This window comes from Streptomyces lycii, assembly GCF_009735685.1.
Classification (GTDB): domain Bacteria; phylum Actinomycetota; class Actinomycetes; order Streptomycetales; family Streptomycetaceae; genus Streptomyces; species Streptomyces lycii.
Map to the genome: position 1 here is coordinate 1 of NZ_WHPN01000271.1, position 53,527 is coordinate 53,527.

Sequence of the window (53,527 nt, forward strand, 5' to 3'; positions counted from 1 at the left end):
GGGGCGGCCGCCATGACGGTCCGCGAGGATCCGGAGGGGTCGCCGGATCAGGGCAGTGGCTTCACCCAGACGTTGCGGAACCGCACCTTGTTGCCGTGGTCCTGGAGCCGGATCGCCCCCGCCGCGGCCGACTCGGCGGCGCCGCCGCCGGTGGGCCCGTCCACGGCCACGTCGTCGTGCACCGTCTCGCCGTTCCACACGACCGTGACCCGCGCGTCCTCGGTCTTGTCGCCGTCCGCGCCGAAGCGGGCCGCGCGGAAGGTGATGTCGTACGTCTGCCAGGTCTCCGGCGCCGTCGCCGCGTTGAGGTCGGCGGCCTTCTTCTGGTAGATCGCCGCCGCCTCGTTGTCGGCGAGCTGCGGCACGCCGTGCGAGTCGAGGATCTGGATCTCGTAGCGGTCCTGCAGATAGACACCGCTGTTGCCCCGGTCCTGGCCGGTGACATCGTCGGGGAGCCTCGGCACGCGGAACTCGACGTGCAGCTTGAAGTCGTCGAAGTGCTGCTTCGTCCGCAGATCCCCGCAGCACACCTCCATGGACTTCCCGGCGGTGTGCGGCCATTCGGGGCTGCGGCCGTCGGTGTGCTGCCACGCGTCGGCGATGCTGCCGCCGGAGAACAGGTCGATCCGGGCCCCGGGGCGGCGTACGTGGAGCGCGTCGAGGTTCACATGCCCGGTGTCCCCCTCGCCGACGGCGTACGTGACGGTGTTGCGGCCCTTGCGCAGGGTGAGACGCTCGGTCGCGGTCGACCACTGGTTCCACTCGCCGGTGGACGGGAGGCTGGTCTGCCGCGCCGTGCCGCCGTTGACGCTGACCCCGAGCGTCTTCGTACCGGCGGAGGGATACGGTCCGTTGGCGTACCGCAGGCCCACGTCGTAGGCGCCCGCCCGGTCCACCTCGACATCGAAGCTCACCGAGGCTCCCTGGTCGCCGAGGCCGTCGACGAAGCCGCCGCCCGTGTAGCCGGCGTGCTCGGTGTCGATGTCCGCGCCGCCGGAGAGACGGGCCGACTCGGCGTCGTACACGGTGGCGGCTTCCTCGGCGCCCGGCTTGGCGTTGAGGGTGTACCAGGCCTCGGTGGACCACAACTGCTCGCCGCTCTCCGCGGAGAACGGGCGCGGGGAGCGTACATGCACCACGCGGTCGCTCTTCAGGCCCGGAATGGTGAGGGTGACCTTGCGGCGGTCCTCGGACAGCTGCGCCGAGGTGACCGGCAGTGACTCCTCGTCGATCTTCGGGCCGCCGTACTCGGGCGTCGGCACGTAGCGCCACTGCTCGGCGGAGTACGCGCCGCCCTCGGCCAGCTTGGCCGCGGTCTCCTCCGACAGCGGCTTGGTGTAGGTGAGTTCGAAACCGTCCGGCGTGGCGCGCATCGTCTTGATGTCGAAGGCCGTCTTGCCGTTGGGGGTCAGCTTCTGCAGGCCGAACCGGAGCTTGCCGGCCTGTCCCCAGTTGCCGTCGGCGCCGAGGCCGCCGGTGTAGATCGCGCCGTCGGGCCCGGTGCTGATGCGGCTGATGCCGGCCTCCAGGCCCTGCGTGTGACGGAACACCGCGCCCTGGTACTCGCCGTCGACCTTCTCCAGGTCGGCCCGCTGCAGGCCGCCGTAGGTGACGTCCCCGAAGACCATCTGCCCGGCGAACGGGCCGTCCTTCAGCTGCATCGGGGTGCTGGGCGAGTTGGCGATCTCGTTCTGCGGCAGCCAGAGCACCGGCCTCGTGACGGGCTTGTCGTCGAAGGGGCCGTCCGGGTTGGTGTAGTGATTGAAGAACCGGTCCTGCTTGATGTGTACGAGCTTGGACGCCGGCAGCCAGCCGCCCTGGTTGTCGGTGACGAAGAGGTCCCCGTCGGGGCCGCGGCCGATGCCGTTCGGTGTCCGCAGGCCACCGGCGAGATAATCGATCTCTCCGGTCTCCTTGTCGACCCTGATGGTGGTGCCGCGGTTTTCGGCGGGCTGCGGGTCGGTGGTCGCGCCGCCGTAGTTGATGGCGACGGACAGGTTCAGATAGAAGTCGCCCCGGTCGTAGTCCAGCCCGAAGGCGAACTCGTGGAAGTTGCCGCCGAACGGCCACTCGGCGATCTTGCGTTTCTCGTCGGCGGTGTCGTCGCCGTCGGTGTCGTTCAGCTCCGTCAGCTGGTGCTTCTCCGACACGTACAGCTTGCCGTCCACGTACTTGACGCCCATCGGCTCCTTGAGCCCGTCGGCGACCTTCTTGTACGTGACCTTTTCGGGCCCGGTGTCCCCGGTCACGTTGTCGAGGAGGTACACCTCGCCCTCGGTCTGGTCGCTGCCGCCCCACGTGGTGATCGCGAGCCGGTCGTCGGGAAGCCAGTCCATGGCGGACACCTGGGGCTCGAAGCCCTCGGGGCGCAGATCCGTCAGCGTGTACCCGGGGTTCACCTCGGTCAGGGGCAGGCCGTCGCCGGGGGTGTCCGTGGTCCCCTCGCACTCCTTTCTGCCGGGTGCGGTGACCCGTACGACACCGGCGTCCGTGCTGAGCACGGAGTTGGGCACGACGGTGAACTCGGACGCCCCCGGCGGCTTCCACTGGAGAGTGACCTGCTGCTCGCCGCCCGCGTCGAAGTGGTCGATGAGCAGCGACTGGTAGCCCGCGTCCAGCGTGATCTCGCCGTCCTTGGGCTCGGCGCCGTGCAGCCCGTCGTGGTCGACGACCTGCTGGCCGCCGAGGAAGAGGCGCGAGCCGTCGTCGCTGATCAGCCGGAAGGCGTAGGTGCCGGCCTCGGGGACATTGAGGTTGCCGCTGATCTCCGACACGAAGTTGTCGCTGAACCCGAAGCCGTCGGTGGAGTTCCAGTCGACGGTGGGGATCAGCTGGTCCACATTGGGGGTCTGGGCGGGCTTGAGGTCGCAGAGTTCGCTGAGCGGCCTCTGGATGTCGAAGACCCGGAGCGTCACTCCGGGTTCCTGTGGGGGCAGATCCGCGAACGGCCGCGGGTCTTTCGTGCTGCCGGCGGCGGCGGGCGTAGTCAGACCGCCGACGAAGAGCGTGGTGAGCAGCAGTCCGGCGGCTCTTCGAAGACCGGGACGTCTGGGGCGGGATCCGAACGTGGGGCGAGGCTTCACTCTTCCTCCGCGTGCTTCGTGTGGTGCTACGCAGACTTCTGTGGCCAAGCGACGCTCAGGGTATGGATGTTTTGCCGACCACGTCCATACTTTGTCCTCAAAGAGGGAAAACTAATTCGCCGACCCCGCCTCCGGGCAGCTCCGGGTGCCGGCGGCCGCGGTCCTGTCCGCGGAGTTCGCGGCCACGGCCCGCGGTGCGGCGGTGTTGACCGTCCGGCGGCGGGGCGGTGTTGACGGTGTGTTGACGGTCCCTCGGCACGGATCCGCCCACGCGCGGTCCGTCGCGTGCGGGCGGACCCCGCTCGGCCGCGGGGTGGAGGAGTGCGGGCCGGGCGCGCCCGCGGCGAAACGGGGTGCCCGGCACCGTACCGGCGTTCGTGCGGTTGTGCGGTGCGCGCCGGGATGTACGGCCGCGGGCCGTCCGCCGCCCGGGCGCGGGTCAGGTCGTTTCGCCGGGCCCGTGGCCGCCGGCTGTGGCCGGAGCCCGTCTGCGGGCGCGGTAGGCCGCGGCTTTGACGCGGTTGCCGCACGCCTCCATGCCGCACCAGGTGCGCCGGGCGCCGCGCGAGCGGTCGAGGTAGATGCGCGTGCAGTCGGTCCGGCCGCACTCCTTGAGGCAGGCCCCGGGGTCGGCGAGCACAGCGATCCCGCTTCTGGCCACGTGGCAGAGCGCCGCGGTGATGTCTCCCGTGACGCGCACCCCCGCGTCGCCGAGTTCGACGGCGGGGACCGGTCCGGCGGCAGCGGCGTTCACGGTGTCGAGGCTGCCCGGGTCGAAGGGCCGGCCGAGCACGCGGTCGAGCGCCAGCCGGTAGACCGCCTCGCGCAGTGACAGCGCGGACTCGAAGTCGGCGGGTCCGGCGGTGACACGGCCGGGAAGCCCGTCGCACTCGGCGACCCACCGCTCGAGGTCCGCGGGGCCGGCCAGAAGGTCGACGGGCCCGTCTCGACGGGACCCCACGGTGCCGGCCAGATCGAGGGCCGGGTTGCCGCTCACAAACGCGAAGTGCACGTCACCATCTTGACCGGTGACGGCACCGGTGGCAAGGTCGTCACCAGTTGAACCGGTGACGGATCGTTACGGACAGGAGAGCGCGCATGGACGCATTCCGCGGCGTCGAGGTCGTCGTCTTCGACGTCCTCGGAACACTGGTGGACGAACACCGCGGGCTCCGGGCGGCGATGCGCGACGCGGTGGCCACGTCCGGCGGAGCGTCCCCCAGTGCCTCCGGCCGTGCGTCGGACGGCGCCTCCGGCCGTGCGTCCGGCCGTGCGTCGGTCGGGGAACTGCTCGGGGTGTGGCAGCGGCATGTAGATCTCCAGCAGCGGCACATGGCGGAGGGGCGCCGCGCGTACGCCGGTACCGATGTGGTCGACGCGGAGGCCGCGAGGCGGGTGGCCGGCCGGGCCGGGCTCACGGACCCGGCGGTCATCGCCCGGCTGGCCACAGCGGGCCGGCGGCTGCCTCCCTGGGACGACTCCGTGGCCGGTCTCGACCGGCTCGCGCGGCAGCTCCCCGTGCTCGCGCTCTCCAACGCCGCCCGTACCGCTCTGCTGCACCTCAGCGCCCGTGCCGGGCTGCGCTGGCACCAGGCGCTGTCCGGCGAATCCGTCGGGGCGTACAAGCCGGCGCCGGAGGTCTACCAGCTCGCCGTCGACACCGCCGGATGCCCACCGGAGCGCGTGCTCATGGTGGCCACCCACGCCTGGGACCTCCGCGGAGCCCGGGCGTGCGGCCTGCGAACCGCCTACGTCCGGCGGCCGGCCGGCGATCCGCCGGCGGAAACCGACGCCTTCGACGGGCGGTTCGACACCCTGGACGACCTGGTCACCGCGCTGACGGCGGGCCGGGACACGGAGTGAGGGGCCGGGGCCCCTCGGGTGTCCGGGAAATCACCGGACGGCTGCGGACGTCGATCACGTCATGACGCAACGCCCCAGGCCTCGCACGCTGTCCGACGAAGCCCTCTCCGGCCTGCTCGGCGGGCAGGAGTTCGGCACGCTCGCCACTGTCAAGCGCAGCGGCCATCCCCACCTGACCACCATGGCGTACAGCTGGGACTCCGGGGCCCGCGTCGCGCGGTTCTCGACGACGGCCGACCGTGTCAAGGCCGGGCACCTGCGAGCCGACCCGCGTGCGGCGCTGCACGTGCAGGGCGGCGACGTCCGGTCGTTCGCCGTGGCCGAAGGCGAGGCCGAGGTCTCCGAGGTCACGACGGTCCCCGGCGACGCGGTCGGCCGGGAACTGCTCGCGATGGTCCCGCAGGACGCGAAGCCGGAGAACGAAGCCGCGTTCCTGGAGCAGCTGGTCGCCGAGCGCCGCGTGGTGGTCCGGTCGAAGGTGCACCATCTGTACGGAACAGCGCTGGACGTCAGCGGCGGTTGGGGCGTCGTCGGCCGGAAACGCGCGGCAGTGCCCGGCCGGCTGCGGAAACCACGCCGGCCAACGGTGCTTCTTCCACGCCGTGCGGCCGAAGCCGCCCTCGCGCACTGGCGGATGAGTTGTTCGGTGCGACCGGGTCACCTGCTGAACAATCCCACCGGTGCTGTAGTCGTCCATGTCAAGGCGCCGGTGACACCGCGGGCGGCACCGATCCGCTAGCGGACGGAGGCTCGGACGAGGACTTCTCCACGACGTCAGCCGGAACCGGCTGCGCGGCGGGGCAAGGCTTGGTCCGGGTCGCGTGGCCCCCGGGACACCGGTTCGTACTCTCGGAATGGAAACGATCGTGGTACGAGTCCGGCGCAGCCTGTTCGCCGTCCCGCGCGACGAGCGGGGCGTTGAGACCGAGTCCCGTCGTGGCGAACACGCCCGCCGCCACCGCGCGTGGCTGCGACGGGCCCGCGGGCCGCTCTCGCTCGTGGTCCTCGCGGCACTGGTCACCGCCTGCGGAAGCGCCTCTTCACCCGACACGCCGTCGTCGCCGACCCGCTCGACCGCTCCGCCGTCGTCGTCCCCGGCCCCGGTCCCGGACGCCGGAACCTCCTCTGAGCCGCCGGCCACATCGGAGCTGACGCGGGACGCACAGGACGCCTTCAAGGCCGCGAAGGCCGAGCACCCGGGGGCGGACCTGGACCAGTGCACCCTCACCACCCCGCTGGACGACACCGCATGCGGAAAGGCGATCACCGCGGCGGACCAGGTCGCCTCCGACACGGCACGGCGCCTGCGGGAGCGCGAGCCCGAGCACGCCGATCTCCTCTACGGCGCGGTTCTCAGCGCGGCCGCCGGTTTCCGGGACACACTCGGACCGCTGCGTGACACGATTCCCTGCTACGGGCTCAGCGACGAACCGCAGCCCCCGCCACCGCTGCACGCGGAGGCGGAGAGCATCTGTGCCGAAGGCGCCGACATCGCCAAGACTGCTTGGGGGATCTTCCTCTCCCAGGTCGAGCCCTGACCCCACGTCCGGATCGCGGCGGGAACGACGCAGGGGGAGGATCCCGGCGGCGGCTCGGGGAACGGCACGAACATCAGCGTGTCGTCGGCAGCGTTCCCGGCGATGCCGACGGAACCACGGTACGCCGGGTGCCGCATCCCGCCGCCCGGCATGACGGGACCGGCACGCGGCACCCGGGCGCGAGCTGCCGCCGTGGTGCCGCGGAGGGCGGGGCCGTCCGCCGGGGTGACGCGGGCCACGCGGGCCTTCCGGCCGGCCGTCCGCGCCGTCCGCGGCGGGCGGCCCCGCCGCCCGGCACGGTCACGACGCCACGGACGCCTCCGTGCCCTCCCGGGCTGGCTCGCCGGCACCTGCCGCGCGCCGGGGGAGCGTCTCCGGACTGCGGTACACGCACCATGTGGTGACGAGCCCGCACAGCACCAGGAAGCCCGCGACGAGCCACGGCCGTCCACCGGCCGTCGTCAGCAGCGCCGCCGCGATCAGCGGGGTGAGCCCGCCGAGCACCGCGGAACCCTGGTAGGCGACGGAGAGCCCGGTGTACCGGACGCTCGGCCCGAACATCTCGGTGAAGAAGGTCGACTGCCCGGCGAACATCAGCGTCGGCCCGAAGATGTACATCGCGATCATGGCGGTCCAGATGAGGGCGGTGGACCGCGTGTCGAGCAGCAGGAAGAACGGATACGCCCCCAGGACCACGAAGGCTGCTCCCGCGAGATACACGGGCCGGCGCCCGACGAGGTCGGTCAGCGCGCCGAACAGCGGGGTCGCCACGATGCCGAGTGCCGAGGCCACGAGCATGGCGTTGAGGGGCACCGTCCGGTCGACGGCGAGCTGCCCGGCGACGTAGGAGATGGCGAAGGCGTTGCCGATGTTCGAGGAGACCGCCTCGGCGATGCGGGCGCCGAAGGTGAGAACGACCGGCCGCGGATTGCGCATCAGGTCGGCCAGCGGGCGCCGGGCCACCGTGTCGGTCTTCTTCAGTCGTTCGAAGTCGGGGGTCTCCGAGATCTTGGCACGGATGAAGAGGCCCACGACCATCAGCACAGCGCTCAGCAGGAACGGCACCCGCCAGCCCCAGGCGTAGAGCTGCTCGTCGGGCAGCCGGGTGACGAGCGCGAAGACGCCGGTGGCCAGCAGGATGCCGGTGGAGGCGGCGGCCTGCGGGACGGAACCCCACAGTCCGCGCCGGTGCAGCGGGGCGTGTTCGACCGTCATCAGCGACGCGCCGCCGTACTCGCCGCCGAGCCCGAAGCCCTGGACGAGCCGCAGCAGCACCAGCAGCAGCGGCGCCAGGTACCCGGCCGTTTCGTACGTGGGCAGCAGGCCGATCCCGAAGGTGCTGGCGCCGACCATCACCAGGGTGGTGAGCAGGGCCTTCTTGCGGCCCACGCGGTCGCCGAAGTGACCGAAGACGATGCCGCCGAGCGGGCGGGCGAGGAAGCCGACGCCGTAGGTGGCGAAGGCGCTGAGGGTGGCCAGTGTGGAGTTGTCCCCGGGGAAGAACAACTTGCCGAGGACGAGGGCGGCCGCGGTGCCGAAGACGAAGAAGTCGTACCACTCGATGAGCGCACCGGCGAAGCTGCCGAACGCCACCTTGGCCATGCGGGGCGGCCGGCCGGCCGGTGGAGTCGCGGAGACCGCGGGGGAGTGGGGCTGGGGACGGGGCATCGGATCTCCTCGTTGAGACGTGATGGCGCTGTGCCGTGGACGCGTCAGTCCCCGGCCGGCTCGGGCCAGCTGATGAGGACTTTGACCTGTTCCGGGTCGTCGGTGGCGGCGAAGGCGTCGGCGGCCCGCTCGACGGGGTGCTCGGCCGTCACCAGGCCGTCGCCGACGGCGGGGTCCGCGGCGATGCGGGCGATCACCGCGTCGATGTCGGCACCCAGGTAGAGCCCGGTGCCGAGGACGTCGATCTCCCAGCGCTGGAGCCGGGCCAGCGGGAGCGGCCGGTCGCCGGAGGGCACGCCCACGACGACCACGGTGCCGCCCGGCACGGCGGCGGCACCGGCCGCGGCCAGGGTGGCGGGGGCGGCGACGCAGTCGAAGACGGTGTCGGCCACTGCCGCACCGGCGGCCCCGGCGGTGTCGAGCACCCGGTCGGCGCCGCCGCGTTCGGCCAGTGCCCGCTTGGCGGCGACGGGTTCGGCGAGGGTGATGTGCCGCGCACCGCGGGCGCGGGCGGCGGCCAGGACGGCGAGGCCGACGGGTCCGCCGCCGATGACCAGGACGCGGCCGAGCCCGTCCGTCACCCGGCCGGCCGCGTGCCAGCCCACGGCGAGCGGCTCGGCCAGGACGGCGCGCGCGGCGGGGACGCCGTCCGGCACCCGGTGGCAGTACCGCTGGTCCAGGACGAAACGGTCCCGGGCGGCACCCGGCACCGCGAACCCGAGCACCTTGGCCGACGGGCACAGATTGGCGCGGCCGGACCGGCAGCGCTCGCAGCCGCCGCAAGTGAGCAGCGGGTTGACGACCACCATGTCCCCGGCGGCGCAGGCGGTGACCTCCGCTCCGGTCGCGACCACGCGGGCGGCGCACTCGTGACCGGTCACCACGGGAGGTGAGACGAAGGGGTGGGCGCGCCGCAGCACGTGTACGTCGCTGCCGCAGATGCCGAGCCGCAGCGGGGCGAGCAGGACGTCGTTCGGGCCGCACGGCCCGGGCGCCGGGCCCTCTTGGAGCTGGATCCGGCCGTCCTCGCCCAGCACGACCTGCCGGACGGTGCCGGAGCCGGGACCGCCGTGGGAATCCCGGGCGGCGGAGGCGGCGACTCCGGGCCCGGTGGCCGCTGCGGGCCGCCCGGCCGTGGCCGGGCGGCCGGACGGGACGTCCGCGGTGTCCGCGGTGTCCGCGGTGGGCCGGGCGGCACCGGTGGTACGGGTGGGGTTCACAGGTTGATCACTCCCTTGACGATGGCTCCCGCGGCGCCGAAGGCCGCGACGGTGAGCACGGCCTGACGGGCCCGGGCGGCGGGGACCCGCCGGGCGGTCAGGGTGCCGAGGACGGCTCCGGCCAGAGTCGCGGCCGCGGCACCGCCGAGCACGGTGGCCGGCAGGGCCGGAAGCCCCTTGGCGGCCAGCGAGCCGGCGTTGAGCAGGACGGAGTACAGCTGCATGCAGGCCACGAAGGAGCGCTGCTCCCAGCCGGTGGCCGCGGCGTAGAGGGTCACGGCGGGCCCCCCGATACCCGCCGTGACGTTCATCAGCCCGGACACCGCGCCCGTGCCGGCCGCGCCGCCCCGGCCCCGCAGGCACGCGGGGCGGGGGAAGCGGTGCAGGGCGGCGAGCGCCGCCAGGACGAGGAGGCCCTCGCCGATCAGCAGCGGCGGACCGGGCAGCGAGGCCGCGAGGAGGGCGCCGAGCGGCAGGACGGCGAGCGCGGGAACGGCCAGCGGCAGCACCCGGCGCGGTTCGACGCGGCTCCACACGGCCGGCAGGACGGCCAGGCCGGCCAGCAGCGAGAGCAGGTTGGCCAGCCGTACGCCCTCGACGGCGCCCAGCAGCAGCGTCAGCAGCGGGCCCGCGACGAGCGTGAAGCCGAGGCCGGTGACGCGCTGGGTACAGGCGCCGGCCAGCACGCTCAGCACGAGCAGCGCGGTCGTGGTGACCGTCATGCGCTCTCCTCCCCGCGGTCCGCGCGGTGTCCCGCGGCACGGTGACCGCTGTCAGCGCCCGGCGACGGCGGCGTCGACGATCTCGCCCAGCTCGCGCAGCCGGGGGACGGCGTGTTCCCGCAGGGCGGCCGGGATGTCACCGGCGCCGACGACCTGCCGCCAGACCGCGCGCCCGGCGAGAAAGCCGGAGGCGCCCTCCTCGCAGGCGAGCCGGACGGCGCGCGGGAACAGTTCGTGCGGCACACCGCTGGAGAGCACCACCCACGGGCTGCCGATGGTGTCGGTCAGCTCCGCGCAGCCCCGGCGCACGGCTGCCTCGTCGCCCTCGCCGTGCAGCGGGACCTCCGCCTTGTACAGGTCGGCGCCGAGTCCGCCGAGTTCGCGGGCGGCGGCGAACACACCGTCGTTCCACTCCGCGGAGGTCCACGGGGAGCCGTCGCGGGAGGTGCGCGAGACGGGTTCGAGGATGCTGATCAGGCCGGCCTCACGGGCCATGGCGACGAACCGCCGGGTCATCTCCACACGCGGGGCGGGGTCCTCGTCCGGGCGCCACAGCACCAGGAGCTTGAGGGCGACACCGCCGACGGAGGAGACCCAGGCCGGTGAGACCGCCGGGTCGATCTCGACGCGTGAGACGAACTCCTTGTCGTCACCGATGAGTTCGTCGACGGCGGCGATCAGGCCGCAGCCCGGCGCGATGGCATCGGCCGCGAGCACCGGCTCCAGGGCGAACTGCCGCTCCAGCAGGACGGCGGACGCGTGCGGCGTCAGCGCCCGTACGGTCTCGATCTTGAAGTCGGTGATCTGCTGGTCGGTGACCGGCCCGGACTGGTGCTCGGCGAACATCGCTCGCAGCGCCTCGCGCTGGTCCACGGCGAGCATCGCGAACCCTCCGGAGGGGCGGGCGATGGCGGACAGGTCGCGGGCGGTGGCGGTGGCGGTCATGGTGCTCCTGGCTTCTCGGTTCGGGCGCGCGCGGCGTGCGGGCGCCGGTCTGGGGGTCTGGGGGCCTGGGGCCTGGGGGATCGGTGACGCGGTCCGCGGTGTCGCGGCGGACCGGGAAAGGGGCGGAGGGGGGTCGGGGAGGGCCGGGCCGCGGCCGGGGACGGCCGGGACGGTCTCAGCCGACTGTCGCGACCGTCTCAGCCGGCCGCCGGGACCGTCTCAGCGGACCGCCGGGGCCGCCAGTGGCGCGGCCGGTACCCGGGCGGCGAGCTCCCGGGTCTCGGTGTCGCCGGGGATGCCGCTGCGTCCGTCGAGGCCGCGGCAGGACAGGGCAGCCGCGGCGTTGGCGTAGGCCAGCGCGTCCGGGAGGGCCCGGTCACGGGCGAGTGCGGCGACGAGGGCGCCGTGGAAGACGTCCCCTGCGCCGAGGGTGCTGCGGACGGTCACGTCGCGGTGGCCTGGGACGTGGTGGGTGCCGTCGGGCCCGGCCGCGTACGCGCCGTTCGGGCCGTCGGTGGCGACCACCAGCCGGGCCCCGTCGGCGCGGGCCGCGGCCAGCAGGGCGAGCGGGTCCGCACCGGCGGCCCGGTCCCCGTAGACCTCGCGCAGCGCGGCCAGCGTCGGGACGTACACGTCGACGATCGCGGGGCACCGGCGCGGGCCGAGGTTCCCGGCGTCGTAGCTGACCAGCGGGCGCGGGGCGGCCTCCGGGAGGGTGCCCAGCAACTCCTCGACGGCCGGCAGGCCGACATGGTCCACGTGCACCAGCCGGGCGGCGAGGACGGCCTCGGCGGCCGCGGTCCCGGGCGCCAGCCGCAGCTCGGGGCCCGGCCGTACGCAGATGGCCCGGGAGGCCCGGGGCCGGTCGACGAGGACCACGCAGGCCCCCGAGGTGTGACCGGGCAGGGCCGCGACGCCCTCGGTGCCGACGCCTTCCGCGGCGAGGCCCGCGCGGATCAGCTCCGCCTCCGGGTCGGTGCCCACGGCGGCGACGAGGGAGGCCCGGAGGCCGAGGCGGGCGGCGGCGACCGCGCCGGTGGCGGCGGGACCGCCGCCGGCGGTGCACAGGGCTTCGGCGACGACGCGGCCGTCGGCGTCCGGCAGGCGGGGCAGTTGAACGACCGTGTCCCAGGTCGCGAGCCCCACGAACGTGACGTCCACGGTTACTCCAGATGTTCGTTTCCTAACAACCGTTGCGAGGACGTTAACGGCGAGGCACAAGAGCGTCAATGCCTTGTCCGAGAAATGACATACGAGCTGAGCGCTGCCAGAAGTTCGGGACAGGGGGCTCAAGTCCGCGTCGATGGATGGTAGTTTTCCAACATGCAGCGCACAGCAGAGGGGAGCGACGCGGTGATCTCAGGCGCCATGCGGTTCGAGGCCGCCCCGGCCCGCCGCCGGGCCATCCTGGAACGGGTCCGCAGTACGGGATTCTGTTCCATCGCGGACCTGGCCGGGGAGCTGGCCGTATCGGAGATGACGGTCCGCCGCGACGTACGGCGGCTCGACGAGGCCGGGGAGGTACGGGTCGTCCACGGCGGTGTGAGCCTGCCGCCCGGTGAGGACTACAGCACCCGGGCACACGAGAACCCCGGCCCCAAGACGCTCATCGGGCAGGCCGCCGCCGCTCTGGTCGGACCCGGTGACACCATCGCCGTGGACGCCGGCACCACCGCCCACGCCCTGGTCGACGCCCTGCCCGCGGATTTCGCGGGCAGCGTCGTCACCCACTCCGTACCGGTGATGCAGGCCCTGCTGGAGCGGCCGGAGAGCCGGTGCGTGGGCCTCGGCGGCGATCTCTACCCGCCGAGCCGGGCGTTCGTCGGCCCCGCCACCGTCGAGGCCGCGGCCCGGCTCCGGGTCCGCTGGTGTTTCCTCGGCGCGGCGGCCGTCGACGAGCGCGGCTGCTACGGCGCCTACGACCTGGAACGGCCCACCAAACAGGCCCTGATGGACATAGCCGACCATGTCGTACTCCTCGCCGACGCCGGGAAGTTCCTCAGCTCGGCCCCGGTGCTGCTGGAGCGCCTCGACCGGTTCCACACGCTGGTGACCGACACCGAGCCGCCCGCCGCGATCCGCCGGGCCCTGGAGGCCAACGGCACCGCCCTCGGCGTCGCCGCACCGGCCGGGGCAGGCGTATGACCGCGTCCTCGCCCGTATCCGGCCTCTTGTCCTCGCCCGGCACCGCGCCTTCGCCCGGCACCGCGCGCGAGCCCTCGCCCGCGCCCCTGACCCTGCCCGTCGACGAGATCACCGTCAGGGTGCTGGCCGTCCCGCTGCGCGAGCGCGTCCCCATGTCGTTCTCCTCGCTCACCGCGCGCCGCACGGTCCTGGTGACCCTCCGCTCCGGCGACCTGTACGGCACCGGGGAGAGCTGGGTCAACCACCCCGACTGGGGCTGGCGCGAACGCCTGGCCACCCTGGACGGAATCCGCCCCCACGTCCTGGGCGCCGACGCCGCGGACCCGCCCGCGCTCATGACGGACCTCGCCGCCCGGCTGCACGGCGTCGCCCGGCAGTGGGGCGCCCCCGGCCCGCTCTGGCAGGCGCTCAGCGGCATCGACATGGCCGCGTGGGACCTGCTCGGGCAGGCCCGCCGGGCACCGCTGGCCACCCTGCTCGCCGAACGCGCGGGGCACCGCGGCCCGCTGCCCGCCGCGGTGCCGGCCTATGGCAGCGGCGTCGGCCCCACCGATGTGACACGGCTGACCGAACGGGCCCTGGAACAGGGCCTCGGCGCGGTGAAGATCAAGGTCGGCTTCGGCGAGGAGACCGACCTGGCCACCGTCCGGGAGGTCCGGGCCGTGGCCGGGCCGGACCTCCCCGTCTTCGCCGACGCCAACCAGGCGTGGGACCTGCCGACCGCGGAACGCATGTGCGGGCTGCTCGGCGCGTTCGGCATCGAGTGGTTCGAGGAACCGCTCGCCGAGGACCGCCCCGCCGAACTGGCCGAACTCGCCCGCCGCACCGGCGTCCGGCTGGCCGGCGGCGAGAACGTCTACGGAGCGGAGGCCTGCGCCGGGTACGCCGCACTGCCCGGCCTCGCGCACTTCCAGCCCGACCCCGCCAAGACCGCGGGCGTCAGCATGAGCGACACCGCCGGCCGGCGGCCCGGGACGGCCCGGCTCAGCCCGCACTGCTACAGCGCCGCCCCCGGCCTGGCCTCGGGCGTCCAGCTGGTCGCCGCCGCGCCCCGGCCCGGACTGGTCGAACTCGACCTGCGGCCCAACCCGTTGCGCACCGGCATCGCCACCGGCCCCCGCCTCACCTCCGGCGGCACCCTCACCGTTCCCGCCGGCCCCGGCCTCGGACTCGACTACGACCCCGGGGCCGTCGACCGCTTCACCACGTACCGCACGACCAGCACAGAGACGGAGCCCCTGCCATGCTGACCCCGGATGTCCTCCCCGGTGCCCTGCTGCCCGCCCCCGAGCACGGCGACGTTCCGCTCACCGTCACCGATCCCGCGAGCGGCGCCGTCGTCGCCCAGGTCGCGGGTGTCCCCGCCGCCGTGGCCGCCCGTGCCGTGACCGCCGCCCACGCCGCCGGGCCGGGCTGGGCCGCGACCCCCACCGCCCGGCGCGCCGAGGCGCTGCGCGCGATAGCCGCCGACCTGCGGGCCGCCGCCGAGGAGACGGGTGAGGGTTCCCTCGCGCTGCTCGTCACCCGGGAGACCGGCAAGCGGCTGGCGGAGTCACGCGCCGAGATCGGCTTCTCCGCCGCCTTCTTCGACTGGTTCGCCGAGGCGGCCCCGCACGCGGACGGCAGCGCCGAGGACCCGGTGGGCCTGCCCGGCCGCCGCTTCACGGTGCGGCGGGTGCCGCTGGGTGTGGTGGCCGCGGTGACCCCCTGGAACTTCCCGCTGTCCATCCCTGCCAGGAAGGCCGCGGCCGCCCTGGCCGCGGGCTGCACCGTGGTGCTGAAGTCCAGCGAACTGGCCCCGGCCTCCGCCCTGCGGCTCGCCGAGATCTGCCTGCGCCATCTGCCGGAGGGCGCGCTGACCGTGGTGGCCGGTGACGGGGCCGGGCTGACCGGTGCGCTGGTCGCCGACCCCCGGGTCGCGGCGCTCACCTTCACCGGCTCGACCCGGGTCGGCGGGATCGTGGCAGGCCGGGCCGCCGCCCGTTTCCTGCCCGCGGTGCTGGAACTCGGCGGCCGCGGCCCGTTCCTGATCACCGAGGACGCCGACCCGGAGGCGGCTGTCGAGGCGCTGATGGTCGCGAAGTTCCGCAACAACGGCGCCTCCTGCATCGCCGCCAACAACGTCTGCGTGCACCGCAGCCAGTACGACACCGTGCTCCGGCTGCTCGCCGAACGCGTCGAGAAGCTGCGCGTGGGCGACCCCGCCGACGACTCCGTCGACCTGGGACCGGTCATCAGCCGGACCGAACAGGACCGCCTCAACGGCCTGGTCACCGGCGCCGAACGGGCCGGCGCCCCGGTCCGGTACGGCGCGCCGGTCCCCGGGCAGGGCACCTTCGTGCGGCCCGCGGTCGTGGAGTGCCACGACGACCTCGACCTGTGGACCGGTGAGATCTTCGGCCCGGTCGTGGCGATCCGTCCGTACGAGGACGAGGACCGGGTGGTCGACGAGATCAACGGCTGGGGTTACGGCCTGGGCGGCTACGTCTGCGCTCCGGCCGACCGCGCCCGCGCTCTCGCGTCGCGGCTGCGCATCGGCATCGTCGGCATCAACAACGGAGCGCCCAACCACCCCCGGGTCCCCTTCGGCGGCTTCGGCGCGAGCGGTCTGGGCCGCGAGGGGGGTGTCACGGGCTTGCTGGAGTTCACCACGGAGCAGACTCTGAGCGAGTAGCCGGAGCCGTACCGCGACGCCCGCGACCCCACGGGCCCCGGCGGACGCACATCACATCCGACCGGGAGGTCCCCGCATGGCGAGCAGGTTCACCGAGCTGGCGATCGACTGTGCCGATCCCGGCGGTCTGGCCCGGTTCTGGTGCTCGGTCCTCGGCTACGAGGTGAAGGAGGAGGGCGACGGGGTCGTCACCATCGACTCCCCCGAGGCGCCGGAGGGCGCGAGGAGCCCCGGGCCGGTGCCGCCGGCGTTGACCTTCGCCCGCGTGCCCGAGGGCAAGACCGTCAAGAACCGGCTGCACATCGACGTCAACCCCGCCGACCGGGAGCAGGACGAGGAGGTCCGCCGGCTGCTCGACCTGGGGGCCCGGCACGCCGACGTCGGCCAGAACGGCGGCGAGAGCTGGGTGTGCCTGGCCGATCCGGAGGGCAACGAGTTCTGCGTCCTCGCGAGCCGCCGCCCCTGAAGACCGGAGGCAGCCCGGCGCCGCCGTCCCCGGTGCCGGAGCCGCCGCGCCGGAGCCGCCGCTGTCCCCGGTGCCGGAGCCGCCGCCGCGCACCGGAGCCGCTTCCGGTCGTCGGCCCGCGCGGCCGCCCGTCCACGGGCGAACGCGCAGGAGCCCCGCGCCATGACGGTACGGGGCTCCTCCGCCACCGCACGCACACCGTGCGGATCGGGGACCGTCACACCGGGCGGCCCCGGGGAGCGTCGAGCCGGGGCGCCGCCCGGCCCGCCGGGCACCGTTCGCGCGGGAATCGCAACAAGATCGTCCCCCCGGGGCAGCGCCTGCGAAGGCACGGCGGCGGCCCGGGTGTGCGGGTGTCGTCAGTGCGATCCGGATCCGGGCTGTCAGTAGTTGACGTAGCCCCACCAGCTCGGGGAGCGCCAGGCGCAGTAGCCCATGGTCGCGGGAGTGACGGAGATGTTGCGCGCGACCCCGGCATGGCACTGGTCCGCCGTCGAGTACGACGACAGGCACCGGTAGCCCGGTGAGGCGGCCGGTGCGCCGGACGGGCAGGACAGGATTCCGGCCGGGGACATCGGTGCCGGTGCCGGTGCGGCCTGGGCCGGTGCGGTGACGGTCCCCAGAACGAGCGCGGCACCCACCCCGGCACCCGCGAACAACGTGCGAACAGTCATGCTGTTTTCCCTCCAAGGAGTGAACAGGAGCCGCCGGCACATCGGACGGTGCCGGCCGCGCCACGAGTCTGGCCACGGCGCTGCTGCGCGGGTAGGAGGATCGGCTGTCCCGGACGGTCCGCGGATTGTCCCGGACAGCCCCGGCACCGTCGGACAAGCTGTCCGGGCAGCTCAACGGCCCACAGCCGGGTCGCGGTCACCGATCGCCGCGCGCCGCGGAATCCCTGCCGCAGCGTCAGGCGGCCGGGCCTGCCGGCTCGTCGTACCGCCCGGCGTCCGGCATGCAGCCGTCTCCCGGCGTCGTCCGGATCCGCGTCCGCCCGTCCGTCCGCCCGTCGCCCGGCACAGCCGGCGGCGGCCCGCTCACATGGCGCGCAGGCCCCGGTCGGCAAAGGCGATCAGCCACTCGAAGCTCTCGTCGATGTCGGCGCTCCACCGGAAGCCGTCGGCCGCCTGGAGCGTGGCGAAGCCGTGGCAGAGGCTGCGGAGCAGGCGCAGGGCGTGGTCCACGTCGGACTCCGCGATCTCGTAGCCGCGCAGCACCGCCGTGAACGCGCCGAGCAGGCGTTGGCCCGCGGCGGCCGCCGGATCGTCCGGGCCGGACGGTTCCACGCCGATCGTCGCGGCGTAGCGGCCGGGGTGCTCCACGACGAAGGCCCGGAAGGCGCGCGCCGCGGCCGCCAGGGCGTCACGGCCCGCGTACCCCTGGACCGCGGCGCCGACGGCGTCGGCGGCCTGGCTCAACGCCAGGGCCGCGATGCGGCGGTTGAGGTCCTCCAGGCCGGCCACGTGCTTGTACAGGGACGGGGTGCGCACGCCGAGCCGCTGGGCCAGTGAACCCATCGTCAGATGGGCGAAGCCCGTCTCGTCGGCGAGGGCGGCACCGGCCGCGACCACGGTCTCCGGGTCCAGCCCGGCCCTAGGCACGGGCGGCCTCCGAGCGGAGGAAGCCGAGCAGGAGCGAGACCACCCGGTCCGGGAACTGGTCGTGCGGGTAGTGCCCGGAGCCCTCGATCAATTCGAGGCGGCCGAGACCGGAGGGCAGGGCGTCCACGACCGCCGAACCCTCGGCGTGCGGGTCGGCCCAGTCGGGGTCGAGCGTGCCCATCACGACCAGGACCGGGCAGCGGACGTTGCCGAGCTGCGCGCCGGCGTCGGTGGGGGCGCTGCGGCCCATGCCCCGCAGGGCCTTCATCCGGCCCGGCTCGCGCAGCAGGGTGTCGACGCGGTCGAGCCGTTCGTCCCAGTCGGCCGGCTTCACGCCGGGGTAGGCCACGCGGAGGTACGAGCGCCAGAGCGGCACGCTCCCGAACAGGCCGGTGCCGAGCAGCCGCAGCATGCCCCGCCGGAAGCGCTTCACCCGCAGGTCGCCGAGGCGGACGGACTGCTTGCGGGTGAAGGGTGCCAGCTCGACCACCGCGGTGATCTGCGCGGGTTCCCGCGCCGCGGCGATGGTGGCGGCGCCGCCGGAGACCGAGTGGCCGACGAGTACGGCCGGGCCGCCGAGCCGGCGGATCACGGCGAGCAGATCGCCGGCGATGGCGGTGCGGCTCCAGGCCGGCCAGTCGACGCCGGACTCGCCGCAGCCGCGCAGATCCACGGCGGCGACCCGGTAACCGGCCGCGACCAGCGGCGGGATCACGGCACGGTACGCGGCACGGCTGTCGCCCATGCCGTGCGCCAGGACGATCAGCGGCCCGGAGCCGGCCACCTCGTAGGCGATCGTGCCGCCGCCGGTGTCGAGGTACTCCGTCATGACATCCCCCAGATTTGGCTAATGTAATTAGCCTAAAGCTAATTACATTAGCCGTCCCTGTCAATGGCGGTCCTCCCGGCACGGCCGGCAACGGTCAAGCGCCGCGGAAGGGGTGACGGGTGCGGGCCGAGGGCGGGTGCGGGGGAACCGGGCATCCGGCGCTCGCAGGGACCCGGCCCGCGCCGCGCCGAAGCCGAGTGCCGTGCCCGCGACCGGAGTGACGGTGATGCCGTCGCGGGTGACCGGTTCGCCGTGGGCGGCTGTCACCGAGGCCCGGGCACCGAGCCGGCCGGCCAGGCGTTCCAGGAGGGTGGGGGGAGGCGTGGGCCGCGGTGAGGTCCGTGAGCGGAACGGGTGCGGGGGCGTCACCGGGGCCGTTCACGCGGGGCCTGCTGTGCGGGCCCGCTCGGCGGTGCAGAGGATGTGTGTCGCGGCCGGGGACGGGACACGGGCCGCGGGGAAGGCGAACTTCTCCAGGTGTGTGACGGTGAAACCCGCCGCGGTGACGGCGGCTTCGGTGTCCCGGCCGGTGTGACAGCCGCCGCACAGCAAGGGCCACACGGTGGCGTCCACGACGCGCTGGACGCGGCGCATGACGGGTGAGTCCGCCCGGACGTGTTCGAAGCAGCGCAGTTGTCCGCCCGGGCGCAGGACCCGGTGCAGCTCGGCCAGGACGGCCGCCTGGTCGGGCACGGAGCACAGGGCCATGCAGACCACGGCCGCGTCGAACGAGGCGTCGGGGGCGGGGAGGCGCTCGCCCCGGGCGTCGGTGACCTCGATGATGACCGGCGCGGTGCGGGCGGCCTCCGTGGCGAGGGCGCGCAGGTGCGGTTCCGGTTCCACCGCGGTGAGGCGTTCCACCTCGGGCGGGTAGTGCGGGAAGTTCAGGCCGTTGCCCGCGCCGATCTCGATCACCCGGCCGGACAGCCCGGCCAGCAGGCGCGTGCGGTACTCGGTGACACCGGCCTTCTCCAGTGCCGGACCCGCGATCCGGGCGTAGAAGCGGGCGAACAGGGGATGCCGGAGGTCTGGCTGGGCCATTGCTGGTCACCGTCTTCCTCTGCGGTACAGGAGGGCTATCATGATGTGTGGAGGTCCTACACAGTGAAGTCACTTCACGATACCCCGGGGGAGCAGTCGCCCGCCGGCCACGCGCTGGACCGGATGTTCGAACTCGCCGAGACGCTCGGGGCGCTGATGGAGCGCGGCATGGCCGAGCGTGGCGTCAGCCGGGCCCGCGCGGGCCTGTTGTGGGCGCTCTCGCACGGCGGGCCGATGACGCAGCGCGCACTCGCCACCCGGCTGGGCGTCACACCGCGCAATGTGACCGGCCTGCTGGACGCCCTGGAAGGGGACGGGCTGGTCCGGCGCGAGCCCCACCCCACGGACCGGCGCGCGCTGCTGGTGTCCCTCACCGGCAGGGGGCGGTCGCTGACCGCGGCACTGCGCTCCGGCCGTGACGAGATGGCTGCCGGTCTGTTCACGGGCATGCCGCGGGAGCAGGTCGCGGCCTTCACGGCAGGGCTGGAGCTGGTGATCGAGCGACTGCGGGCCGCCGCGCCGCCCGGCTGCTGATCAGCCGTCGGACCGGGGCGGAAGGGTCTGCGTGATTCGCCACAGGCGGCGGGGCAGGTCACCCTCCTCGAACGCGTACACCTCGTCGAGGAACCACCCCGCGGCCAGGGAGTCGACGAGGGCGCGGTCGAAGAAGTGCACCGCGAAGCCCCCGTGCTCGAAGATGCCGTCGCCATGGGCGGTGCCCGCGTTGTAGTGGGCGTCGCCGGTGTGCCGGACCGTGTGGACCAGGCGGCCGCCGGGGCGCAGGACGCGGCGGATCTCGCCGGTCAGGGCGTGGATCTCCCGCGTGGAGAGCGCCATGCACAGCAGCATGTGCGCGAAGACCGCGTCGACCGAGTCGTCCGGCAGCGGCAGCGGGTCCCGCACGTCGTGCACGGCGGTGGTCACCCGCTCGGCGACGCCCAGGCGCCCGGCGGCCTCCCGCAGCTGCTCCAGCCCGCTTTCGCTGAAATCGAAGGCGCGGACGGTGAAACCGCGCCGGGCGAAATACAGTGCGTCGCGCCCGTGCCCGGCGCCCAGTTCCAGCACGCGGGTGGCGCCGACGGCCCGGAAGGCGTCGACGGCGTACCGGGCCGCGTCGGAGGGGTCCTCCCCGTACATGACCGGATGGGTGGTGTACGTCTGCTCCCAGTGCGCGCGCTGCGCGTCGGCCGGCTCGTTGCCGTCCCGTCGTTTCTGCTGGGGCATCGTCACTTCCCGTCCGTCCCGGTCGCCCGGTGCCGGGAGACGAGCACCAGCCTATGTCTCTCCGGGGCCCCCTGCCCGGGATCCGGCGGGCCGACGGGCAGGGCCGGTGCGGTCACGGGGGAGGTGCGCCTCGTGAGCGCGGGCGCGCCGGTCGAAGGGCCGGGGGCCGGTACTGCCGCTGCGGCCGGGGCCCGACGCCGAGGCTCTGGCCTGCCTGCACGCACGCCTGCACGCGGGCGGAGCAGAGCCCGCTGACGGCCTGGGGCAGCGTCGCGGCAGGCCGCCGCGGTCAACGGCGTCGGGGCAGGAGGGACTTGCCGGTCCGGTGCCGGCGGCCTCCGGCTGATGCCCGAAGCGCCGCACAGGGGACGCGGCTGGGGGCGGTCGGAGGCCGCGTCGGGGGAGGGGTACGGAGCCTCGCCGGGCCTCGGGCTTCGGGGCGCGCCCTTCACCCGGTGTCGTCGTCGCAGGCCGGGTGGAACGCCGTCGGGTCCGCCTCGGGCATGGACTCGGGGGTTCTCCGGCCGGTGCGTTCGGCCACCTTCGTGTACTGCCGGTTCCGGTCGTCGAGTCCCGCGTCGAGGCCCTCGCCGCTGCCGAGGCGGGCCGTGGTCGAGTAGACGCCGTCGCCCTCGTGGCCGTAGACGGCGAGGTCCGGGAAGCGGTCGTGATTGTGGTCGGCGACGGTGACGGCACGCGGCTCGGTCAGTTCCACCCCGTGATCGCTCTGTCCGCGTCCACGCGCCGAGAACGGGCCGAGCCGCAGTTCGGAGACGTCCGGCTGCAACGGGTCGTCCCCGGCGGGCGCGTCGACGGCGGTGATGAAGAGGTCGTTCCAGCCGTCCTGGTCGAAGTCGGCCACGACGGCCAGCACGTGGTGCGCGTCCTCACCGTCGTCCCCGGCCAGGTCCCGGGGCCCTGCCTTCGTCTCCCGCCCGTCCTCGGCCCCGAAGGTGATGGTCAGGCCGGCACCGGTCAGGGAGGGCGGGGAGACACGGTCGGCCGTGCCGTCGGCGTCGAGGTCGGCCACCAGACCCCCGGCGGGGGTCACACAACTTTCCGGCGCGGGCCCGGCGGTCGGACGCGGAGGCGGATCGCCTCGGTCGTCGCCGCATCCGGCCACCAGAACAGCCGACGCGGCGAGCGCCAGCGCGCGGCACACCCGCCCCCGTGTGCCTCCTCCGCCGTGCATGGCGCAACTGCCTTTCCCCGGAGCCCGATAGCAGGGCAGATCCTATGGGTGACGGTGACGAGGGGACGCACCGGCTGCGGGCGCTTCGCCGCCGGCGCGCACCACCGGCCGCGCACCACCGGCCAGGCACCACCGGCCGCGCGGCGGCCGGGGCACGGCGGCCGGGAGCGCGGCACTCCGGCGGCACACCGAGGCCCCCGGCCGACAGCCCCGGGCACGGAACCGGCCGCGCCGCGGCTACCCGTGCTCGTCCGTGTAGTGCGCGCGCAGCAGGTCGGCGCCCCAGTCGTGGCGGACGTGCCGCCAGACCGAGTGGGCGTGGTTGCCGTCGTCCTGGGTGTTGTCGTACTCGATGAGGAAGTCCGGGGCGCGGACGCAGTAGTAGTGCCGGTCTCCGGGCGCGAGGCCGCCGGCCCAGGAGAAGGAGAGGGCGTGCAGCCCGCCGGCCACGGTGTCGGACCAGCACTCCTCGGCGTACGCCGCGGGCGCGCGGTCGAAGTAGCGGCGTACCAGGCTCTCCAGCGACCGCTGCTGCCCGGGTGTCATGTCACCGTGGGGCAGACCCGCGGGCAGCAGGTCCGGGTCGGCGAACGGGTCGGTGCGGGTGAGGATGTCGTCCGGCGGCGCGGCGGAGAAGAGCGCCTTGGCCCGCCGGCCGGCGTCGAGGTCCGTGACCAGGGTCCGCGCCGAGTCCTCCTCCGCCCCCAGCAACCGCCGGCCGGCCTGCGGACCGTCCGGGAGCCGCGCGGGCTCCGCACCGACGAAGTGCGGCGTCACCCGCATCCCCGCGGCCGTGATCACGACGTGTACGGCCAGGTGGTGGCCGTTCATCCGCCAGCCCCACGGGCCGTCGCCGTCGGGGTCGCCCAGCAGCCGCACCCAGTAGCGGTCGGCTCCCGTGGCGCCGGCCCTGGCGCGGCGGTACCGCTCCACCTCGATCGCCCCGCGCGCCAGCTCCGCCCCCGGTGCGCTGTGCGCCGCGGCCAGCAGGGCATCGACGGCCTCGCGCTGCCGGACGCCGAGGCCCTCGGTGGACAGCCCCGGGCGCGGACCCGGCAGATACGTCCACTCCCGCAGCCCGGGCGCGTCCAGCCGGCCGGGACCCGCGCGCAGCTCGCGTACCTGCTCCGGCTCCAGAACGGACAGCAGGGCACGCACCGCCTCCCGCATCTCCGCGACCGCAGCCCGCCATGAAGATCCGCCCACCATTGCTCCTCCCCCTCGGCGCCCGCTCCGGCGCACCCGCAGGGGACTGTGCCGACCCCTGTGGTCCATGGTGCGCCATCCTGCCCGGTCCGGCTCCCGGCCGTCCCCGGGGCTGCTCCGATCGGCGGGCTCCGCCCGGAGCCCCGGCCGTGTCGCGGAGTCGCGGCTGCGTACGCGCCTGCACCCCGGCGCTCGCGGGAGTCGTCGCCGAGGCGAACGCGTCCCGCGCGGCAGCGATGAGCGCGATGTCGACGACCGCGGCAAGCGGCCCCCGCGGTGGCACCGGCCGACCGGAGCGCGATCGCGCGTGCCCGCCGTGCGGGGTCGAGGAACACCGCGCGAATGCCGCCGATCACATCGGGGATGTCGCGCGGAACGGCCGCGCTCGTTGATCGCACAGCGTCGGGTTCACGGCCGTGTGTCGTGCGCCGGCAGGGGCCGCAGCGCGGGCCAGCGTTCCAGCAGCCGTGCGGCCAGGGCCGCGCTGAGGCGGCCGAGTGCGCGCAGCCGGTCGTGGTCGCGGGTGAGGCCGGCGACCACGCCGAGCCGGTGGACGAGGCGCTCGCGCGCGGAGACGCGGCCCCACCGGAAGTCTTCCGCCGGCACCCGTGCGAGGTGGTCGGCCGATTCGCGGTGGGCGCGCTCGACGAGCGCGTCGCCACGGATCAGCCACCCCGCGCAGGCGTCGGCGAGGTCGCCGGGGACATCGGTGCCGGTGAGGTTGCGCCAGGTGGCGCGGTAGACGTCCTCGGCTTCCGCGAGCGGCGCGGCCGTGACCGACATCGCGCACCAGCAGGTCGGGAACCCGATGCGGACGTAGGCGAGTTCGACCAGGCCGTTGCCCAGTGAGGCCTGCTCGAAGTCGACGAAGCGGACGCCGTCGGGGGTGTGCAGGTCGTTCCCGGGGCAGGGGTCGCCGTGCAGCAACGCGTGATGACGCGTGGGACCGAGCCGGTCGATCAGGCCGGCGAGTTCGTTCGGCACCGCGGGTGCGACGGGGACGTCGAGTGCCCGGGCGAGGGCGGTGAAGGACTCGGCGTCGGCGGCCCGGGGACCGGACCAGGCGGGCAGCGTGCCCGCGTCGGCCGGACCGGTGAGCGCGTGCAGCCGGGCGAGGGACTCGGCGTAGCCGGGCATCCAGTCGTCGGCCGCGCCCACGTCCTCCAGGTGTTCCAGGACCATCACGCGGGATGCCGGGTCCGTTCCGAGCAGCGTGGGCGCGACGGCCGGCCGGGTCGCCCGCGCGGCGAGCCGCAGCGCGGCGACCTCCCGGGCGTAACGCGCGTCCCCGTCGGCGCCGCTTCCGCCCCGGCCGGTGATCTGTTTGACGATCACCCGTTCGCCACCGCGCAGCCGGGCCTCCCAGACCCGTGAGCGCGGGCTGCTGTCCAGGAGTGCGGCCGGCGTGGGGGTGCCCAGTACGGAACGCAACGCGTCGCTGATCGGCACCCGGGGCGGCATGGCGGCCAGCGTAGGCCGCTCCGGGCACGCTGCGCACCACGGCACGTCCTTCGCCGCGGCACCGGGCGGTGCGCGTGACCGCGAGCCGGCCGCGGGGACATGAGCCGGTCGCGGGGACCAGGCACATGGTGTGAGAACACACAGGCCGTTCCCTGCGCAGTTTCGGGGCCGCTGGAGGTCGCCCACGACTTTTCCCGGCGGCTCGGCGGCGGCCGAGGCGCTGCGCAAGCGCATCGAGGCCGGTCCGCCCGAGCGGCCCGGATCCCGGGCCGGCATCCGGCATCTCGTACTGACGCACGATGCCCGCCCCGGCAGAACCGGGGCGGGCATCGGAACCGCGGCTCAGGCGGGGGTGATGTTCTCCGCCTGCGGGCCCTTCTGGCCCTGGGTGATGTCGAAGTTCACCTTCTGGCCTTCCTGCAGTTCACGGAAGCCGGAGGCGTTGATGTTCGAGTAGTGGGCGAAGACGTCGGGGCCGCCGCCGTCCTGCTCGATGAAGCCGAAGCCCTTTTCCGCGTTGAACCACTTGACGGTTCCGCTGGCCATGTGTCCTCCAAGGGGACTCGAAGTCGGTTCCCGCACCGTGCGGGATCCGGAGGTGGTCGTCCTGGTCCTCAGAGACTCTGAACAGCAAGCTGCCCGCGAACTCGCGTTCACGGGCGGTACTTCGGAACCATGACTGCTGACGTCGACGCTACACGGACCAGTGCCGTCGAAGCTACGGTGCCGGGGCACATACCCTGGCCGTGGCTTCGTCACGCCGCGCCCGGCAGCCGGACCGCGCGGGGCTCGTCGGCCGGTCCGCGGGGTCAGTCCCGGGTGCAGGCCGGGTAGGCGGAGCCGCGGTGGCAGCGGCGGTGGTCGAGCCGGGAGACCTTCACCTTCGTGTGCTCACCGTCGGCCGTGCGTACGGTCAGGGTGTGCAGTCGGCCGACGCCCGTGTAGACGGAGTGTTTGTCGACGACGCGCCCGGCCGGCCCGGTGTCCGGGCCGCACGCGGTGACGAGACCGAGGAGGGCCGCGACGATCGCGGTGTGTCGCTTCATCAGGTGATCCCCCGTGTGCGCGGCCCGGCGGTCACCCCGCCGGGGTCGTCCGCTCCGTCGGCGCGGCGGTGCCGCCCGCGGTGGCACCAGGAATGTGACCTTGACGACTACAACACCGCCGGAGTTGTTCAGCAGGTGATCCGGCCGCGCCGAACAACTCCTTCTCCGTCCCGTACGGGGGCTCCTGCCACGAGCCGGGGAGCCCGTGCCGTGCCGGACACGACGGGCCGGCACCGCGGCTGCCGTGCCGTGCAACCGGGCGCGGCACGGCCGGGGTTCATGACGGCTGGGCGTTGCTGACGACCGCGCCGTAGCGGCGCTGCCGCCGGCCGTACTCGGTGACGGCCCGCCACAGGTCCCGGCGGTCGACGTCGGGCCAGTGGGTGTCGGTGAAGTGCAGCTCGGCGTACGTGGCGTGCCAGGGCAGGAAGTTGGAGGTGCGCTGTTCCCCGCCGGTGCGCCAGAGCAGGTCGACGTCCGGTAAGTCGGGCAGGGAGAGATGGCGGGTGAACTCGCCCGTGCCGATGCGGTCGGCGTCGATGTCGCCGTCCCGGGCGGCGCGGGCGAGGCGGGCGGCGGCACGGGTGAGTTCGGCGCGTCCGCCGTAGTTGACGCAGGTGGTGAGGGTGAGGCGGGTGCAGTGGCGTGTGGCGCGTTCTCCGCGCGCGAGGTCCTCCACGACATCGGTGGGAAGTCCCTCGCTGTCGCCGGCCCAGCGCAGGCGCACGCCGTAGGACGCCCATTCCTTGGCACCTGCTTCGCCGTTCAGGTCTTCGCGGATGGTGTGCAGCAGGAAGGCGATCTCCTGAAGGTCCCGTTTCCAGTTCTCGGTCGAGAAGGCGTAGACGGTCAGATGGGGCAGGCCGATCTCGAGCGCGCCGTGGACGACGTCGCGCAGCGCCTTCTGGGCGCCGACCCGGTGGCCCTCGGAGCGGGGAAGGCCGCGGCGGGTGGCCCAGCGGCCGTTGCCGTCCATGATGACGGCGACGTGGCGCGGCATGCGTCCGGCGGGGAGGCGGGGCGGACGCACACCGGTGTGGTGGGGAAGCGGTGGCCTCGGCGCCGGGACACCGGTGCGGTCGTGCCGGGCCTGCGCGGGGATCAGCGCGGCGGCTGCGGACGGGCGGGGCCCGCGTACGGCCGGGGGCGCGGTCAGGGGGGCGATCCGCCAGGCGGCGACGGCGAGCGCCTGCGCGGGGGTGACGATGCGCAGGCGGACGGGAAGCGCGGGCCGGGGTGTGTGGTGCAGCAGGGCGGGTCCGGCCGCCTCGACGGCGTCGAGCCGGGCGAGACAGAGCCGGGTGGTGGTCCGCAGGAGCACGGCCAGGCCCGGGTGCGCGAGCGGGGGGCGGCGCAGCCAGCGGCGGGCCTGCCCGGCGAGATGGGCGACCAGGGCGTGGACGGCCGGAGTCCACCGGCGTTCGAGCAGGGCCGGGGCGGCTGTGGGGAAGGCGTCGAGGACTTCGGCCGGAAGGGTGAGACGACCGCGGGTGATGTCGTCGGACAGGTACGCGAGGGCGTCGGTGAGATGAAGCCCGGACTCGAAGTTCTCCTGGCGCAGCAGCCATCCGTAGACGGGTACGCCGTGCCGGCTGAGCACGAGCAGGACCTGTTCCAGCCACAGGAGCCGCCGGCGCTGCCGGGCGCATGTCCGCCACTGCTGCCAGGTGGCGGGACCGTGCCCGTGGCCGTCGGCCGAGTCCGGCGGCGGGTGCAGCTCCTGCGGGTTCAGGTTCCATCGGCGGACGCAGTCGGCGAGCGCGGTGCGCACGGGGTCGGTGGCCGGATCGGTGCCGGTGCCCGCCCTGCCGCCGGGGGAGTCGCCGCCGGGGGAGGCACCGGCGGGGGCGGCGAGGGTGGGGGCGGCGACGTGAGAGCCGGTGGCGGCCCGCAGGGCCCAGCACGCCGGTCGCACCTCGGGCGGCATCAGCCGCATGAGGGCGTAGTCGGCCGGGTCGGCGGCCCGGACCGCGCGGCCGCACGCCAGGTAGGCGGCGCGCAGGGCGGGGTCGTCGATGGCGGCCCGGGAGAGGACAGCGCGCACGGGGTCTCCCTTTCTGTTCGGCGGGGTCCCGTTCAGCGGGAGCCCGGTGCGGCGGCTTCGGAGGTGGCGGCGGGACGGGGCTCCCGGCGCGGGGGCGGGACGGTGGTGCCGGTGGTCGGATCAGCGGTGGTGCCGGTCGTGGTGCCGGTGGTGGTGTCGGCGGTGAGATCGGTGGTGGTGTCGGCCGGTGAGCGGGGCGGAAGCCAGGCGAAGGCGAGGCAGCCTCCGACCACGCCCAGTCCGGTGCCGAGCAGCAGTCCGCCGATGTTGCACGTCAGCAGGGCGAGGACGGCGAGCGAGACCGCGGCGACACCGGCGATCGAGTGGAGCTGCGGGAACCGCAGCAGCACCACGCCGATCAGCAGCAGCGGCAGGCTGACGCCGAGGCCGGCGGCCTCCGCGACCCCCGGTTGCAGGATCGCGGTGGGGGTCCCCAGGAACGGCAGGACCATCATCTCGGCACCGCCGGCGGCGACCAGAAGCGCGGCGAGCACCGGCCGCCGCCGGCGCCAACAGCTCAGCCGCCGCCGGAGGGCGGGCACGGTCGCGGCGGTCAGAAGCATTCGCGGGCTCCCGGCTTCAGCGACATGCTCATGTCGGACAGATGAAACGAACCGGCCGTTCCCTGCCAGCCGGTGAAGCGCGGGTGGTGCACGGTGACGCGGGTGGTCCTCGCGAGGAAACCGCCGGGCCCGCCGTCCGTACCGTCCGTGCCGTCCGCGCGGGCGCCCGGGGGTCCGTCGGTCCCCACGGATCCGCCGGTGGCCCGGGCGAGTACGTCCGTGAAGCGGATGTCTCCCTTCAGCTGGTCGCTGTCCACGACGAGGCCGGTCGCGCGCACCGGCTCGTCCTGCCCGGCGGTGATCCGCACCGTCACCGGTCCCACCGGGGTCTTCACCAGCACACTCACACAGACGTCGGACAGTTCGGCCTCACGCGCCGTCACGACGACCACCGGGCGCTTCGCGCCGCTCGCGGGCTCCGCGTTCACCCCGGGCACAGCCATGAAACCGCTGCCGGTCAGCCGGTCCCCGGACACCTTGAAGGCCTCGCCGGAGGCGGCGACCGACGCGGCCAGCGCCCCCGACGCCATCCCGGCGACCACACCGCCGGCGACGGCCGCGGCCGGCACCATCAGCGCCCAGAACCGCCCCCAGCGCCATCGGGCCCGCGCGCGCTCCGCCCTGCGTTTCCCCACGTGATCCATGCCCACAACAACGGCGTTCGCGCGGCGACGATACGGTCATCAGGTCAGTCCGACCCGCAAGGACGTACGCGGCACGGCAGGCTGACGTGGACAGCAGCTGACGTGGACAGCAGGCTGACGCGGCACGCCGCCCGGGCCCGCCCACGCAGGCAGAACCGCGGACCGCGGGCCGGGCCGTCCCGCCGTACGAGCCGTGACGCAGCTGCCGGAACGTCAGCTGTCCGACGGTGACCGCCCGCGGCAGCGAACAGCGGGCCGGGGAGCCGTACGACGTGTGCTATCCCGGGCGTACGGGCTCTCCGGCCGTGTGAGCCGGAAGACGCGGATGCCCCGGCTCCCGGCACGGGCCGCGTAGTGGTCGTACACGGGAAGCGCGCGCAGGATGTGCCCGCGCTCGGCCTCCTGCTCGCCGGGCGTGAGGAGGCGGGCGGTGACGGCGACGGGCGGGCGGCCCTGCCAGGCGGCCAGCGCGCGGGGTGTGTGCAGCAGGTTGCCGCTCCAGGCGGGATGTTCGGGCCGTCCGAAGTTCGAGCCGATGACGAGCCAGCTGCCGGCCGCCTCGTCGTGGTACGCGCACACCGGGGTGGTGCGCGGCCGGCCGGTGCGGCGGCCGGTGGTGGTGAGCACCAGGACGGGCAGGACGAGGCGGCTGGGTGTCCAGCGGCCCCCGGTGAGGCGGTGGAAGGCCAGGTCGCACCGGGGCAGGACGTGCGGTGCGAGGCGGGTGAAGGCGGGCGTGGCCCCGATGCCGGCCAGCAGGGGACGGATCACCGGCTGCCTGCCGGGGGCCAGGCGGCGAAGGCGCGTTCGGCCATGGCGGTGATGGTGAGGGAGGGGTTGATACCCAGGTTGGCCGGGACGACCGAGGCGTCGGCGATGTGCAGCGTCGGGTGGCCGTGGACCCGGTGCGCCGGGTCGGCGACGCTCGTCCGGGGGTCGGTGCCCAGCGGGCAGCCGCCCATCAGATGAGCGGTGAACCCCAGCGGGAGCGGCGCCCAGCGGCCCCGCACGGCCTGGGCGAAGGCCCGCGCCACGGCCTCCGCGGCCGGGAGGCGGGTGGGCTCCGCGGGGCCCGTCCCGGCGCGGAGGACCAGGCGGCCCCGCCGGTCCAGGGCGCTGGTGAGGGTGGACTCGCGGCGCTCCATGGCGAACAGCACGGCCGTGCGGCGGCCCAGGTCCCGTACCCGGCACAGCTGGACGAGCGTGGTGTCGTCGGGCCGTACCGCCGAGCTGATGGCGGCTCCCCGGCCGGCCTCGCTCCCGGTGACACCCAGCAGCACCTCGCGGTTGGTGCACGTCCGGGTGCCGAGCGCGGCCGACAGCCGGGGCAGGGCGCCGGACGCCCGGCAGCGGTGCAGCAGTTCGGCCGTGCCCCAGGCGCCGGCGGACAGCACGACCTGCGCGGCGGCGAAGGTGCGCCCCCGAGCGGTGTCGACGTACCAGCCGCGGCCGTCGGGTGCGGGGCGCAGCCCCGTCACCGTGGTCGAGGGCAGGATCCGGGCGCCGCGGCCGGTGCGTTCGGCGAGGTGGAGGTAGTTCTTCGGCAGGGTGTTCTTCGCTCCGGCGCGGCAGCCGCTGGTGCACCGGGCGCAACCGGTGCAGCCCGTCCGTGCGGGCCCCCGGCCGCCGAAGTACGGGTCCGGCGACGGCACGCCGGCCGGGCCGAGGTGGATCCCGACGCGGGTGGGGTGGTGGGTCCGGCCCGCGCCGAGGCGTTCGGCGGCGCTCAGCAGGGCGGCGTCGGCCGGGGTCGCCGCGGGGGCGGGGGTGCTGCCGAGCATGTGCTCGGCCAGGTCGTAGTACGGGGCGAGTTCGGCGGCCCAGTCGACGGACGGGTCCCAGCCGGGCGCGGCGAACGCCTCGTCGGGCGGCCGGTAGTGCACTCCTGCGTAGGCCAGCGATCCGCCGCCCACTCCGATGCCGGAGAGGACGACCGTCCGGTGCCGCACGCGGAGCCGCAGGATGCCCCGGCAGCCGAGACGCGGCGCCCACAGCACCCGCCGGACGTCCAGGGCCGACGTGGCGAAATCCTCGTCGCGGAACCGGCGTCCGGCCTCCAGGACGGTGACCCGGTAACCCTTCTCCGACAGCCGCAGCGCCGCGACGCTGCCGCCGAAGCCGGAACCCACGACGATCACGTCCGCCTCACGGGCCCGGCCGCACGCGCCAATCTCACCGCACGCGCCGTCCTCGCCGGTCCCGCCGGGTGCCTGCGTCTTTCGTCCCACGCGACGGAGGGTATCGTCCCGGGCACACCACGTGACTGCTTCTGTGCTTCAACTCCCCCGAAAGAAGGGCCGGATGACGACGACAACCGTGCCGACCGCTCCCGGAGCCGTGCCGCTGATCGGACACGGCCTGCAACTCTGGCGGCAGCCACTGCGGTTCGTCACCTCGCTCAACGCACTGGGCCCGGTCGTCCGCTTCTTCACCGGCCCGGCGCCGTCGTACATGGTCACCACGCCCGAACTGGTCCACCGCCTGCTGGTGACGGACGCCCGTGCCTTCCGCAAGGGGCGGCTCTCGGACAGTGCCGTGCCGCAGGTCGGGACCAGCCTGCTGATGGACATCCGCTTCCCGGGCCTCGGCCACTACGACTCCCACCGCCGCCACCGGCGGACCCTCCAGCCGGGCTTCCACCCGAGCCGGATCGCCGGCCAGGTGACGGCCGTACGGGCCGTCGCCGAGCGCGCGACGGCGGCCCGCTGGCGGGACGGCCGCGTCCTGCGGGTGGACCGGGAGCTGCTGGAGATGGCGTGCGCGGCCAGTTCGTACGCCGTCTTCGGCTGCCCCGAGCGCGCGGCGGCGGTCGGCGCCGGGCTGGTGGCGCATCTGGAGCGGGCCATGTACTGGCGCGCCGTCGCGCCCCGCTGGACGGACCGCGTCCCCGGCAGTCACGGCTTCGCCCGGTCGCTGACCCGGCTGCACTCGCTGGTCGCGTCGGCGCTGGCCGAGGACGCCGCCGGCGGGGGGGACGACTGCCTGGTGTCCTTCCTGGGCCGCACCCGCTACGACGACACCGGGGAGGTCCTCAGCCCCGAACAGATCGGCCGGGAAGTGGTCGTCGCCCTCGTCACCGGTACGCACGCCGCCGGGAACCTGCTGCCGTGGGTCTTCCACGAGCTGGCCCGCCACCCCGAGGCCGAACAGCGGCTGCACGGCGAACTCGACACGGTGCTCGGCCACGGCCGCCGCCCGGTGGAGGCCGAGGACCTGCCTCGCCTGACGTACGCCAGGCAGGTGCTCTTCGAGGTGCTCCGCCTGTACCCGCCGGTGTGGCTGCTCGCCCGCCGCGCCCTGGAGCCGGTGCGGCTCGGGGATGTGGAACTCCCCGAGGGGGCGGAGGTGGCCTTCTCCAAGTACGCCCTCCACCGGCACCCGGCGCTGCACCGTGACCCCGACCGTTTCGACCCGGACCGCTGGCTCCCGGAACGGGCCCGGAGCCTGCCCAGGGGCGCGTACATCCCGTTCGGCACCGGCCACCGCAAGTGCATCGGCGACAACCAGGCCGTCACGCACAGCCTGACCATGCTCGCGGCCATCGCCTCCCGCTGGCGTCTGCGCTCCGTCCCCGGCCACCGGGTGCGCCCGCACGCGCGGATCTTCCTGGACACCGGGCCGCTGCCGATGCGGGCGGAGGCCCGCAGGTAGCCGAGGGCGGCCGGGGCAGGCGGGGCAGGCGGGGCCTCACAGCAGCGGCGGGACCACGCCGAGGGTGAGCCCCGTCCCCAGCAGCGCGCCCGCCACCGCCTGCCCGGGCGTGTGGGCACCGGTCCGCAGCCGGGCCCAGGCCACGGCGGCGACCAGCGGGAACAGGGCGGCGCACCACGGATCGACCAGCAGGGCCACCAGGGTGACGCTGCCCGAAGCCGCGCTGGTGTGGAGCGAGACCTTGCCGAAACAGGTGCACACCAGCACGGCCGCCCCGCCCGCCGGGGCCATGACGGCGGCGGCCAGCAGCTCACGCGGCGCGCCGAACTCCCGGCAGGCGAGCCAGACGACCGCCGCGGCCACGGTGGCGCACGCCAGCGGCAGCGGGCGCTGGCTGTGGCGGCTCAGGTGGATGTCGGCCCACCAGCCGTGCCACACGCCGTACGCCACGACGAGCACGCCGAGCGCCGCGCACACCGCCGCGGTCAGCCCCCACACCAGTCCCGCGGGGCTGGGCCATGTGAGGTGCCAGCTCACGGCGAGGCCCGCGGCAGCGGCGGGCACGGGCGGACTCGAGGCCAGTGCCACCGCCTCGGCAAGGCGGTGCGCCTCACCGGCGCGACGGTCCACGGCAAGGCTTCCGGTACTGGGGGGTGTCATGGCCGGTGAACGACAACTCGCCGCACCGGGTTACCGCGTGGCCTCGCCCAGCGGTGGCACCGCCGGGTCGCGGTGGCACCGCCGGGCCGGGGTGGCACCGCCGGACGGGGAGACGGCCCCGCAGCGCCGGCGGTGGTGCGGTCGTCACCGAACCCGTCGACGGGTCGGGGCGGGTGGTGCGGGGCATCGCTGTGCCCCGGGGGATTCCGCTGCCTTTCCGGCTCGTACCGCTTCGCCACCGCCCCCGGGCCGGACTCCAGCCGGCTCACGAGTTCCCAGTCGCTCTACGCGGCAGGCCCGCGGACAAGGCCGGTGGGGCAGTGGCTGTCACGGCCGCGGCAGCGGTGCCGAGCGGGCGATGCGGAATCCCACGTCCTCGATCCGGAAGGTCGGATGGCTGCGGCGCCGCACCGAGGCGCGACAACTCCAGTGCTCGTCGGCCCAGCCGCCGCCACGGAGCACCCGATAGGCGCCGTACACCTCGGCGTCGTAGACGTCCCAGCACCAGTCCCACGCGTTGCCCAGCATGTCGTACAGCCCCCACGCGTTGGGCCGCTTGCCGCCGACAGGGTGGATCCGCTCGTCCGAGTTGCCCCTGTACCAGGCGACCTCGTCGAGCCGGCCGTACCGGGGGCCGGTGGTGCCCGCGCGGCAGGCGTGCTCCCATTCGGCCTCGGCGGGCAGCCGGTACCCGTCGGCGGAGGTGTCCCATCCGGCCGTCCCGGCACCGGGGCGCAGGTGATAGGCGGGCGTCAGCCCCTCGTGCCGGGACAGCGCGTTGCAGAACGAGACCGCGTCCCACCACGAAACGCCCTCAACGGGCAGCCGGTCGCCTTCGGCACTGCTCGGCCGCTCACCCGTGACCTGTGCGTACCAGGACTGCGTGACCGGGAACGCCGACAACTGAAACGGCGCGACCTCGACCGGCCAGTGGCTCTGCGTTCGCCGGTCCGACAGCATCACCCGTCCGGGCGGCACCGCGACCATCTCGTTTTCCGCCCCCGTGTCCACAACGGGGCACCCTACCGGTGTCGTCCTTCCGCTGGTTGCCGGCTTCCCCTGCCCGCCGGGTCAGGGTGTGGACAGCTCGAACCGTCCGACGGTGACGGCGCCCCCGAGCGCCCGGGTGGCGTAGTTGAAGATGCCGAACCGGTAGCCCATGAAGAAGTGCCAGTCGTTCTTGAGCGTGAAGGCGGGGCCGAGGTCGGTGAAGCTGCTGCCGTCCGTGCTGTAGGAGAAGCGCGCCTGGCGGCCGTCACCGGGCCGGATGTCGGCTCGGGCCCGCAGCCACACGCGCCCGCCGGAGACCGCCGTACCGGCCACTTCACCGCCGGTGCTGACGGTGTTCCAGTCGCTGTCCATGGTGATGTTGTCGATCATCACCACGCGCGTGCCGCCCCCGTCGCGCTTGACGCCGATCCAGGCCGAGGAGTCGCGCAGGAGCGCCAGGCCCGCCCGGTCGCCGTCGGCCATCGCGGAGTAGTCGAGTTCGATGGTCGCGGTCGAGGTGGGCCCCTGGATGCGGTGGGTCAGGGTGTTGCGGGCGGAGTACAGGTCGTACGTCGTGGTCGCGGTCCGCAGGGTGAGTCCGTCACCGACCGAGAACTTGCTGGTGTCCGGGTTGTGGTTCCACTCCCACTGCGGGCCCAGCGCGGGGCCCGGGAAGGTGTCGACGCCGATGAGGGGCTCGACCTGCCGGGGTGGCTCGGGGACCGCCGGGACCGGGTAGCTCTGCCCCCAGGCGCCGCCCGCGAGTTGCAGGACCGGCCAGCCCTCCTGGTTCCAGGTGACCGGCGCCAGCGCCGGGACCCGGCCGCCGGGATAGGCGTCGATGAAGGCCAGGTAGTGCCAGTCGCCGTTCGGGGTGTCCACGAGTCCGCCCTGGTGCGGGACCCCGCCGCCGGCGATCGGGCCGGGCAGGTCGAGCAGGATCTCGTGCAGCGCGTACGGACCGAACGGGCCCGAGGCCGACTTGAGGATGTACTGCCCGTTGGCGGGCCGGGTGAGGAAGATGTAGTAGTTGCCGTTGATCTTGTAGAAGCGGGCGCCTTCCAGCGTCCCGACGCTCGCGGGGGTGCTGAACACCCGCTGCGAGCGGACCTCGCTGCGGGCGTCGGCGGAGAGCTGCGCGACATTGATCTCGGTGTTGCCGTAGGCCACGTACACCGTGTCGTCGTCGTCGATCAGCAGTCCGGCGTCGTAGTAGACGCTGTCGAGCGTCGCGTGCCTGCTCCACGGGCCTTCGACGGAGGCGGCCGTGTAGAGGTACGTGCGGGCGAAGTCGATCTGGCCCAGCCAGTAGAAAGTGCTGTTGCTCTCCCGGTAGGCGAGGGAGGACGCCCAGATCCCCCGGACGTAGCCGCGCCCGCCGTTCAGGTCGTACTTCGTCCCGAAGTCCAGGACCGGCACGGAGTGACCGGCGAACTCCCAGTTCACCAGGTCGTAGGAGCGCAGGATCGGTGCTCCGGGGGAGTAGTGCATCGTCGACGCCGAGTAGTAGTACGTGTCGCCGACCCGGATGATGTCGATGTCCGCGAAGTCCTGCCAGATCACGGGATTGGTGTAGTCCGCGAGCGCGTCACCGGACGACTGCGCCGCGGCGGGAGCGGCCGGGTGGGCCGGGCCCGAGGAGGCATGGGCCGCGGGGACCGCTCCCGCCACCGCCAGGCCCATCGCTGTGGTCAGGACATTCCTGCGACCGTGCGGACGGTGGATCCAGGACATGCGGATTCTCCTTCGTCGGCCGGCCGGAGCGTCGGCCGGGCATGCGGTGGGGGGAGGGAGCGGGTGTTCCTGGAGCGTGCGGGGAAGGCCCGGCCGTGGGCAGGCGTCGGCCGGGACGGTCCGGCGGTCCGCACCGCCGGGCGGCCGGGCGGCCCACCGGACCGAACAGGTGGATCGGCAGGCGGAGTTCACTGCGCGCCTCGCAAAGCGATCGAGATTTCGCACATGGCCCGACCGGTTGAGCGCTCAGAGGTGTGGGCGGGAGCTCTCCCTTCACCTGTATGCAAATTGTTCGTTATATCGAACGCAGTTCACAACTTCGAACGGAGAATAGGATCGGGGCTGAGGGGGTGTCAATGCGCCGGACGCCGGTGCGTGAGGCGCGCCTCGCCTCTGGAACGGCGGCGTCGGCGCCGCGGGCACCGGCACGGCGCCGTGAGCACCGCCCGGCGTCGGCGGCGGCCATTGCATCGCGGCCGGCCGGGGCCACTCAGAGGGCGGGCTGGTCGGGGTGGGCTGGTCCTGCAACGGAGGCCGACGCCCTGGTGCCGCGCGCCAGGGCGTCGGCCTCCGGGGCCGGTGCCGCGGCCCGGTTGGCTCGGGGGCGTACGCCTCGTCTGCACGCGTTCGGTGCTCATGGCCCCGGCCTCGTCGGCGCGGTCGTCCCTGCCGCCATGGAAGCCGGGGCCCAGGCGTGCGGGGCCGACGGCCCGTCAGCCCTGCTCGATCGCCACCGCCCGGTCGCTGCGGGGCATGCGGAACCGCCGCCCGCCGCGGGGCGGCCGGGCGGGTCGCACTCCTCCGCGGGTGGCTGTGAGCGGTGCGCCGTCCGTGCGCCGGGTGAAGGTCAGGGGTGGCTCAGAACGTTGACCACGCGGCCGTTGGGGTCGCGGACGAAGAACCGCCGTACTCCCCACTCCTCGTCCTGCAGGGGGTGAACGATCTCCGCGCCGCTGTCCCGCACGGCCGCGTAAACCGCCTCCACGTCGTCGACCTCGACGCTCATGTCGGGGGTGACCGGGGCGGTCTTGTCGTCGGTCATGACGCTGACCTGCGCCGTCGGACTGGACGGCGAGGCCAGCGTCATGATCCAGCCGAGGTTCATGACTTCCTCGAAGCCCAGCAGACCGTAGAACTCCCGGTTCTCCCGCGCGGCCTCCGACCGGATGATGGGCATGACACGGCGAACAGCCATCGACGACTCCAGAAGAACGGATACGGATCCAGTCCAGGGGTACTACGCCCCGCCCGTCGCCGCACGCACTTTCGCAACAAGTCCTGGGATCGGTGTCCGCCCGTCGCCCGCGGGGGGAGGCTCACGCCCGCAGCCGCCGATCACAGCCGGCCTCGCGAGTGCCGGACAGCTCGCGAGTGCCGGATCCGCGACGGCGTCCTCGCCGCGGTAGGGGGTGCCGGATCCGCGACGGCGTCCTCGCCGCGGTAGGGGGTGCCGGATCCGCGACGGCGTCCTCGCCGCGGTAGGGGGGCACGCCGACCCGTACGAAGGCGCCGTCACCCCCTGAGTGGCGGGGCCGGGCGCGAACCCCCTTCACCGAATGACGTGCCGGAACCGTTCGCGAGGAAGGGGCACCCTCGTCACGCCGGGCGGCGGAGGTGCCGCGGGCGCGTTGTGTCCGGGTTCGCGGCAGCCCGTGGCCCGGGCCGGCCGGCATCGTCGTGGACGCTCAGCCCCCGGGGCCGGGGCCCCCCTTCCCCCTGCGGCTGGGAACCATGAAGCCGAGGACCGTACTGGTGTCACGCAGATCTTCGGGTACGGACTCCACCGCTCCGATGCCCCGGGCCCGGTCCATCCGCTGCCGCCAGCGCAGCGTGACACCGAGGTCCCCTCCCAGGTCGGCGCCTTCCACGAGATCGCACAGGAACAGCAGGTGTTCGTCGAGCGGGTTCCCGGCGTACGCGGAACGGACATCGCTGACCAGCGCGTTGCGTGCTACGGGATCGGGGTAGTGGCGTTCCCTCCTGAGCAGCGCACCCGGCCTGCGGCGCAGCGCGCCGCGCTCGGTCAGCGTCTGCCGGTGCAGGGGAAGTGCCGCACGGCGGCGTTTCCGGAGCCATCGGTACACGGAGACGGGTGCGGGCCCGGAAACGGACGGGTCCAGCTCCGCCAGCAGTCTGTCGGCCCACACGAGACCGGTCGGTTCGGTGTCGAGCAGCTGGATGTGTCCCTGATGCCGGAAGATCTCGAAGCCGAACTTCTCGAACTTGCGGGCCCGGACCAGCAGCTTGCGGCGCAGGGCCAGCTCACCGAGTTCGGCGGCCGCGCAGCCGACCGACGTCTGATCGATGTCGTGCACCTTGCCGGACTGCAGGTGCGAGAGCAGGAGGAATTCCTCGGGCAGCGAAAAGTACCGCGGTGGGGGACCAGGCATGTGACTCATCGTGCCAGGGCCGGTCCCGCGGCCGGCGGCCCGGCGGCCCGCTCGCGGAGTCGCGGGCAGTCTGCGGTCCCCTGGCGGTCCGTTCGGCGCCTGCGCCCCCTCCAGGCCATGGGCGGACCCCGTGGCCGCGCCGGCCATCCGTCCCCGCCCCGACGCCCGGTGGCCCGCGTCGCGTCACCTCTCCGCCACCTCTCGGCACAATGCTTGAACATTCACGCAACCTGGTACCGTGGGGCCACTTACTTGAAAGATCAATCTATTAGCCGACGGAAGGGCACTGCCGCATGACTGCCACCACCCCTCTCGCGCACACCCCGGCCACCAGCGCCGGCCCGGCGTCCTCTTCACCCGCCTCCGACGCCGGCCTGCTGGTGCTCCGACTGGCGCTCGGACTGACCATGGCCGCGCACGGCGCGCAGAAGCTCTTCGGCTGGTTCGGCGGTGGCGGGCTCGAGGGAACCGGCCAGTACTTCGAGCTGAGCGGATACCCCTCGGGCAGGACCATGGCGCTCGTCGCGGGGCTCACCGAGACGCTGGGAGGGCTCGGCCTGGTCCTCGGCCTCCTCACACCACTGGCGGGCGCCGCCGTCCTCGGCACGATGATCAACGCCCTGGCCGTCAAGTGGGGCGGCGGCTTCTTCGCCCCTGAGGGCGTGGAGTACGAAGTCCTGCTCGCCGCCGGTGCGGCAGCCGTGGCCCTCACCGGCCCGGGCAGGCTCGCCGTCGACCGCTTCCTGCCCGGTCTGCGGAACCACCGGCTGCCGACCGGGGTCGCTGCCGTGCTGCTCGCCGCGGTGACGGCGGGCGCGGTGCTCGTCATCCGCAACTGACCACCGCCGCCTGCCGCGATCCGTGAAAGACGGGAAACGGGCGGCTTTCGTCGGTCCGGCCGGCGGGGGCAGTCAGCTCTGACCGGGCGGCGTGGGCGCGGCCGCCGCATCGTTCCGCCGGGAGGAGCCTTCGTTCGCGGCGTTCGCGGCGCGGCGGTCCGGGCGAGGAGGCGCCGCACAGAACTCCTGCCGCGCAGGTTGGGGGCCTGCGGGAGCCGGTGGCCCGGATGCCCGGGTTACTCCTGCCAGTCCGCTGTGGCCGCGGCGCGGCCCTGCCACGACCTCGCGCCCGGGCCGTTCGGCTCCCAGCGGTCGCAGAAGCGCCGCAGGGTCTCGCACCGGGTCAGCATGGCCGCCCTGCGGACCGGCCAGGGCGGCACCTTCCCGCCGTAGGCCCGGAAGAAGTGGCCGAGCGCCGTGCGGTGTTCGGGGTGATGGGTGCGCACGATCCACTCGCACCAGGCCAGATCCTCGACTGGGTCGCCCAGGTGGGCGAACTCCCAGTCGACCACTGCGGTGACCTCGAAGGTGCGCGGTTCGAGCAACACGTTCTGGGGCCCGAAGTCACCGTGCACCAGCACCTTCTCCGCACCGGGCGTGTCGTCCGGCAGCACGCCCGGTGCGGTTCCGTGGATCCGGCGCAGCAGCTCCCCGCAGCTCGCCAGGACCGCTTCCGGCCGGCCGGCGGCCAGGAGTTCCTGGCCGGGCACACCGTTCACGAAGCCAAGGGTGAGCACGGCCTCCGTCGTTCCCTGCACCGGCGGCACGGGCAGCCGGCCCCGCAGCCGGGTCAGCACCGCGTGCTCACGGCGGAGCCTGAGTCCGGCTCCGGGGCCCTCGTAGGTCTTCTCCACGACAGCGCCGTCGCCGACGGTGCGGTTGGTGTAGCCGTGTCTCAGCGGGCGCATCCGCTGATCATCGGACACGGGCAGCCCCGGGGCCACCCATCCCGCGCTTCGCCCGGGCGCGGTCCGCCCACCGGTTGGTGCGGCGGGCCTCGTGAACAGGCCGACTCCCGCCTGTCGGCACCGGTCGCCCGCGGACACGCGGAGTGCTCTAGGCCGGTCGCCGTTGCACGGCGTCGGCGATCACCGCTGTCACGAACCGGCTGACGGCTGCCGTGGCCGGCGGGCCCGGGGCGCGGTCTGCGAACAGCAGGTGCCCGCCCCCGACCAGGGAGAGGGTGAGTGAGTCGATGTCGGCGCCGGCCGCGACGCGGCCCAGTTCGCGCTCGGCGGCCAGATAGGCGGAGACCGCGCTCGTGGCCTCCGCCAGGACCGTGATGCCGCCTCCGGGCCGCGCCTCCCGCAGTCGTGCGCGCAGCTCGTCCCGGAAGGTGATGAGCGGAATGATCGCCAAGGGAACCGGCCCGAACAGGGTGGTGAGCGCGCTTGTGAGGTTGCCGGCGACCGTGCCGGTGCCGACGGAATCGCGCAGCGCGCCGGCCTGTCTTTCGAGCTGTGCGGCCAGGTCGAGCACGAGGCCGGCGAGGAAGGCGTCGAAGTCACTGAAATGCCGGTGCAGAACGCCCTTGGCGCAGCCCGCCTCGTCGGTGACGGCCCGGCTGGTCAGCCCGTTCGGCCCGTCCCGCAGCAGCACGCGTTCGGCGGCGTCGAACAACTGCTGCCGCGGGTCGCGAAGGTGCACCCCGGTCGGCACTCACAGATCCTCTCGGTACGTCGGCCTGACGGCATTCCGTTGTCCAGTGGGCACGCGCCCATTAAGGTGGGCGCATGCCCACCCTACCGCGAGAGCAGCCGCAGCCGTCCCCGCCGGAGCCGCACGAGGCCCGGCGAATGGCCGAGTCGTTCGGCGTGGACGCGCGGCGCTACGACCAGGCCCGGCCCGGCTATCCCGACGCGCTGGTGGCTCGGATCGTCGCCGGCAGCCCGGGGACCGACGTGCTCGACGTCGGCTGCGGTACCGGCATCGCGGCCCGTCAGTTCCAGGCCGCCGGCGGCGCCGTGCTCGGCGTGGAGCCCGATGCGCGGATGGCCGGCTTCGCGCGGGCCCGCGGTCTGGAGGCCGAGGTGGCGTCCTTCGAAGCCTGGCATCCGGCCGGCCGGACGTTCGACACCGTCATCGCCGCCCAGTCGTGGCACTGGGTGGATCCGGACGCCGGTCCCGTGAAGGCGGCACAAGTGCTGCGTCCGGGCGGACGGCTGGCGATCTTCGGGCACGTGTACGAGCCGCCCGCCGAGGTGGCCGAACCCTTCGCCGCTGCCTACCGGCGGGCGGCGCCCGATTCCCCGCTCAACGGCGGGCCGGCCCGGCGTCCGCTCGACCTCTACCGGGCGGCGTACGCGAAGTTCGCCGACAAGATCCGCGAGACCGGGCAGTTCGACGATCCCGAGCAGTGGCGATTCGACTGGGAGCAGTCCTACACGCGCGACCAGTGGCTGGACCTGCTTCCCACCACCGGCGGCCTCACCCAACTCCGCCCGGACCAACTGGCCGGAATACTGGACGCGGTCGGGGACGCCGTCGACTCCCTGGGCGGACGCTTCACGATGAACTACACCACCCTGGCCGTGACCGCCGTACGCGCCGGCGCCTCCTGAGCGCCGGCCGACACCACCCGCCGAGTCACCAGCCGCCGAGTCGCAACCGGCCGAGTCACCACCGGCCGGGCAGTCCGCGCGGCCCCCATTTGCCGGCGGGCCGGCAGCGACGTCCCGCCCGGCGCCGGCTGCCTCGGCGGAGTGCTTTGACGCGGCGGCATCCGGTCGCGGGAGCCCTCGTCAAAACCCTCTGGTGGACCGCGGCGACCACTGCTACGTTCCGGGAGGCCGTGCGAGACAGCAAGGAGGTGGTACCCGTGAACGCAGTATCGGCATGGGTGCTCCCCTCCGGGGTCATGGTCGGGCGACGGGTCGTCCGGGAGCGCCGACTCTGAGCACGCCCGAAAGGCACGACCATGCATGTCACTTCTGAGAAGCGCCTCGACGACGGCATCCTGGAGCGCGCATTCACTCTCGGGGAGATCCCCGGCACCCTGTGGACGCCCGAATCCGCCGCACCGGTCCCGCTGGTCCTGATGGCCCACAACAACGGCCTGCCCAAGGCGGACCCCCGGCTGGTGGCCCGCGCCCGGTACACCGCGGCGCACGGCTACGCGGTGGCCACCATCGACGCCGCCGGGTGCGGTGACCGTCCCCGTTCCGCCGCCGAAGAGCAGATCCGCGCGGACTTCCGGCGGGCGATGCAGGCCGGTGAGCCGGCCGACGAGATCTTCGAGTCCTTCATCGGCCCGCTGGTCGACAACGCGGCCCCGGAATGGCGGACCACCCTGGACGCCGTCCTCGAACTGCCCGGGATCTCCGGCCCCGTCGGGTACTCCGGCGGGTGGGCCGCCCTCGGCATCCGGCTGGCGGTGGTCGAGCCGCGCATCGCGGCCGCAGGCTTCTTCGCCGGGGGCTACGTGCCCCGGGCCCAGCGCGAGGAGGCCCGGCAGGTCACCATTCCGCTGCTGTTCCTGCTGCAGTGGGACGACGAGGGGAACCCCCGGCAGCGGGCCCTGGAGCTGTTCGACGCCTTCGGCAGCAAGGAGAAGACGCTGCACGCCAATCCGGGCGGCCACACCGGCACCCCGTGGTTCGAACTGGAGGACGGGTGCCGGTTCCTGGACCGGCACCTGAAGTGAGGCCGGCCCGCCGCAAGGGCCTCCGACTACGGCGAGCGGACGTCGGGCAGAGGTCCGGGCTGCTCGCGCTCCTGGGAGCGGAGACCCCGGGCGGTACCGCTCGTCGCTGAGCACGGCTGGGGGACGGCTGAGGACGGAGGGGAGTCCTGGCCGGCCCCGAGCCGCGGGCCCGGCCGGTGCGGCCTGTCGTCCACGGCGCCGGCCAACGCGCCGTCGACGCCGACGAGGAGCACTTCCCGGGGCCGCGCCGCACACGCTCACATGCCACGCCGTGATCAAGCCGGGAGCCCCGGAGAACCTTTACGGGACGGTCCTCAAGCCGGGCCCACCGGATCGGACGAGGTCATTCCGCCGGCCCGCCGGCACGGCGGAAGCGGGTCAGCGTCCGGCGGCCGAGGAGCACACCGCCCAGCCCCAGCGGGACGGCCGCGACGGCGCCGACGAGCCCGTTCCCGGTGCCGGGACCGCCGCTGGAGGTGGCCAGGTGCAGCACCGCGAGGACGGTACCGGCCATCCCCAGCGCGATGGCCGACATCCCGCCGGAGCGCGCACTGCCCGTGCTGATCCGGCCGCCGGCACGGGCCAGGGCCAGTCCGCCGGTGATCAGGCCGAGCAGCCCCGCCGCGAGAGCCAAGTTGGCCCCTGTCCGCCCGTCCCCGATGATCCCGCCCTCGGCGGCCGCCATCAGCGCTGCTGAAGCACTCATACCGCTCTCCTCCTTCTCCGTCGCCGGTCCGACTTCCGATGTGCCTCGAGCATGGGCCCCGGCCCTCCTGCCGGTCGTCCGGCGGGAGCAGGCACTTTCCACTGCCTCCGCTGCGGCATCCCGGTACTCCGGATGCGGCAGGCGGCGCGCGGCTACCGCACTCGCGGTAGCCGGCCGCTCGTCCGAGAGCCGGACTCGCCCGCGTCCGCGTCCGCCCGCGGCGCACCCGTGAGGGGCAAGGCGCCAAGGGTGAGCGGGCCGGGGCGCGGGCCCGGCCGGGGAGCGCGGTCGGGACCGGGTGGTCCGGCCGGCACGTTGCCGCGGCGGCAGCCGGAGCGGGGGAGTGCGGCCGGCCGCCCGCACCTTCTCTCCTCGCCCACCAAGTGGTTCACGCCGATTGCCGTGCGGCTCGCAATCGCCGACGGGCTGCTCTCGCTGGACGATCGAGTGGCTGCGACTGACGGCAGCGCCCCTGCGCCACCTGCTGCGACCGTCGACCGCCACCCCGTACCGCTCCCGCCCGGCCTGCTCGGCGTCACACCCGGTTTCCCCGCACGGGCGGCAGCGCCAGATGCTGACGGCGGTGAACGTACGTCCCGTAGCTCTTGGGGCCGGTGCTCAAGCAGTGCGCCTCCTGAGCGGGCGCGGCGGGTAGGCGTCGGCAACCACGCATTCGGCAGGTGGTTTCCGGGCACGGCGGCACCGGTCGGCACGGGGTGCCGACCGGTGCGTGCGGACGGGGGCCGATCGTCCCGGAAGCGGCGCCCGTGGCCCGGCGGTGAGCAGGTTTCCAACGGGCCACGGGAGCCTGGGGGCCGGAACCGGCCGGCCTCAGTAGCCGTAGATCATCTTGTAGGCCACCTCGGGGAGGAACTGGCCCGCGGAGGAGCCGGCCCCGACTCCGCAGTCTCCGTCGGACTCACCCGGCGCCTTGATCCACAACAGCATCTCGGCGCCCCCGCCCAGCTGGGTGGGCGTGCCGATGCGGCGGCCCGAGGGGTTGCACCACTGGCCGTCGGAACCGTTGCCGTTGCGGCTGGTGTCCACGACGAACGGCTTGGTGTAGCCGTAGCGGGCCCTCAGTTCGTTGTTGACGGCGTTGCCGTAGGCGGTGTTCTCGGCCGTCGTGAAGTAGTTGGAGACGTTCAGCGAGAAGCCGTGGGCCTGCTGGAGGCCGGCCCCGTGCAGCCGCTGGGCCATGGTCGCCGCGTTGGCCCAGCCCGGGTTGCCGGCGTCGAGGTAGACCCAGGTGTTGGGGGCCTGGCGGCTGAACTCGGAGAGGGCGCCGGTGAGCATGGCCTCGCGCTCGTCGATCTGTGCCTGCGTCATGCATCCGTAGTCCCCGAGGGAGTCCGGTTCGAGTATGACGAGGGCCGGGCGGTCGGCGATGCCGCCGGCGAACTCGGCTGTCCAGCTCGCGTAGGCGGACGGCGAGGCGGCTCCGCCCGCGGAGTGCCCGCCGCAGTAGTCGCGGTTGTAGACGTTGTAGGCCACCAGGACGGGCAGCTTGTCCTGGCTGTCCGCGGCGCCCGCGTACGCTCCGGTGGCGGGGCCGATGGCGCCGCTCCAGGAGCCGAACCAGCGGGCCATCGGGGTGTTGGCTATCGCGGAGTCGATCTCGGCCGCCCGGCCGTCGCCGGGGTTGGCGGCGGTCCACTGCTTGGCGCTGGAGTCGGGATCCACGTAGAACCCGCTGGTCATGGTGGTCGGGTCGGCCGCGTGGGCGGGAGGGGCGGCGGCGAACGCGAGCGGCAGGGCGAAGAGCGATGCCGCCAGGGTGCGGAGTCTGCGGCGCATGTCTGTACCTCGGTTTCCTGGCAGGGACGCGCCGCCCGTCCTCGTCCCGAGCGTTCGGCGCGCTGAAGGAAGTGCGGTGGTCCGACGGCCCCGCCCGGCCGCCCGGCGACGGGCGTCCCGGTGGGGACGACTCGCGCAAGGATTCGGCGGAAACTGGAAGCGGTCCCAAGTGGGAGCGCTCCCAACGTCGAACCTTGGTATGTGACCGGTATCGTTGTCCCGCACTGTTTCCGCTGTCAAGAGGCCAGCTATGTGGGCTGGTCATGCGACTGGAGGAGAATGCCGTACAACTGGAAGCGGTCCCAGTTCGGCGGCGGAATCTTCCGGTGTGCCGGCTCCGGTCGGCAGGCGGGTGCGACCGTGCGGGCAAGGACGGGGACGCCGTCCGGCCGACCGGGAGAGGATCGGGTTCATGGCAGAGGATGGACCGCGTCGGCAGCCGACGCTCGACGAGGTGGCCGGGCTCGCGGGTGTGTCCCGTTCCGTGGCCTCGCGGGCCCTGAACAACGCCCCGCACGTCAGCCGGGCCAAACGCGAGGCGGTCGAACGGGCCGTCCGGCAGCTCGGATACGTGCCCAACCCGACCGCCCGGGCGCTGGCCACCCGGCAGACGGGGGCGGCCGCCCTGGTCGTCTCGGGGGAGGACCCTTCGATCTTCGCCGATCCGTTCTTCGCCCAGGTGATCGTCGGGGCGTCCGCCGCCCTGGAGGAGGCCGACCTGCACCTGATGCTGTGTCTGGCCGCCTCGGACCGGGGCCGCAAGCGGGTGGAGGAGCTCTTCCGGTCCAAGGGTGCCGACGGGGTGATGCTGATGGCGCTGCGCGAGGGCGATCCGCTGACCCGGACGGCCGAGGAGGCGGCGATGCCCGTCGTGTTCGGCGGGCGGCCGGTCGGTCCGGCGCCCCGCTGGTACGTGGACGTCGACAACGCCGGGGGTGCGCGCGAGGCGGTCGAGTATCTGGTCTCGCTCGGCCGCACCCGGGTGGCCGCGCTCTGCGGGCGGCTGGACACCGAGGCCGGACGCGCCCGGTACCGCGGCTACCGGGACGCCGTGCTGGCGGCCGGTCTCGACCCGTTCCCGCCGCAGGAGGGGGACTTCACCGAGAGCAGCGGTGCCGCAGCCATGGCCGCGCTGCTCGCGGAACACCCCGACGTGGACGGGGTGTTCGCCGCCAACGACAACATGGGGGTGGGAGCGCTCCGTACGCTGGGAGGCGCCGGCCGGAGGGTCCCCGACGACGTCGCCGTGGTCGGCTTCGACGACCTGGCCCTCGCGCGGACCTCCGATCCGCCGCTCACCACCGTGCACCAGCCCATACAGGCCCTCGGACGGGAGATGGCGCGCATGGTCGCCGCGCTCGTCAACGGGCAGGACCGCACCCCGCTGATCCTGCCCACCCGGCTGGTCGTCCGCGCCAGCGCCTGACGGACGCCGCCGGGCCGCGGCCGCCTCCTCGATCCCGGGCTCGTCCCGTTTCCTCACCGGCCGCCCGGGTCTGCACCGGGAGCGCTCGCCGTCGGGCCGTGCCGGGCCCGCGCGCACCGGAGTGTACGTTCGTACGCTTTCGCTGTACGGTGGCGGCCATGCCGACGGACTACTTCGCGCGGGACGAGCGCACCAACCTGGAACGCATGCGGGCCGGGGACCTCTACATCGCCGACGACCCCGAGATCGCCGAGCGCCAGCAGCGCGCCGTACGCCTGGCCGCCCGCTACCAGGCCGCGTACGCCGAGGACGCGGCCGCCGCCGGGCCCGTGCTGGCCGAGCTGCTGGGCGCGGTCGGCGAGGAGGCGCACGTGCGGCCGCCGCTGTACGTCGACTACGGCAGCAACATCACCATCGGGGCCCGTACCTTCGTGAACTTCAACCTCACCGCGCTGGACGTCGCGGCGATCACCATCGGCGAGGACTGCCAGATCGGCCCGAACGTCCAGCTCCTCACCCCCACCCATCCGCTGGAGCCGCAGCCACGCCGCGACAAACTGGAGGCGGCGCGCCCCATCACCCTCGGCGACAACGTCTGGCTCGGCGGCGGCGTCATCGTCTGCCCGGGGGTGACCATCGGGGACAACAGTGTGATCGGCGCGGGTGCGGTCGTGACCAGGGACGTCCCCGCGAACGTGGTCGCCGTCGGCAATCCCGCCCGGCCGATCCGCACTCTCTAGGGCGCGCCGAGATGGCCACCGGGCACACCGACCCGCGGCGCCGCGACCGCATCCTCGCCGCCACGCTCGACCACATCGCGGAGGAAGGCGTGGCCGGCGTCTCCCACCGCAAGATCGCAGCCCGCGCCGCCGTCCCCCTCGGCTCGATGACGTACCACTTCAGCGGCATGGACGAGCTGCTCCGAGAGGCGTTCACGCGCTTCGCGGACCAGATCGTGGCCGTACTTGACACGCATCTGAGCCGGGCCGGGACCCCCGCCGAGGCGCGGGAGGCCGTCACCGACCTGGTGCACACGCTCTCCGAGGGACCCCGCCGCGACCTGATCCTCACCCAGGAGCTCTACACCCTCGCCGCCCGGCGGCCGGAGTACCAGGAGCTCACCCAGGCGTGGATGGGCCGCAGCAGACAGCTGCTGGAGCGGCATTTCGACCCCGACACCGCGCGCCAGCTCGACGCGCTGATCGAGGGGCTCACGCTGCACCGCGCCCTGGACAACGGCGCACCGCACGGCCGCGCGCTGACCGCCCGGGCGGTCACGCGCATCACCACCGCCTGACGGCGGTCACCGAACCGCCCGTGGGGCGCGGCCCTGACACCGCGTCCCACGGGCATCCGCGCGCCACGGGCCGGTCGGCGCGGTTCGCTGTCCGGCCCGCGATCCCAACTCCCGTCCGGTGAGCGGGCGGAGCCGCACGGCGGGCGTGGCCAGGCGTTGTGCGGGCGGCCCCGGGCGCGAGCGCGTACGAACGTCCACTCCTCCTGGAGAAAATTCGAACACGCGGCGATTATGTCGCGGGCGGCCCCACGCGGGCCGTGGCACCGATCTGGCGCCGGGGCCCCGCACCCCGCGCCAGGCGCGCCGAGACGTCATGGACGAGGGGACCGGGTGTGGAGAGCATCACCAAGAACAGGCAGCCGCCCGAGGTGCTGCGCGCCATGACCGAGCGCGCTTACGGGGCCGGGCGGATCCCGGCCGGGGACGGCTGGGTGAGCGAGCTGGGCCACGGCTGGTTCAACGTCGCCTACCGCATCCGCCTGCGCGACGGTGCCGAGGTCGTCCTGAAGATCGCCCCGCCGCCCGCGGTGGAGGTGATGACCTACGAGCGCGGCGCCATGTCGGTCGAACTGGCCGTGCTGGACCTGCTGCGCACACGGACCACCGTGCCGGTCCCCGCCGTCGACTTCGCCGACCGGAGCCGCGAACTGTGCGACGCGGACTACTTCTTCATGCCGTACATCGACGCCGACAACCTCGCCGTCATCGCCGAGACGCTCCCCACGGCCGAGCGCGCCGCCCTGATGGAGCAGCTCGGCGCCGCCAACCGGGAGATCAACTCGATCCGCGGCCCGCACTTCGGCCCGCTGGCCGGACCCGGCCATGCCGGCTGGCGGCAGGCGTTCACCGCCATGACCGAGGACGTCCTGGCCGACGGCGAGCGCCGCGGCGTCGACATCGGCTGGGACTACCACACCGTGCGCGCGGCCGTGGCCGAACACGCCGGCAGCCTCGACGAGGTCACCGAACCCCGGCTGGTCGAGTGGGACCTGTGGAACGGCAACGTCATGGTCCGCGACGGCAGGATCGTCTGCATCATCGACCACGAACGTGCCTTCTACGGGGACCCGCTGATCGAGGCCGGCTTCGCGGGAACCCAGCTGGCCGCCTTCGGCGATCCGGCGCCCTTCATGCGCGGCTACGGTCACGGCCGGCTGACCGGGACCGAGCAGACACGCCGCCGCCTGTACTGCCTGCACCTGCTGCTGATCATGGTCATCGAGACGGTGTACCGCGGGCACACCGACACCGGGCAGTACGACTGGGCACGCAGCCGTCTCGACGAAGCCATGGCCCTGCTCGGCCGCACCCGCCGGTGACGTCCGCCCCCACGCCCGCCGCCGCGGACCACACCACCCGGCTCGGCACCGACCCGGTGGGCCGGCTGCTGTGGCGCGCCTGCACCCAGACCACCGCCGCGGTCGGCGTGTACGGCATCTACGCCCTGACCAACGCCTGGTTCGTCGGCCGCGGCGTGGGCGACACCGCGATGGCCGCGGTCAACCTGGCCGCCCCGCTGCTGCTGTTGCTCGGCGCGGTGTCCACCACCGTCGGCGCGGGCGGCGCCTCCCTGATCTCCCGTGCCCTGGGCGCCGGAGACCACCGGACCGCCGCCCGTGCGGCGGGCAACTCCTTCGCGCTGTTCTGGGCCTGCGCCACCGCCACCACCGTGCTCGGCCTGGTCTTCCTCGACCCGCTGCTCACCCTGCTCGGCGCCACCGGGGAACTCCGCGCGACCGCCCGCCCCTACGCCGCGGTGCTGTTGTGCGGGGCCCTGGTGTCCACCGGCTTCTCCAGCCTGGTGCGAGCCGAGGGCCGGATGGGCTTCTCCACCCTGCTGTGGCTCGTGCCCGTCGCCGTACAGATCACCCTCGACCCGCTGCTGATCTTCGGCTTCGGCCTGGGAGTACGGGGTGCCGCGCTCGGCACCGTCGGCGGCCAGGCCGTCTCCGCGGCGATGAGCCTCTGGTTCTTCTTCCTGCAGGCCCGCCGTCCCTACCGGGTCGGCCTGCGGGACCTGCTGCCCCACGGTCCGACGCTGCGCGCGCTGCTGGGCGTCGGGCTGCCCTCGTTCCTGGCCGGCACCGGTGTGACACTCCTGGCCGTCCTCGTCAACGCCACGCTCGCGGCCACCGGGTCGGCCACCGCGCTCGCCGCCTACGCCGTCTGCGCCCGTCTGCAGACCTTCGTGATGATGCCGCACACCGGTATCAGCCAGGGACTGCAGCCCATCGTCGGCTACAACACCGGCCGCGGACTGCCCGGCCGCGCCCTCAAAGCCCGCGACTACGCGCTGCTCGCCTCCCTCCTGTACGGACTGCTCACCGCCGCCGCCCTCGCCGCGCTGGCCAGACCCCTGGCCGGGGTGTTCCTGAACGACCCCGGCACCGTCACCGCCGCCGCACAGGCACTGCCGGTCATCGCGGTCGGGCTGACCGTCGCCGGGATCGGCCCGCTGGTGGCGGCCTACGCCCAGTCACTGGGCCGGCCGGCGCCCGCGTACCTGATCTCCATCGGAACGCTGCTCCTGATCAAGGTCCCGCTGATCGCCGTCCTCGGCCGGCTGGGCACCGGAGGCGTCTGGACCGCGCTGGCCACCGGCGAAGTGGCGACCGCGGCCGTCGCGCTGCTGCTGATGCGGCGCCTGCGCGGCGCTGCCGGCGGGCTCGGGGAGCGCGGCCGGCCGAGGCGGTTGCCGGGCCGCCCCGGCCGGGAGCGTCAGCGCGGGCTGCCCGGGGGCGGGCGTTGACGTGGTGTCGGTCCGCCGGGTCCGCTACTCGTAGACCCGCACCCAGTCGACCTCGAAGACCGCGGGCCGGAGGCCGCCGTCGCCGGTGAAGTTGTCGAGTTGGATGTTGAGGTGTCCCGAGGGCATCGACTGGATGTCACCGCGGTCGGAGTCCGCGCCGCCGGAGAGGCGGAACCACTCGGCTCCGTCGACGTAGCCGACCAGTGCCTCCGCGGTCCACTCGAACGCGAAGTTGTGCCACTCGTTCATGTCCACCGGGCAGAGGTCGCGGCGTTCCTTCTTGTCCGAAGGGCTCTCCGGATAGTGCAGGAACGCCGTGAGGCACTGCGCGTCGGGGTCGGAGTACTCGACCCAGTCGTACTCCCCGTTCTCGAGACGGTTGCCCTCGGTGGGCCAGATCAGGTGCAGTGCGTGGTAGAGGCCGCCGCTGGAGCCGGTGTTCTCCGAGCGTGACCGGATCTCCCACCGGCCGTACTGGGCGTCGCGCTTCTGCCGGAGCCATCCCGTGTCGCCGTTGGCCTCGCCGCGCATGGTCAGCATGCCGTCCGCCACGGTGCTGTTCTTCGCGCACCGGCGGCCGTTCCCGGCATGGCCCTCCCAGCACCCTTCCGTGCCGCCGACCTCACCGGAGGGCGTGGCCCACTTCGCGGGGTCGACCGCGCCGGTGTAGTCGAACTCGTCCGAGACCGGCAGCGGCGTACCCCAGCCGTACCGGTCGGCGGCCTGCGTCCGGTCGGCTCCCTGGTCGCCGCCGTGCGTGACGTCGAGCCCGTAGATCTTGACCTCGCCGTAGTTGTCGGCGCTGCACGGGGAGGAGTTCCCGCAGTGCGCCTGGGTGTAGGCGCCGGTCTTGAAGTAGTTGGTGGAGTCGGAGTGGCCGATCGTGGTCTCCAGCTCACCGTTGTAGTAGATCTCGATCTCGCCGTCGCTCACCACGTACTTGATCTCGAAGACCGTGCCGAGTTCGTAGGCGTCGGTGATCAGGTGGTGGTTGGTGGTGTCGTCCTTGGTGATCCAGAGCTTCGAACCCTCCAGCCGCAGCGCGGTGACATCGTCGCCGCCGCCGTGGATCTGGGCGCCGACGACCTCGGGCTTGTCCTCGGGCAGGTGGGTGAAGGCCTCCCGGACCGTCATGGTGTGGGTGCCGGACGTCGAGGACCATTCGATCTCGTCCCCGCCGCCGCTCTCCATCTCCCGCAGCTCCGAGCGCGGATTGCTGGAGCCGCTGGTGGTGACGCCGTTGACGGGCGCACGGAACCGCACGGCGTCCCCGGGCTCGGGAACGAGGAAGAAGGGGTCGTGGGAGTACGTGGCGAGCTGGGGCTGGAAGATCTCGGTGGGGTCCTCGTCGTCACCGATGGGAAGGGTCACCTTCCAGTCGCTCAGATCGAGCACGTCGGACGGGAGCTTGGTCTCACCGCCGCCGTCACCGTCGGCCGGGCCGCCCCAGATCTCGACCTCGGTGAGGCTGTTCCAGTCGCCCTCGCCGTCACCGGTGTAGCCGTGGCCGAGGTAGCGGACCTTCGAGGTCTGAACGGGGTCGAAGCCGAACGACTCCAGGGCCGTCGTCGTACCGCTGGTCTCGCCGTCATGGACGGTGGCCCACGCCGACCCGTTCCAGTACTGGAGCTGGAAGACGTTCTGCCGGGTGGTGCCCTTGTGCACCGCCAGCTCGACGCGGGAGACCGTCATCGTCGCGCCGAGGTCGAACTGCAGCCAGGCGCCGTCCCCTTCGCCGGACCAGCGGGTGCCGTAGTCGCCGTCCACGACGTTCCCGGGCACGTTCCCGTCGTGGGTGCTGGCTGTGACGGCGCCGGCGGCCGGGGTGATCGGGGAATCGGCGCTGTGCGCGGTGGCCGGCGCGAGCAGCATGGCCAGGACGGCCATCACCGGGGCAAGGGCGGCGAATGCCAACGGCCGCCGCCCGCCCCTGCGGGGTAAGAAGCGGGACGCCAGGGTGTGTCTCACAGGTTGCTCCTCCTCATGCGGTTCTGCTGCGGAATCCCGGCTTCACCGGCCGGGTGTCGGGCGGACCGGAGATCGGCGCGGACGGGGCGCACCGGAAGCGAGCGGGCGCGCCGCACGAGCCGTCGGCCCGGTCGGTGTGGTCGGCGCCGGAGCATTCGCACAGCTCGCGCCCGGTCGTTGCTTCCGTTCGTGGTCCGGCTCACTCCGTCCGCGCGGTGGTGCCGCCCGGGGTGTCACGGGCGGGCCGGTCCCGACGACTACAGCAGCCCCGGGATTGTTCATCATGTGCTTCCGTTGCGATGAACAACCCTCTTCTCCGGGCCCTCTTCTCCGGGCCCTCCTCTCCGGGGGAGTGGGCCCACCTCGTCGCCGGGCCCGCGGTGCCCGTCCGGCGGCGGGCCCGCGGTGCCCGTCCGGCGGACTGTCGGGCCGTGGCCGCGGAGCGGAGCGGCCTTGCGCCGCTTGCGGCACGTGCGATGTCCGGGGGCGCGGGCCCGGCCGT

48 protein-coding genes and 1 pseudogene are annotated in these 53,527 nt (G+C 73.9%); 17 read left to right on the top strand and 32 right to left on the bottom strand.

All coding sequences use genetic code 11. The annotated features are described in order from the left end of the window. Positions 1–47 precede the first annotated feature (47 nt). A complete protein-coding gene (locus GCU69_RS13430; protein ID WP_156206185.1) occupies positions 48–3,083 on the bottom strand; it encodes a family 16 glycoside hydrolase in 3,036 nt (1,011 codons plus the stop codon). A 439-nt stretch (positions 3,084–3,522) separates the two neighbouring features. Beyond that, a complete protein-coding gene (locus GCU69_RS13435; RefSeq protein WP_098750253.1) occupies positions 3,523–4,095 on the bottom strand; it encodes a CGNR zinc finger domain-containing protein in 573 nt (190 codons plus the stop codon). 86 nt (positions 4,096–4,181) lie between these two features. Between GCU69_RS13435 and GCU69_RS13440 the strand changes: the two genes are divergently transcribed. From GCU69_RS13440 to GCU69_RS13450, 3 genes and pseudogenes are all read left to right on the top strand, one after another. Further along, complete coding sequence (locus tag GCU69_RS13440; protein ID WP_156206186.1) at positions 4,182–4,946, top strand: haloacid dehalogenase type II; 765 nt, start codon at positions 4,182–4,184, stop codon at positions 4,944–4,946. Positions 4,947–5,007: 61 nt separating this feature from the next. Continuing rightward, a pseudogene (locus tag GCU69_RS13445) lies at positions 5,008–5,463 on the top strand (pyridoxamine 5'-phosphate oxidase family protein); the annotation flags it as partial. 337 nt (positions 5,464–5,800) lie between these two features. After that, positions 5,801–6,484 carry a hypothetical protein gene (locus GCU69_RS13450; RefSeq protein WP_156206187.1) on the top strand — a complete coding sequence of 228 codons (684 nt, stop codon included), beginning with the start codon at positions 5,801–5,803 and terminating at the stop codon, positions 6,482–6,484. Between the two features lie 300 nt (positions 6,485–6,784). Here GCU69_RS13450 and GCU69_RS13455 read toward each other — a convergent pair whose 3' ends face one another. From GCU69_RS13455 to GCU69_RS13475, 5 genes are all read right to left on the bottom strand, one after another. After that, positions 6,785–8,152, bottom strand: coding sequence for an MFS transporter (locus tag GCU69_RS13455; protein WP_218037920.1), 1,368 nt, complete (start codon positions 8,150–8,152; stop codon positions 6,785–6,787). A gap of 44 nt (positions 8,153–8,196) precedes the next feature. Continuing rightward, the gene (locus GCU69_RS13460; protein ID WP_156206188.1) at positions 8,197–9,372 is read right to left on the bottom strand and encodes a zinc-dependent alcohol dehydrogenase; all 1,176 of its coding nucleotides are present in this window, start codon (positions 9,370–9,372) and stop codon (positions 8,197–8,199) included. Then, on the bottom strand, positions 9,369–10,094 hold the full coding sequence (locus tag GCU69_RS13465; protein ID WP_098750249.1) for a TSUP family transporter: 726 nt from the start codon (positions 10,092–10,094) through the stop codon (positions 9,369–9,371). Before GCU69_RS13465 ends, GCU69_RS13460 begins: the two co-directional genes overlap by 4 nt. 51 nt (positions 10,095–10,145) lie before the next feature. Then, positions 10,146–11,039, bottom strand: coding sequence for an aldolase (locus tag GCU69_RS13470; RefSeq protein WP_098750248.1), 894 nt, complete (start codon positions 11,037–11,039; stop codon positions 10,146–10,148). A 219-nt stretch (positions 11,040–11,258) separates the two neighbouring features. Continuing rightward, the gene (locus GCU69_RS13475) at positions 11,259–12,200 is read right to left on the bottom strand and encodes a carbohydrate kinase family protein (RefSeq protein WP_170315841.1); all 942 of its coding nucleotides are present in this window, start codon (positions 12,198–12,200) and stop codon (positions 11,259–11,261) included. Between the two features lie 162 nt (positions 12,201–12,362). Here GCU69_RS13475 and GCU69_RS13480 point away from each other — a divergent pair, with 162 nt between their 5' ends. From GCU69_RS13480 to GCU69_RS13495, 4 genes are all read left to right on the top strand, one after another. Next, positions 12,363–13,184: a DeoR/GlpR family DNA-binding transcription regulator gene (locus GCU69_RS13480; RefSeq protein ID WP_098750166.1), complete on the top strand. Its 822-nt coding sequence runs from the start codon at positions 12,363–12,365 to the stop codon at positions 13,182–13,184. Then, positions 13,181–14,434: a mandelate racemase/muconate lactonizing enzyme family protein gene (locus GCU69_RS13485; RefSeq protein WP_156206189.1), complete on the top strand. Its 1,254-nt coding sequence runs from the start codon at positions 13,181–13,183 to the stop codon at positions 14,432–14,434. The genes GCU69_RS13480 and GCU69_RS13485 overlap by 4 nt, the downstream gene beginning before the upstream one ends. After that, positions 14,428–15,858, top strand: a complete 1,431-nt coding sequence (locus GCU69_RS13490) for an aldehyde dehydrogenase family protein (protein ID WP_156206190.1) — start codon at positions 14,428–14,430, stop codon at positions 15,856–15,858. Before GCU69_RS13485 ends, GCU69_RS13490 begins: the two co-directional genes overlap by 7 nt. A gap of 76 nt (positions 15,859–15,934) precedes the next feature. Then, the gene (locus GCU69_RS13495; protein WP_098750163.1) at positions 15,935–16,324 is read left to right on the top strand and encodes a VOC family protein; all 390 of its coding nucleotides are present in this window, start codon (positions 15,935–15,937) and stop codon (positions 16,322–16,324) included. Positions 16,325–16,707: 383 nt separating this feature from the next. Here the strand turns inward: GCU69_RS13495 and GCU69_RS13500 are convergent, their stop codons facing one another. The 4 genes from GCU69_RS13500 to GCU69_RS13515 form a co-directional block, all read right to left on the bottom strand. After that, complete coding sequence (locus GCU69_RS13500) at positions 16,708–16,998, bottom strand: hypothetical protein (RefSeq protein WP_098750162.1); 291 nt, start codon at positions 16,996–16,998, stop codon at positions 16,708–16,710. A gap of 363 nt (positions 16,999–17,361) precedes the next feature. Next, positions 17,362–17,895: a TetR/AcrR family transcriptional regulator gene (locus tag GCU69_RS13505; RefSeq protein ID WP_156206235.1), complete on the bottom strand. Its 534-nt coding sequence runs from the start codon at positions 17,893–17,895 to the stop codon at positions 17,362–17,364. A 22-nt stretch (positions 17,896–17,917) separates the two neighbouring features. Continuing rightward, on the bottom strand, positions 17,918–18,754 hold the full coding sequence (locus GCU69_RS13510) for an alpha/beta fold hydrolase (RefSeq protein ID WP_156206191.1): 837 nt from the start codon (positions 18,752–18,754) through the stop codon (positions 17,918–17,920). Between the two features lie 378 nt (positions 18,755–19,132). Continuing rightward, a complete protein-coding gene (locus tag GCU69_RS13515; protein ID WP_098750159.1) occupies positions 19,133–19,795 on the bottom strand; it encodes a class I SAM-dependent methyltransferase in 663 nt (220 codons plus the stop codon). A gap of 63 nt (positions 19,796–19,858) precedes the next feature. On the opposite strand from GCU69_RS13515, the gene GCU69_RS13520 reads away from it, so the two are divergent. Next, positions 19,859–20,329, top strand: a complete 471-nt coding sequence (locus GCU69_RS13520; protein ID WP_306474011.1) for a MarR family winged helix-turn-helix transcriptional regulator — start codon at positions 19,859–19,861, stop codon at positions 20,327–20,329. Here the strand turns inward: GCU69_RS13520 and GCU69_RS13525 are convergent, their stop codons facing one another. The 11 genes from GCU69_RS13525 to GCU69_RS13575 all read right to left on the bottom strand — a co-directional run bounded on the left by GCU69_RS13525 (position 20,330) and on the right by GCU69_RS13575 (position 31,403). Continuing rightward, positions 20,330–21,019, bottom strand: a complete 690-nt coding sequence (locus GCU69_RS13525) for a class I SAM-dependent methyltransferase (RefSeq protein WP_098750168.1) — start codon at positions 21,017–21,019, stop codon at positions 20,330–20,332. 448 nt (positions 21,020–21,467) lie between these two features. Continuing rightward, entirely contained in the window at positions 21,468–22,070 is a 603-nt protein-coding gene (locus GCU69_RS13530; protein WP_098750158.1) for a hypothetical protein, read from the bottom strand. Positions 22,071–22,448: 378 nt separating this feature from the next. Continuing rightward, positions 22,449–23,420: a DUF3500 domain-containing protein gene (locus GCU69_RS13535; RefSeq protein ID WP_170315842.1), complete on the bottom strand. Its 972-nt coding sequence runs from the start codon at positions 23,418–23,420 to the stop codon at positions 22,449–22,451. A gap of 405 nt (positions 23,421–23,825) precedes the next feature. After that, positions 23,826–24,878, bottom strand: a complete 1,053-nt coding sequence (locus GCU69_RS13540) for a phosphotransferase family protein (protein WP_156206192.1) — start codon at positions 24,876–24,878, stop codon at positions 23,826–23,828. 342 nt (positions 24,879–25,220) lie between these two features. Next, complete coding sequence (locus tag GCU69_RS13545; RefSeq protein ID WP_098750155.1) at positions 25,221–25,424, bottom strand: cold-shock protein; 204 nt, start codon at positions 25,422–25,424, stop codon at positions 25,221–25,223. 263 nt (positions 25,425–25,687) lie between these two features. Then, positions 25,688–25,924 carry a hypothetical protein gene (locus GCU69_RS13550; protein WP_156206193.1) on the bottom strand — a complete coding sequence of 79 codons (237 nt, stop codon included), beginning with the start codon at positions 25,922–25,924 and terminating at the stop codon, positions 25,688–25,690. 277 nt (positions 25,925–26,201) lie between these two features. After that, a complete protein-coding gene (uppS, locus tag GCU69_RS13555; protein WP_156206194.1) occupies positions 26,202–27,968 on the bottom strand; it encodes a polyprenyl diphosphate synthase in 1,767 nt (588 codons plus the stop codon). Between the two features lie 32 nt (positions 27,969–28,000). Continuing rightward, the gene (locus tag GCU69_RS34370) at positions 28,001–28,531 is read right to left on the bottom strand and encodes a DUF6114 domain-containing protein (RefSeq protein WP_156206195.1); all 531 of its coding nucleotides are present in this window, start codon (positions 28,529–28,531) and stop codon (positions 28,001–28,003) included. Beyond that, positions 28,522–29,166, bottom strand: coding sequence for a DUF6230 family protein (locus GCU69_RS13565; RefSeq protein WP_143671179.1), 645 nt, complete (start codon positions 29,164–29,166; stop codon positions 28,522–28,524). Before GCU69_RS13565 ends, GCU69_RS34370 begins: the two co-directional genes overlap by 10 nt. A gap of 222 nt (positions 29,167–29,388) precedes the next feature. Continuing rightward, positions 29,389–29,946: a nitroreductase family deazaflavin-dependent oxidoreductase gene (locus GCU69_RS13570; protein ID WP_156206196.1), complete on the bottom strand. Its 558-nt coding sequence runs from the start codon at positions 29,944–29,946 to the stop codon at positions 29,389–29,391. Then, the gene (locus GCU69_RS13575; RefSeq protein WP_156206197.1) at positions 29,943–31,403 is read right to left on the bottom strand and encodes a GMC oxidoreductase; all 1,461 of its coding nucleotides are present in this window, start codon (positions 31,401–31,403) and stop codon (positions 29,943–29,945) included. The genes GCU69_RS13570 and GCU69_RS13575 overlap by 4 nt, the downstream gene beginning before the upstream one ends. A gap of 73 nt (positions 31,404–31,476) precedes the next feature. Here GCU69_RS13575 and GCU69_RS13580 point away from each other — a divergent pair, with 73 nt between their 5' ends. Beyond that, on the top strand, positions 31,477–32,826 hold the full coding sequence (locus tag GCU69_RS13580) for a cytochrome P450 (protein WP_156206198.1): 1,350 nt from the start codon (positions 31,477–31,479) through the stop codon (positions 32,824–32,826). Between the two features lie 36 nt (positions 32,827–32,862). Here GCU69_RS13580 and GCU69_RS13585 read toward each other — a convergent pair whose 3' ends face one another. The 5 genes from GCU69_RS13585 to GCU69_RS13605 form a co-directional block, all read right to left on the bottom strand. Then, positions 32,863–33,390 carry a phosphatase PAP2 family protein gene (locus tag GCU69_RS13585; protein WP_170315844.1) on the bottom strand — a complete coding sequence of 176 codons (528 nt, stop codon included), beginning with the start codon at positions 33,388–33,390 and terminating at the stop codon, positions 32,863–32,865. Positions 33,391–33,813: 423 nt separating this feature from the next. Beyond that, positions 33,814–34,473: a formylglycine-generating enzyme family protein gene (locus tag GCU69_RS13590; protein WP_156206237.1), complete on the bottom strand. Its 660-nt coding sequence runs from the start codon at positions 34,471–34,473 to the stop codon at positions 33,814–33,816. Between the two features lie 84 nt (positions 34,474–34,557). Continuing rightward, on the bottom strand, positions 34,558–36,210 hold the full coding sequence (locus GCU69_RS13595) for a glycoside hydrolase family 43 protein (RefSeq protein ID WP_098753172.1): 1,653 nt from the start codon (positions 36,208–36,210) through the stop codon (positions 34,558–34,560). 847 nt (positions 36,211–37,057) lie between these two features. Beyond that, on the bottom strand, positions 37,058–37,405 hold the full coding sequence (locus GCU69_RS13600) for a VOC family protein (protein WP_098753173.1): 348 nt from the start codon (positions 37,403–37,405) through the stop codon (positions 37,058–37,060). A gap of 490 nt (positions 37,406–37,895) precedes the next feature. Then, positions 37,896–38,600 carry a GOLPH3/VPS74 family protein gene (locus GCU69_RS13605; protein ID WP_235978453.1) on the bottom strand — a complete coding sequence of 235 codons (705 nt, stop codon included), beginning with the start codon at positions 38,598–38,600 and terminating at the stop codon, positions 37,896–37,898. Between the two features lie 293 nt (positions 38,601–38,893). Between GCU69_RS13605 and GCU69_RS13610 the strand changes: the two genes are divergently transcribed. Beyond that, on the top strand, positions 38,894–39,439 hold the full coding sequence (locus GCU69_RS13610; protein WP_156206199.1) for a DoxX family protein: 546 nt from the start codon (positions 38,894–38,896) through the stop codon (positions 39,437–39,439). A 236-nt stretch (positions 39,440–39,675) separates the two neighbouring features. Here GCU69_RS13610 and GCU69_RS13615 read toward each other — a convergent pair whose 3' ends face one another. Together GCU69_RS13615 and GCU69_RS13620 are read right to left on the bottom strand one after the other, a co-directional pair. Next, positions 39,676–40,347, bottom strand: coding sequence for a phosphotransferase family protein (locus GCU69_RS13615; protein WP_156206200.1), 672 nt, complete (start codon positions 40,345–40,347; stop codon positions 39,676–39,678). A gap of 148 nt (positions 40,348–40,495) precedes the next feature. Then, entirely contained in the window at positions 40,496–41,098 is a 603-nt protein-coding gene (locus GCU69_RS13620; protein WP_156206201.1) for a TetR/AcrR family transcriptional regulator, read from the bottom strand. Between the two features lie 74 nt (positions 41,099–41,172). Between GCU69_RS13620 and GCU69_RS13625 the strand changes: the two genes are divergently transcribed. Next, a complete protein-coding gene (locus tag GCU69_RS13625; protein WP_156206202.1) occupies positions 41,173–42,000 on the top strand; it encodes a class I SAM-dependent methyltransferase in 828 nt (275 codons plus the stop codon). 356 nt (positions 42,001–42,356) lie between these two features. After that, positions 42,357–43,082, top strand: a complete 726-nt coding sequence (locus GCU69_RS13630; protein ID WP_156206203.1) for a dienelactone hydrolase family protein — start codon at positions 42,357–42,359, stop codon at positions 43,080–43,082. A 343-nt stretch (positions 43,083–43,425) separates the two neighbouring features. On the opposite strand, the gene GCU69_RS13635 is transcribed toward GCU69_RS13630, so the two are convergent. Continuing rightward, on the bottom strand, positions 43,426–43,788 hold the full coding sequence (locus GCU69_RS13635) for a DUF6223 family protein (RefSeq protein WP_170315845.1): 363 nt from the start codon (positions 43,786–43,788) through the stop codon (positions 43,426–43,428). 831 nt (positions 43,789–44,619) lie between these two features. Next, complete coding sequence (locus GCU69_RS13640) at positions 44,620–45,585, bottom strand: glycoside hydrolase family 6 protein (RefSeq protein ID WP_098753182.1); 966 nt, start codon at positions 45,583–45,585, stop codon at positions 44,620–44,622. Between the two features lie 412 nt (positions 45,586–45,997). Between GCU69_RS13640 and GCU69_RS13645 the strand changes: the two genes are divergently transcribed. The 5 genes from GCU69_RS13645 to GCU69_RS13665 all read left to right on the top strand — a co-directional run bounded on the left by GCU69_RS13645 (position 45,998) and on the right by GCU69_RS13665 (position 51,057). After that, a complete protein-coding gene (locus GCU69_RS13645; protein ID WP_098753183.1) occupies positions 45,998–47,011 on the top strand; it encodes a LacI family DNA-binding transcriptional regulator in 1,014 nt (337 codons plus the stop codon). Positions 47,012–47,169: 158 nt separating this feature from the next. Next, on the top strand, positions 47,170–47,751 hold the full coding sequence (locus GCU69_RS13650) for a sugar O-acetyltransferase (protein ID WP_156206204.1): 582 nt from the start codon (positions 47,170–47,172) through the stop codon (positions 47,749–47,751). A gap of 11 nt (positions 47,752–47,762) precedes the next feature. Continuing rightward, entirely contained in the window at positions 47,763–48,308 is a 546-nt protein-coding gene (locus GCU69_RS13655) for a TetR/AcrR family transcriptional regulator (protein WP_098753185.1), read from the top strand. Between the two features lie 332 nt (positions 48,309–48,640). Then, the gene (locus GCU69_RS13660; RefSeq protein WP_156206205.1) at positions 48,641–49,627 is read left to right on the top strand and encodes a phosphotransferase family protein; all 987 of its coding nucleotides are present in this window, start codon (positions 48,641–48,643) and stop codon (positions 49,625–49,627) included. Then, the gene (locus GCU69_RS13665) at positions 49,624–51,057 is read left to right on the top strand and encodes an MATE family efflux transporter (RefSeq protein WP_156206206.1); all 1,434 of its coding nucleotides are present in this window, start codon (positions 49,624–49,626) and stop codon (positions 51,055–51,057) included. Before GCU69_RS13660 ends, GCU69_RS13665 begins: the two co-directional genes overlap by 4 nt. Positions 51,058–51,081: 24 nt before the next feature. On the opposite strand, the gene GCU69_RS13670 is transcribed toward GCU69_RS13665, so the two are convergent. Next, the gene (locus tag GCU69_RS13670; protein WP_235978454.1) at positions 51,082–53,025 is read right to left on the bottom strand and encodes a polysaccharide lyase family 7 protein; all 1,944 of its coding nucleotides are present in this window, start codon (positions 53,023–53,025) and stop codon (positions 51,082–51,084) included. Positions 53,026–53,527: the final 502 nt, after the last annotated feature.

Bases quoted from the DNA above. Each gene is read 5' to 3' on its own strand.
- GCU69_RS13440 (WP_156206186.1), top strand. From the start codon at position 4,182: ATGGACGCATTCCGCGGCGTCGAGGTCGTCGTCTTCGACGTCCTCGGA.
- GCU69_RS13535 (WP_170315842.1), bottom strand. From the start codon at position 23,420: ATGGTGGGCGGATCTTCATGGCGGGCTGCGGTCGCGGAGATGCGGGAG.
- GCU69_RS13550 (WP_156206193.1), bottom strand. From the start codon at position 25,924: ATGAAGCGACACACCGCGATCGTCGCGGCCCTCCTCGGTCTCGTCACC.
- GCU69_RS13495 (WP_098750163.1), top strand. From the start codon at position 15,935: ATGGCGAGCAGGTTCACCGAGCTGGCGATCGACTGTGCCGATCCCGGC.
- GCU69_RS13490 (WP_156206190.1), top strand. From the start codon at position 14,428: ATGCTGACCCCGGATGTCCTCCCCGGTGCCCTGCTGCCCGCCCCCGAG.
- GCU69_RS13580 (WP_156206198.1), top strand. From the start codon at position 31,477: ATGACGACGACAACCGTGCCGACCGCTCCCGGAGCCGTGCCGCTGATC.
- GCU69_RS13455 (WP_218037920.1), bottom strand. From the start codon at position 8,152: ATGCCCCGTCCCCAGCCCCACTCCCCCGCGGTCTCCGCGACTCCACCG.
- GCU69_RS13590 (WP_156206237.1), bottom strand. From the start codon at position 34,473: ATGGTCGCGGTGCCGCCCGGACGGGTGATGCTGTCGGACCGGCGAACG.
- GCU69_RS13635 (WP_170315845.1), bottom strand. From the start codon at position 43,788: ATGAGTGCTTCAGCAGCGCTGATGGCGGCCGCCGAGGGCGGGATCATC.
- GCU69_RS13480 (WP_098750166.1), top strand. From the start codon at position 12,363: ATGCAGCGCACAGCAGAGGGGAGCGACGCGGTGATCTCAGGCGCCATG.
- GCU69_RS13525 (WP_098750168.1), bottom strand. From the start codon at position 21,019: ATGCCCCAGCAGAAACGACGGGACGGCAACGAGCCGGCCGACGCGCAG.
- GCU69_RS13545 (WP_098750155.1), bottom strand. From the start codon at position 25,424: ATGGCCAGCGGAACCGTCAAGTGGTTCAACGCGGAAAAGGGCTTCGGC.
- GCU69_RS13625 (WP_156206202.1), top strand. From the start codon at position 41,173: ATGCCCACCCTACCGCGAGAGCAGCCGCAGCCGTCCCCGCCGGAGCCG.
- GCU69_RS13645 (WP_098753183.1), top strand. From the start codon at position 45,998: ATGGCAGAGGATGGACCGCGTCGGCAGCCGACGCTCGACGAGGTGGCC.
- GCU69_RS13655 (WP_098753185.1), top strand. From the start codon at position 47,763: ATGGCCACCGGGCACACCGACCCGCGGCGCCGCGACCGCATCCTCGCC.
- GCU69_RS13595 (WP_098753172.1), bottom strand. From the start codon at position 36,210: ATGTCCTGGATCCACCGTCCGCACGGTCGCAGGAATGTCCTGACCACA.
- GCU69_RS13450 (WP_156206187.1), top strand. From the start codon at position 5,801: ATGGAAACGATCGTGGTACGAGTCCGGCGCAGCCTGTTCGCCGTCCCG.
- GCU69_RS13470 (WP_098750248.1), bottom strand. From the start codon at position 11,039: ATGACCGCCACCGCCACCGCCCGCGACCTGTCCGCCATCGCCCGCCCC.
- GCU69_RS13600 (WP_098753173.1), bottom strand. From the start codon at position 37,405: ATGGCTGTTCGCCGTGTCATGCCCATCATCCGGTCGGAGGCCGCGCGG.
- GCU69_RS13615 (WP_156206200.1), bottom strand. From the start codon at position 40,347: ATGCGCCCGCTGAGACACGGCTACACCAACCGCACCGTCGGCGACGGC.
- GCU69_RS13650 (WP_156206204.1), top strand. From the start codon at position 47,170: ATGCCGACGGACTACTTCGCGCGGGACGAGCGCACCAACCTGGAACGC.
- GCU69_RS13515 (WP_098750159.1), bottom strand. From the start codon at position 19,795: ATGGCCCAGCCAGACCTCCGGCATCCCCTGTTCGCCCGCTTCTACGCC.
- GCU69_RS13510 (WP_156206191.1), bottom strand. From the start codon at position 18,754: ATGACGGAGTACCTCGACACCGGCGGCGGCACGATCGCCTACGAGGTG.
- GCU69_RS13465 (WP_098750249.1), bottom strand. From the start codon at position 10,094: ATGACGGTCACCACGACCGCGCTGCTCGTGCTGAGCGTGCTGGCCGGC.
- GCU69_RS13610 (WP_156206199.1), top strand. From the start codon at position 38,894: ATGACTGCCACCACCCCTCTCGCGCACACCCCGGCCACCAGCGCCGGC.
- GCU69_RS13540 (WP_156206192.1), bottom strand. From the start codon at position 24,878: ATGCCGCCCCGGGTGCCGATCAGCGACGCGTTGCGTTCCGTACTGGGC.
- GCU69_RS13605 (WP_235978453.1), bottom strand. From the start codon at position 38,600: ATGCCTGGTCCCCCACCGCGGTACTTTTCGCTGCCCGAGGAATTCCTC.
- GCU69_RS13640 (WP_098753182.1), bottom strand. From the start codon at position 45,585: ATGCGCCGCAGACTCCGCACCCTGGCGGCATCGCTCTTCGCCCTGCCG.
- GCU69_RS13630 (WP_156206203.1), top strand. From the start codon at position 42,357: ATGCATGTCACTTCTGAGAAGCGCCTCGACGACGGCATCCTGGAGCGC.
- GCU69_RS34370 (WP_156206195.1), bottom strand. From the start codon at position 28,531: ATGCTTCTGACCGCCGCGACCGTGCCCGCCCTCCGGCGGCGGCTGAGC.
- GCU69_RS13500 (WP_098750162.1), bottom strand. From the start codon at position 16,998: ATGACTGTTCGCACGTTGTTCGCGGGTGCCGGGGTGGGTGCCGCGCTC.
- GCU69_RS13485 (WP_156206189.1), top strand. From the start codon at position 13,181: ATGACCGCGTCCTCGCCCGTATCCGGCCTCTTGTCCTCGCCCGGCACC.